At 62.5% G+C, this 57,333-nt stretch carries 50 protein-coding genes and 2 tRNA genes; 36 read left to right on the top strand and 16 right to left on the bottom strand.

What is annotated here, in order from left to right:
- The first annotated feature begins 37 nt into the window (after positions 1-37).
- The 4 genes from nrdF to HMPREF3009_RS07085 all read left to right on the top strand — a co-directional run bounded on the left by nrdF (position 38) and on the right by HMPREF3009_RS07085 (position 5,085).
- Entirely contained in the window at positions 38-1,027 is a 990-nt protein-coding gene (nrdF, locus tag HMPREF3009_RS07100) for a class 1b ribonucleoside-diphosphate reductase subunit beta (protein WP_046647383.1), read from the top strand.
- Positions 1,028-1,378: 351 nt separating this feature from the next.
- A complete protein-coding gene (gene ctaD, locus HMPREF3009_RS07095) occupies positions 1,379-3,070 on the top strand; it encodes an aa3-type cytochrome oxidase subunit I (RefSeq protein WP_070509772.1) in 1,692 nt (563 codons plus the stop codon).
- Positions 3,071-3,173: 103 nt separating this feature from the next.
- A complete protein-coding gene (serB, locus tag HMPREF3009_RS07090; RefSeq protein WP_070680976.1) occupies positions 3,174-4,367 on the top strand; it encodes a phosphoserine phosphatase SerB in 1,194 nt (397 codons plus the stop codon).
- Complete coding sequence (locus HMPREF3009_RS07085) at positions 4,360-5,085, top strand: peptidyl-tRNA hydrolase (protein ID WP_070680973.1); 726 nt, start codon at positions 4,360-4,362, stop codon at positions 5,083-5,085. The genes serB and HMPREF3009_RS07085 overlap by 8 nt, the downstream gene beginning before the upstream one ends.
- On the opposite strand, the gene HMPREF3009_RS07080 is transcribed toward HMPREF3009_RS07085, so the two are convergent.
- The 3 genes from HMPREF3009_RS07080 to HMPREF3009_RS07070 are packed head-to-tail and all read right to left on the bottom strand — an operon-like array spanning position 5,082 to position 9,052.
- Entirely contained in the window at positions 5,082-7,043 is a 1,962-nt protein-coding gene (locus tag HMPREF3009_RS07080) for an ATP-dependent DNA helicase (protein WP_070680970.1), read from the bottom strand. The two genes, HMPREF3009_RS07085 and HMPREF3009_RS07080, sit on opposite strands and share 4 nt — an antisense overlap.
- 36 nt (positions 7,044-7,079) lie before the next feature.
- Positions 7,080-8,432: a nicotinate phosphoribosyltransferase gene (locus HMPREF3009_RS07075; RefSeq protein WP_083312725.1), complete on the bottom strand. Its 1,353-nt coding sequence runs from the start codon at positions 8,430-8,432 to the stop codon at positions 7,080-7,082.
- Between the two features lie 41 nt (positions 8,433-8,473).
- Positions 8,474-9,052, bottom strand: a complete 579-nt coding sequence (locus HMPREF3009_RS07070) for a spore germination YkwD domain-containing protein (protein WP_070680968.1) — start codon at positions 9,050-9,052, stop codon at positions 8,474-8,476.
- A gap of 88 nt (positions 9,053-9,140) precedes the next feature.
- Between HMPREF3009_RS07070 and clpS the strand changes: the two genes are divergently transcribed.
- The 8 genes from clpS (at position 9,141) to rdgB (ending at position 14,686) form a co-directional block, all read left to right on the top strand.
- The gene (gene clpS / locus HMPREF3009_RS07065; RefSeq protein WP_083312724.1) at positions 9,141-9,476 is read left to right on the top strand and encodes an ATP-dependent Clp protease adapter ClpS; all 336 of its coding nucleotides are present in this window, start codon (positions 9,141-9,143) and stop codon (positions 9,474-9,476) included.
- A 3-nt stretch (positions 9,477-9,479) separates the two neighbouring features.
- Positions 9,480-10,016, top strand: a complete 537-nt coding sequence (locus HMPREF3009_RS07060) for a DUF2017 domain-containing protein (protein ID WP_070680965.1) — start codon at positions 9,480-9,482, stop codon at positions 10,014-10,016.
- 22 nt (positions 10,017-10,038) lie between these two features.
- The gene (locus HMPREF3009_RS07055) at positions 10,039-10,983 is read left to right on the top strand and encodes a P1 family peptidase (RefSeq protein WP_070680962.1); all 945 of its coding nucleotides are present in this window, start codon (positions 10,039-10,041) and stop codon (positions 10,981-10,983) included.
- A 13-nt stretch (positions 10,984-10,996) separates the two neighbouring features.
- Positions 10,997-11,719 carry a rhomboid family intramembrane serine protease gene (locus HMPREF3009_RS07050; protein ID WP_232751589.1) on the top strand — a complete coding sequence of 241 codons (723 nt, stop codon included), beginning with the start codon at positions 10,997-10,999 and terminating at the stop codon, positions 11,717-11,719.
- The gene (gene murI / locus HMPREF3009_RS07045) at positions 11,719-12,495 is read left to right on the top strand and encodes a glutamate racemase (RefSeq protein WP_070680959.1); all 777 of its coding nucleotides are present in this window, start codon (positions 11,719-11,721) and stop codon (positions 12,493-12,495) included. Before HMPREF3009_RS07050 ends, murI begins: the two co-directional genes overlap by 1 nt.
- Positions 12,496-12,562: 67 nt before the next feature.
- The gene (locus tag HMPREF3009_RS07040; RefSeq protein ID WP_070680956.1) at positions 12,563-13,330 is read left to right on the top strand and encodes an MBL fold metallo-hydrolase; all 768 of its coding nucleotides are present in this window, start codon (positions 12,563-12,565) and stop codon (positions 13,328-13,330) included.
- 22 nt (positions 13,331-13,352) lie between these two features.
- Positions 13,353-14,081, top strand: coding sequence for a ribonuclease PH (rph, locus tag HMPREF3009_RS07035; RefSeq protein WP_046647369.1), 729 nt, complete (start codon positions 13,353-13,355; stop codon positions 14,079-14,081).
- Positions 14,075-14,686, top strand: a complete 612-nt coding sequence (gene rdgB, locus HMPREF3009_RS07030) for an RdgB/HAM1 family non-canonical purine NTP pyrophosphatase (protein ID WP_070680953.1) — start codon at positions 14,075-14,077, stop codon at positions 14,684-14,686. The genes rph and rdgB overlap by 7 nt, the downstream gene beginning before the upstream one ends.
- Positions 14,687-15,048: 362 nt before the next feature.
- On the opposite strand, the gene HMPREF3009_RS07025 is transcribed toward rdgB, so the two are convergent.
- A tRNA-Leu gene (locus HMPREF3009_RS07025) sits at positions 15,049-15,130 on the bottom strand.
- A gap of 143 nt (positions 15,131-15,273) precedes the next feature.
- On the opposite strand from HMPREF3009_RS07025, the gene HMPREF3009_RS07020 reads away from it, so the two are divergent.
- Positions 15,274-15,672: a hypothetical protein gene (locus HMPREF3009_RS07020; RefSeq protein ID WP_070680951.1), complete on the top strand. Its 399-nt coding sequence runs from the start codon at positions 15,274-15,276 to the stop codon at positions 15,670-15,672.
- Positions 15,669-16,025: a DUF3817 domain-containing protein gene (locus tag HMPREF3009_RS07015; protein ID WP_046647365.1), complete on the top strand. Its 357-nt coding sequence runs from the start codon at positions 15,669-15,671 to the stop codon at positions 16,023-16,025. The genes HMPREF3009_RS07020 and HMPREF3009_RS07015 overlap by 4 nt, the downstream gene beginning before the upstream one ends.
- Here HMPREF3009_RS07015 and HMPREF3009_RS07010 read toward each other — a convergent pair.
- A complete protein-coding gene (locus tag HMPREF3009_RS07010) occupies positions 16,022-16,792 on the bottom strand; it encodes a DeoR/GlpR family DNA-binding transcription regulator (protein WP_046647415.1) in 771 nt (256 codons plus the stop codon). The genes HMPREF3009_RS07015 and HMPREF3009_RS07010 overlap by 4 nt on opposite strands.
- Positions 16,793-16,935: 143 nt before the next feature.
- Here HMPREF3009_RS07010 and HMPREF3009_RS07005 point away from each other — a divergent pair, with 143 nt between their 5' ends.
- Both HMPREF3009_RS07005 and HMPREF3009_RS07000 read left to right on the top strand, forming a co-directional pair.
- Positions 16,936-17,238, top strand: coding sequence for a hypothetical protein (locus HMPREF3009_RS07005; protein ID WP_232761007.1), 303 nt, complete (start codon positions 16,936-16,938; stop codon positions 17,236-17,238).
- Positions 17,239-17,321: 83 nt separating this feature from the next.
- A complete protein-coding gene (locus HMPREF3009_RS07000; protein WP_046647363.1) occupies positions 17,322-17,927 on the top strand; it encodes a hypothetical protein in 606 nt (201 codons plus the stop codon).
- A gap of 79 nt (positions 17,928-18,006) precedes the next feature.
- Here the strand turns inward: HMPREF3009_RS07000 and HMPREF3009_RS06995 are convergent, their stop codons facing one another.
- Positions 18,007-19,974 carry a solute carrier family 23 protein gene (locus HMPREF3009_RS06995; protein WP_369816111.1) on the bottom strand — a complete coding sequence of 656 codons (1,968 nt, stop codon included), beginning with the start codon at positions 19,972-19,974 and terminating at the stop codon, positions 18,007-18,009.
- 310 nt (positions 19,975-20,284) lie between these two features.
- Here HMPREF3009_RS06995 and pflB point away from each other — a divergent pair, with 310 nt between their 5' ends.
- From pflB to HMPREF3009_RS06970, 5 genes are all read left to right on the top strand, one after another.
- Positions 20,285-22,396, top strand: coding sequence for a formate C-acetyltransferase (pflB, locus tag HMPREF3009_RS06990; protein WP_232761008.1), 2,112 nt, complete (start codon positions 20,285-20,287; stop codon positions 22,394-22,396).
- A 35-nt stretch (positions 22,397-22,431) separates the two neighbouring features.
- On the top strand, positions 22,432-22,683 hold the full coding sequence (gene grcA2, locus HMPREF3009_RS06985) for an autonomous glycyl radical cofactor GrcA2 (protein ID WP_070525314.1): 252 nt from the start codon (positions 22,432-22,434) through the stop codon (positions 22,681-22,683).
- Complete coding sequence (gene pflA / locus HMPREF3009_RS06980) at positions 22,684-23,553, top strand: pyruvate formate-lyase-activating protein (RefSeq protein WP_070680940.1); 870 nt, start codon at positions 22,684-22,686, stop codon at positions 23,551-23,553. It abuts the gene before it with no gap.
- Positions 23,554-23,557: 4 nt separating this feature from the next.
- A complete protein-coding gene (locus tag HMPREF3009_RS06975) occupies positions 23,558-24,808 on the top strand; it encodes an alpha/beta fold hydrolase (protein ID WP_070680937.1) in 1,251 nt (416 codons plus the stop codon).
- Positions 24,809-24,912: 104 nt separating this feature from the next.
- Complete coding sequence (locus tag HMPREF3009_RS06970) at positions 24,913-26,109, top strand: SPFH domain-containing protein (RefSeq protein ID WP_049155768.1); 1,197 nt, start codon at positions 24,913-24,915, stop codon at positions 26,107-26,109.
- A gap of 124 nt (positions 26,110-26,233) precedes the next feature.
- Here the strand turns inward: HMPREF3009_RS06970 and HMPREF3009_RS06965 are convergent, their stop codons facing one another.
- The 5 genes from HMPREF3009_RS06965 to HMPREF3009_RS06945 form a co-directional block, all read right to left on the bottom strand.
- Positions 26,234-27,943, bottom strand: coding sequence for an ABC transporter family substrate-binding protein (locus HMPREF3009_RS06965; protein WP_049155772.1), 1,710 nt, complete (start codon positions 27,941-27,943; stop codon positions 26,234-26,236).
- 57 nt (positions 27,944-28,000) lie between these two features.
- Positions 28,001-29,971 carry an ABC transporter ATP-binding protein gene (locus HMPREF3009_RS06960; protein WP_070680934.1) on the bottom strand — a complete coding sequence of 657 codons (1,971 nt, stop codon included), beginning with the start codon at positions 29,969-29,971 and terminating at the stop codon, positions 28,001-28,003.
- Entirely contained in the window at positions 29,968-31,053 is a 1,086-nt protein-coding gene (locus HMPREF3009_RS06955) for an ABC transporter permease (RefSeq protein WP_070509741.1), read from the bottom strand. Before HMPREF3009_RS06955 ends, HMPREF3009_RS06960 begins: the two co-directional genes overlap by 4 nt.
- Complete coding sequence (locus HMPREF3009_RS06950; RefSeq protein ID WP_049155780.1) at positions 31,054-32,037, bottom strand: ABC transporter permease; 984 nt, start codon at positions 32,035-32,037, stop codon at positions 31,054-31,056. It lies immediately after the preceding gene.
- Between the two features lie 371 nt (positions 32,038-32,408).
- Complete coding sequence (locus HMPREF3009_RS06945; protein WP_046647354.1) at positions 32,409-33,191, bottom strand: HNH endonuclease family protein; 783 nt, start codon at positions 33,189-33,191, stop codon at positions 32,409-32,411.
- A gap of 37 nt (positions 33,192-33,228) precedes the next feature.
- Here HMPREF3009_RS06945 and HMPREF3009_RS13455 point away from each other — a divergent pair, with 37 nt between their 5' ends.
- The 6 genes from HMPREF3009_RS13455 to HMPREF3009_RS06920 all read left to right on the top strand — a co-directional run bounded on the left by HMPREF3009_RS13455 (position 33,229) and on the right by HMPREF3009_RS06920 (position 45,683).
- Positions 33,229-33,399, top strand: a complete 171-nt coding sequence (locus tag HMPREF3009_RS13455) for a hypothetical protein (RefSeq protein WP_158010567.1) — start codon at positions 33,229-33,231, stop codon at positions 33,397-33,399.
- A 5-nt stretch (positions 33,400-33,404) separates the two neighbouring features.
- On the top strand, positions 33,405-42,317 hold the full coding sequence (locus tag HMPREF3009_RS06940) for a type I polyketide synthase (RefSeq protein ID WP_070680931.1): 8,913 nt from the start codon (positions 33,405-33,407) through the stop codon (positions 42,315-42,317).
- Positions 42,318-42,414: 97 nt separating this feature from the next.
- Positions 42,415-43,410, top strand: coding sequence for a substrate-binding domain-containing protein (locus HMPREF3009_RS06935; protein ID WP_070680928.1), 996 nt, complete (start codon positions 42,415-42,417; stop codon positions 43,408-43,410).
- Complete coding sequence (locus HMPREF3009_RS06930; RefSeq protein WP_070680926.1) at positions 43,407-44,465, top strand: ABC transporter permease; 1,059 nt, start codon at positions 43,407-43,409, stop codon at positions 44,463-44,465. Before HMPREF3009_RS06935 ends, HMPREF3009_RS06930 begins: the two co-directional genes overlap by 4 nt.
- Positions 44,466-44,467: 2 nt before the next feature.
- The gene (locus tag HMPREF3009_RS06925) at positions 44,468-45,220 is read left to right on the top strand and encodes an ATP-binding cassette domain-containing protein (RefSeq protein WP_070516075.1); all 753 of its coding nucleotides are present in this window, start codon (positions 44,468-44,470) and stop codon (positions 45,218-45,220) included.
- Between the two features lie 31 nt (positions 45,221-45,251).
- Positions 45,252-45,683: a holo-ACP synthase AcpS gene (locus HMPREF3009_RS06920; protein WP_070516073.1), complete on the top strand. Its 432-nt coding sequence runs from the start codon at positions 45,252-45,254 to the stop codon at positions 45,681-45,683.
- Between the two features lie 13 nt (positions 45,684-45,696).
- Here HMPREF3009_RS06920 and HMPREF3009_RS06915 read toward each other — a convergent pair whose 3' ends face one another.
- Both HMPREF3009_RS06915 and bcp read right to left on the bottom strand, forming a co-directional pair.
- Complete coding sequence (locus HMPREF3009_RS06915) at positions 45,697-46,335, bottom strand: TetR family transcriptional regulator (RefSeq protein WP_046647350.1); 639 nt, start codon at positions 46,333-46,335, stop codon at positions 45,697-45,699.
- A 3-nt stretch (positions 46,336-46,338) separates the two neighbouring features.
- Positions 46,339-46,809, bottom strand: a complete 471-nt coding sequence (gene bcp, locus HMPREF3009_RS06910; protein ID WP_046647348.1) for a thioredoxin-dependent thiol peroxidase — start codon at positions 46,807-46,809, stop codon at positions 46,339-46,341.
- A 197-nt stretch (positions 46,810-47,006) separates the two neighbouring features.
- Here bcp and HMPREF3009_RS06905 point away from each other — a divergent pair, with 197 nt between their 5' ends.
- From HMPREF3009_RS06905 to HMPREF3009_RS06885, 5 genes are all read left to right on the top strand, one after another.
- Positions 47,007-47,285: a DUF3618 domain-containing protein gene (locus tag HMPREF3009_RS06905; protein ID WP_010191207.1), complete on the top strand. Its 279-nt coding sequence runs from the start codon at positions 47,007-47,009 to the stop codon at positions 47,283-47,285.
- A 268-nt stretch (positions 47,286-47,553) separates the two neighbouring features.
- Positions 47,554-48,702 carry an ABC transporter substrate-binding protein gene (locus HMPREF3009_RS06900; RefSeq protein ID WP_070509730.1) on the top strand — a complete coding sequence of 383 codons (1,149 nt, stop codon included), beginning with the start codon at positions 47,554-47,556 and terminating at the stop codon, positions 48,700-48,702.
- A gap of 2 nt (positions 48,703-48,704) precedes the next feature.
- Positions 48,705-49,820: a FecCD family ABC transporter permease gene (locus HMPREF3009_RS06895; protein WP_232745235.1), complete on the top strand. Its 1,116-nt coding sequence runs from the start codon at positions 48,705-48,707 to the stop codon at positions 49,818-49,820.
- Positions 49,811-50,572, top strand: coding sequence for an ABC transporter ATP-binding protein (locus HMPREF3009_RS06890; protein WP_070680924.1), 762 nt, complete (start codon positions 49,811-49,813; stop codon positions 50,570-50,572). Before HMPREF3009_RS06895 ends, HMPREF3009_RS06890 begins: the two co-directional genes overlap by 10 nt.
- 11 nt (positions 50,573-50,583) lie before the next feature.
- On the top strand, positions 50,584-51,126 hold the full coding sequence (locus HMPREF3009_RS06885; protein ID WP_070509727.1) for a 2'-5' RNA ligase: 543 nt from the start codon (positions 50,584-50,586) through the stop codon (positions 51,124-51,126).
- Between the two features lie 51 nt (positions 51,127-51,177).
- Here the strand turns inward: HMPREF3009_RS06885 and HMPREF3009_RS06880 are convergent.
- Positions 51,178-51,250, bottom strand: a tRNA-Lys gene (locus HMPREF3009_RS06880).
- 286 nt (positions 51,251-51,536) lie between these two features.
- Between HMPREF3009_RS06880 and HMPREF3009_RS06875 the strand changes: the two genes are divergently transcribed.
- From HMPREF3009_RS06875 to sucD, 4 genes are all read left to right on the top strand, one after another.
- Complete coding sequence (locus tag HMPREF3009_RS06875; protein ID WP_049155797.1) at positions 51,537-52,766, top strand: L,D-transpeptidase; 1,230 nt, start codon at positions 51,537-51,539, stop codon at positions 52,764-52,766.
- 55 nt (positions 52,767-52,821) lie between these two features.
- Entirely contained in the window at positions 52,822-53,466 is a 645-nt protein-coding gene (locus HMPREF3009_RS06870) for a hypothetical protein (protein WP_046647341.1), read from the top strand.
- Between the two features lie 203 nt (positions 53,467-53,669).
- Positions 53,670-54,842 (top strand): ADP-forming succinate--CoA ligase subunit beta, encoded by a 1,173-nt coding sequence (sucC, locus tag HMPREF3009_RS06865; protein ID WP_198525904.1) that lies wholly within the window; start codon positions 53,670-53,672, stop codon positions 54,840-54,842.
- 8 nt (positions 54,843-54,850) lie between these two features.
- The gene (gene sucD, locus HMPREF3009_RS06860) at positions 54,851-55,729 is read left to right on the top strand and encodes a succinate--CoA ligase subunit alpha (protein WP_070516068.1); all 879 of its coding nucleotides are present in this window, start codon (positions 54,851-54,853) and stop codon (positions 55,727-55,729) included.
- 46 nt (positions 55,730-55,775) lie between these two features.
- Here the strand turns inward: sucD and HMPREF3009_RS06855 are convergent, their stop codons facing one another.
- Together HMPREF3009_RS06855 and HMPREF3009_RS06850 are read right to left on the bottom strand one after the other, a co-directional pair.
- Positions 55,776-56,321 (bottom strand): DNA-3-methyladenine glycosylase, encoded by a 546-nt coding sequence (locus HMPREF3009_RS06855; RefSeq protein WP_070509717.1) that lies wholly within the window; start codon positions 56,319-56,321, stop codon positions 55,776-55,778.
- Positions 56,322-56,348: 27 nt separating this feature from the next.
- Positions 56,349-57,209 carry a siderophore-interacting protein gene (locus HMPREF3009_RS06850; protein WP_070509715.1) on the bottom strand — a complete coding sequence of 287 codons (861 nt, stop codon included), beginning with the start codon at positions 57,207-57,209 and terminating at the stop codon, positions 56,349-56,351.
- Between the last annotated feature and the right edge of the window lie 124 nt (positions 57,210-57,333).

Here is a 57,333-nt window from a genome sequence, read left to right as displayed (position 1 = left end):
CAGACTCACAAATTACTAGTAAGACGAGGTGACGTGCGTGTCTCACGAGTACGACGATTACATCGCCAGCCACGAGGCTCCGGTGAAGGCAATCAACTGGAACACCATTCCAGATGAGAAGGATCTTGAGGTGTGGGATCGTCTAACCGGCAACTTCTGGCTCCCAGAGAAGGTCCCGGTGTCCAACGACATCCAGAGCTGGAAGACGCTCACGGAGAAGGAACAGGAGACCACCATGCGCGTCTTCGCTGGCCTGACGTTGCTCGACACTATCCAGGGCACCGTGGGTGCGGTATCGCTGCTTCCCGACGCCGTCACGCCCCACGAAGAGGCCGTCTACACCAACATCGCCTTCATGGAGTCGGTGCACGCGAAGTCCTACTCCAATATCTTCATGACGCTAGCGTCGACCCCGATGATCAACGATGCTTTCCGCTGGTCTGAGGAAAATGAGAACCTGCAGCGCAAGGCCAAGATTGTTATGTCCTATTACCAGGGTGACAATCCGCTGAAGAAGAAGGTCGCCTCCACGCTGCTGGAGTCCTTCCTCTTCTACTCCGGTTTCTTCCTGCCGATGCACTTCTCTTCGCGCGCGAAGCTGACGAACACCGCGGATATCATTCGCCTCATCATCCGCGATGAGGCCGTCCACGGCTATTACATCGGCTACAAGTTCCAGCAGGGGTACAAGAAGCTGTCGGGGCCGGAGCAGGAGGAAATGAAGGGCTATGCCTTCGACCTGCTCTACGACCTCTACGAGAACGAGATCGACTACACCGAGGATCTGTATGACGAGCTGGGCTGGACCGAAGATGTGAAGCGCTTCCTTCGCTACAACGCCAACAAGGCTCTGAACAACCTCGGCTTCGAGGGGCTGTTCCCGGCTGATGAGACCCGCGTGTCTCCGGCTATCCTGTCCTCGCTGTCCCCGAACGCGGACGAGAACCACGACTTCTTCTCCGGCTCCGGCTCCTCCTATGTGATTGGTAAGGCAGAGGAAACGACCGATGATGACTGGGACTTCTAGCTAGTTCCTCGCATTTACCTGTCGCCGTACCGCACCTCCTGGCAGGGATCATCCGAAAGGTTGATTCTTTCAGGGGGTGCGTTTTCGGGTTTTAGGGGACGACACCCCCGCGTTCATGTGTTCTAGATCACCGTGTGCTAGGGCGTGGTGTAGGCAGTTGGCCCCGTACATGGCGTTATCTGCACCAAACGGGGTTAGCAAGGTTGGCGGAAAACAACAGAGCGCTGGAAATTAGGCCCTGAGGTGGCCTAATATAATGCGAGTAAACCTAGGTGTTTGACTACTGAGCGTGTGGCGCGAGAAAACGCGTGATGCCGATGTGGTTAAGCACTTGTTCTTCAGGAGGATTTTATGACCGCTGTGGCGCCACGGCTCGACGATTACGTCGCGCCTACACGTCCAGAGCCGACTGGTAACGCAAAGACCGGTTCCAAGGCTTGGATGATGCTAACCACCACCGACCACAAGCAGCTGGGCATCATGTACATGATCATGTCCTTCAGCTTCTTCTTCCTCGGTGGCTTCATGGCTCTGCTGCTTCGCGCTGAGCTTTTCACCCCAGGACTGCAGTTCCTGTCCAACGAGCAGTTCAACCAGCTGTTCACCATGCACGGCACTGTGATGCTGCTGCTGTTTGCTACACCAGTGGTGTGGGCATTCGGTAACTACGTTATGCCCCTGCAGATTGGCGCACCGGACGTGGCCTTCCCGCGTCTGAACGCCTTCGGCTTCTGGATTACCCTGACCGGCGGCATCGTTATGCTCGCGGGCTTCTTGACCCCGGGCGGCGCTGCTGACTTCGGCTGGACCATGTACATGCCGCTGGCTGATTCCGTCCACACCCCGGGCATCGGCGCGGACATGTGGATCGTTGGTGTGGGTGCTACCGGTGTCGGTACCATTGCTTCCGCCATCAACATGATCACCACCATTCTCACCCTGCGTGCGCCGGGCATGACCATGTTCCGTTTGCCGGTCTTCACGTGGGCTATCTTCACCGCTTCCATCATCGTGCTGATGATCTTCCCGCTGCTGACCGCTGCGGCGCTGGGCGTGCTGTATGACCGCAAGCTGGGCGGCCACATCTATGACTCCGCCAACGGCGGCGCCATCCTGTGGCAGCACCTCTTCTGGTTCTTCGGCCACCCGGAGGTTTACGTCCTCGCACTGCCGTTCTTCGGCATTATCTCTGAGATTGTCCCGGTCTTCTCCCGTAAGCCGGTCTTCGGCTACATCGGCCTCGTCTTCGCTCTGCTGGCCATTGGTGCTCTGTCCATGGCTGTGTGGGCACACCACATGTTCGTGACTGGCGCCATCCTGCTGCCGTTCTTCTCCTTTATGACCTTCCTGATTGCGGTTCCGACCGGCGTGAAGTTCTTCAACTGGGTCGGCACCATGTGGAAGGGCCACATCACCTGGGATACCCCGATGATCTTCGCCATGGGCTTCCTGACCACCTTCCTCTTCGGTGGTATGACCGGTATTATGCTGGCCTCCCCGGCGCTGGACTTCCACCTCGCAGAGTCCTACTTCCTTATCGCTCACTTCCACTACACCCTGTTCGGTACCGTGGTCTTCTCCGCCTTCGGTGGTCTGTACTTCTGGTTCCCGAAGATGACCGGCCGCATGTTGGATGAGCGTCTGGGCAAGATCCACTTCTGGCTGACCTTCATCGGCTTCCACGGCACCTTCCTGGTTCAGCACTGGGTGGGCAACATGGGTATGCCGCGTCGTTACGCCGACTACCTGGAGTCTGATGGCTTCACGGTCTTCAACCAGATTTCCACCATCTTCTCCTTCGTTCTCGGCGCCTCGGTTATTCCGCTGGTATGGAACGTCTTCAAGTCCTGGCGCTACGGCGAGATCGTCACCGTGGACGATCCGTGGGGCTACGGCAACTCCCTCGAGTGGGCTACCTCCTGCCCGCCGCCGCGCCACAACTTCGTGTCCCTGCCGCGCATCCGTTCTGAGCGCCCGGCCTTCGAGCTGCACTACCCGCACATGGTTAAGCGCATGCGCGAGGAAGCACACGTCGGGCACTAAGCACTCACTAGCTGAGTACTCCTGAAAACGCCGCCACCCCATCACAGCGATGGGGTGGCGGCGTTTGCCGTTGGTGGAGATTCCAGGATCGCGGTGTGCGATAATGAGGCCCGTGGATAATCAAAGTGAACAAGTTTTCGCCGTTGTCACCGCCTCAGGTCCCGACAAACCAGGCGTGTCTGCCGCCTTCTTCCGCGTTCTTAGCTCCCATAACGTCGAGCTTGTCGACGCCGAACAGGCCATCTTCTCCGGCCGCATCTCCCTCTCCGCGTACATCCGTGTCAGCGCCTCGCGTCTGGAGGCCATGGAGCAGGGGCTGCGCAACACGTTGAGCATCTATGCGCAGTCCATCACCGTGGAGCCCCGGGAGGAGGAAGCCACCTCCCGCCCGCGCTCGACACACGTCGTCGTGGTGCTGGGCCGTCAAGTCAACGCAAGCCACATGTCGGCGATAGCCAAAGAGTTGGCCAACCTCGATGTCAACATCGACCGCATCCGCGGCCTGTCCACGTACCCGCTCAACGGCCTGGAGCTCTACATCACGATCGATGGCTCCTCTGACCCTGTTCGCGCCATGTTGGCCCGCTTGGCCACGGAGCAGGGCGTGGACATCGCCATCGAGCGCTCCGGCCTGCAACGCCGCTCGAAGCGCCTCATTTGCTTTGACTGCGACTCAACTCTCATTACCGGCGAGGTCATCGAGATGCTGGCCGCTCACGCGGGCAAGGAGGCAGAGGTTGCCGCCGTCACAGAGCGCGCAATGCGCGGTGAGCTGGACTTCGAAGAGTCTCTTCGCGAGCGCGTCGCCACCCTGGCCGGGTTGCCGGAATCGGTCATTAAGGAAACCGCCAACGATATTCGTCTGACCCCAGGCGTGCGCACCACCATCCGCACGCTCAAGCGCATGGGCTACCGGGTTGCGGTGGTGTCTGGCGGCTTCATTCAGGTCCTCGAGGATCTAGCTAAAGAGCTCGACCTCGACTACGTGCGTGCCAACACCCTGGAGATCGAGGACGGTAAGCTCACCGGCCGGGTCATCGGGGACGTGGTGGACCGCAAGGCCAAGGAGATGTTCTTGCGTGAGTTCGCTGCGGATTCGGGCCTGAGCATGCGGCAGACCGTTGCGGTCGGCGATGGTGCTAACGATATCGACATGATTTCCGCTGCCGGCCTGGGCATTGCCTTCAACGCCAAGCCCGCCCTGCGCGAGGTGGCGGATACCTCTGTTAACCACCCATACATGGACGAAATCCTGCAGATTCTCGGCATCCCTATGGAGGAAGTCGCTAGTGAATAACCTCCGCGAGGCCCACCGCCGCCTTGCGGTAGCGTGCAGCGACCGCAACTGGCGCGATGATCCCGAGGATCCCGACAAGCCCGAGACCATCCAGGCGATGCAGATAGCGCTCAACCTGCCCAAGCAAGACCCGCCCACGCGCACGGAGGTGCTGGAGGCAGCGGCGCGGGGTGTGGTTAAGCTCTGCCTCGACGATCGGGCCGGCCAGGATGGGGCCTTCGCCGAGGCCTTGGGGCAGTGGTACGGCCACCGCATCCGCAAGGTGGCCCGCCGCGCGCGCAACAAGGCGTGGCGCGATGTCCAGGCCCTCCCGGGCGTCACCGTGGAGGACCGCGCGCGGGTGTTCGTTCCTTCGGCGGTACAGGATGTGCACCCGCTCGTCGCCAAGCTGCAGATCGGCCATACTGATCTCCCGCAGGATGACCCGGGCCCCGCGCTTGCCGATGCCCCCGTGATCTATATCGACGCCTCCCTCACTATGAGTGCCGGAAAGGCCGCCGCGCAGGTGGGGCACGGCTCGATGCTGCTGGCCGCGGCGATGAGCGTTGAGCAAGTGGAAACCTGGGCGGCGCAGGATTTCGCGCTGTCCGTGCGCGAGATTGCCCCAGCGGATTTTGCCGCGGCGTGCACGCGCCCCGATGCGGTGGTGGTGCATGACGCAGGTTTCACCGAGGTCGCCCCGGACTCAGCCACGGTCTGCGCGCTGCCTCGCCCCTAGCGGGCTTCGACTAGGCGCTTGAGCGCCCCGCGCACGACCTCTGGGTCGCTCGTCGGCCACATCTGCGGCATGGAGGCTCGCAGGTAGGAGCCGTAACGCTTGGTCTCTAGGCGGTTATCGAGCACGGCGACGACTCCGCGGTCCGCACTGGAGCGCAGCAGGCGGCCCGCACCTTGGGCCATGAGTAGCGCCGCGTGAGTCGCAGAAACCTCCATGAACCCGTTGCGCCCTGCCGCCTTTGCGGCCTCGGTCCGCGCTTGCATGAGTGGGTTATCCGGGCGGGGGAAGGGGATGCGATCGATGAGGACCAGGGAACAGGAGGGCCCCGGCACGTCGACGCCCTGCCAGAGCGTGAGCGTGCCGAAGAGACAGGAATTTTCGTTCTTCGTGAACTTGTCCACGAGCGCACCGATGGAGTCCTCGCCCTGGAGGTAGATGTCGAAGGGGATGGTGGGCTTGAGTTCTGCGGCTGCCTGTTGCGCGGCCCGCCGCGAGGAGAAGAGTCCGAGCGTGCGCCCGCCGGCGGCCATGATGAGCTCGCGGATCTCTTGGAGGGTCGGGGGGCTCAGCCCATCGCGGCCCGGCTGCGGCAGGGGTGCTGCGGTGTAGAGGATGCCGCTGCGCGCGGGGTCAAAGGGATAGCCCACGTCGAGGCTGTCCCACGTGCCTTTCGGCAGGCCCCACTGCGCGGCCATGGCGTCGAAGCGCCCGCCTAGGGCCAGAGTGGCGGAGGTCAGCACGACGGTCTGCTCGCCGAAAAGCTTTTCGTGCAGCATGCCGGCGATAGAGAGCGGGGCGACGGCCAGGGTGTCGTTCAGCGTGCGCTCATCGCGCTCCAGCCACACCACGTCGGCGTGTGCTGCGGGGTCACCGGTGGCGAAGACATCGAGGATGCGGGCGATGGCCTCGACGAGGCTGGCGAGGTGGTTGGCCAGGTTCTGGCGCTCGGCGAACTTTTCCGGGTCTTGGGCCTGTTCGCCCTCGGGGGTGCGGGCAATGGTCTCGCGGCAATCGGCCAGGGTATCCGCTAGGCCCATGAGTTGCTGCTTGGCCTCCTCTGGAAGGTCGGTCCAGCGGCCCGGTGCGAACCCTGCGAGCAGTTGGCTCAGTTCGTTGGCTTGCTCGCTCAGCCGCTGGTCTTTGCCGTTGGCGCCGAGGGACTTGGCGCGGCTGGCCGCCATCTTGAGCGCGCGCCCGGTGATCTCGGCGGGAGAAACCGAGGTGATGCGGCCGTCCAGCTCGTGGGCCTCGTCGATGATAACGACGTCGTGTTCGGGCAGGATATTGATATCCGCCACCGCGTCGATGGCGAGCAGGGCGTGGTTGGTGACGACGATATCGACGTCCGCCGCGCGGCGCCGTGCGAGCTCCGCGAAGCAGTCTTCGCCGTGCGGGCAGCGCGTGGCACCGAGGCACTCGTTCGAGGTGACGGATACCTGCCGCCACGCTAAGTCTGGCACGCCCGGTTCCAAGTCCTCGCGGTCACCAGTCTCGGTGTCTTCCGCCCACTCGTAGACGCGCTGGACGTGGCGGCCGAGGTGGGAAACAGCGTCTTCGTCGAGCAAGGCGTCCTCGTCCTCAAGCTCAGCGGCGCGGGAGACTTTGTTGAGGCAGACGTAGTTGGAGCGGCCCTTCATGATGGCGAAGGTCGGCTTCTTTTCTAGGTGCGGCTCGAGGGCCTCGGCCAGACGTGGAAGGTCCCGCTCCACCAGCTGGCGTTGGAGCGCCAGCGTGGCGGTGGAGACGATGACGGTGTGACCGGTTTCCTGTGCGTGGCGGAAGGCAGGCACAAGGTAGGCCAAGGACTTACCTGTGCCTGTTCCTGCCTGCACGGCGAGGTGGCGCTCTTCCTCCAACGCAGTGGTCACGGCCGTCGCCATGCGCACCTGGCTGGGGCGCCGCGAGCCGCCGAGGGCGGAGACTGCGGCGTCAAGGAGGTCAACCGTTGTGTCCTGCATTGGTGCCAGTGTAGTCGGTCTTCCCCCGCGTACTTCCTAAGCGTCGAAGCCGATAAAGCGGGTGGGAACCGCGGGCTCATCGCGGGTGAGTGCGAGGCCCTCCCACGGCAGGGTGGTGATGGCCTGGGCCAGGTACTCGCGGGATTCCTCGAGGGTAGGCAGGTTGTCGAGGATCTCGCCGTCGCGCATCAGCGGCACCGTCATCTCGCGGGTACGCAGCGTCCCGGTCTCTGGGCTCTCGGCGGAGAAGGGGAGCACGAGCTCCTCGACGGCCACCCCGGAGGAGCGGTAGGTGCGTAAGGCGCGCTTTGCCCCGCCCTGCGACTTCTTCGAGGAGGAACGCTTGGCCACTGGATGGCCATCGACCTCGACGACCTTGTAGACCATGCCAGCAGTCGGGGCACCCGAGCCGGTGACCACCGAGGTGCCCACGCCATAGACGTCGACGGGATCGCCGCGCAGACCGGCGATGGCGAACTCATCCAGGTCGGAGGAGACCACGATCTTGGTGTTGTGGTTGCCCAAATCATCGAGCTGCTTGCGCACACGGCGGGTGACCGCGGCCAAATCGCCGGAATCGATCCGCACGCCGCCCAGCTCGGGTCCGGCCACCTTGACGGCGGTTTCCACGCCCTTGGTGATGTCATAAGTATCCACCAACAGGGTTGTATCCACGCCGAGAGTTTCGATCTGCCCGCGGAAGGCGGCCTCTTCGTTCGGGGTGCCGTCCTCATTGACGTGCGCCAGCGTCCACGCATGCGCCGCAGTACCGGAGACCGGGATGTCATAGCGGTAGCCGGCCTCCAAGTTGGAGGTGGCCTGGAAGCCTGCCAGATAGGCGGCGCGGGCAGCAGTCACCGCGGCGTATTCGTGCGTGCGGCGCGAGCCCATCTCAATGATGGGACGGCCGTCCGCGGCAACCACCATGCGGGAGGCCGCGGAGGCCACCGCGGAATCGGAATTCATGATGGAGAGGATCACGGTTTCCAGGATGAGACACTCACCGAAGGTGCCGCGCACGGTCAGCAGTGGCGAGTTGGGGAAGTACAGCTCGCCTTCCCGGTAGCCATCGATCTGCCCGGAAAAACGGTAATTGGCCAGGTATTCCTTGGTTGGAGCATCCAGGAAGTCCATCTCCGCCAGCTGTTGGGCCGTGAAGCGGAAGTCTCGGACGGCGCGCAGTACGCGCTCGGTGCCGGCAACAACGCCGTAGCGCCGTTCGTTGGGAAGGCGGCGGGCAAAAACTTCGCAGGCTACCTGGCGGTGCGCGGATCCATCGCGCAGCGCCGCTTGCAGCATGGTCAGCTCGTACTTATCGGTAAGAAGGGCCGTGGAACGATCTGCAGGGTCGTTTCCGGCATCCCGGACGTTATCTGAGGTAGTAGTCACATCGAAGATGCTACTCAGGGCGTCCTAAAAAATCAGCTGTTCTATTCCTCAAGCTGAATGACGACGTAGACCTCGCCGTCGTTATAAGCCACCCCGACGGCCGCGGTGGTCATCCGGCGATCCCGCAGGGCGGCCACGTGGTCGGGGGAGGCCCGGAAGGCCTCGACGAATTCATATGCGCTGGCCTTGTCCACGGGCAGGTGGTGCTGAACCATCTGCACATTTTCTTCCGATGGCTCTTGCATCTTGGTCACCGCGTTGCACTCTGCCTTTTCGCGGGCTGCGGTTTGGCGGTCGATCCAGGGCACCAGTGGGGCTTGGCCGTCTTCCTTACGCCAGGTGTTGAGCGCACCTATCAGCTCCTCTTGGATGGTTTCGAGCTGGCGTTGGACGGGAACGTCGGGAAGCTCGTAGTCGCACGCCTCCGACGTCGGGGGTTCCGCATCCGTCGAGCTGCCGTCGTCGGAGGGGTTGGTCAAGCTCAGCACAGCAGCCACGAGCGTGCCGCCGAGAACGAGCACGGTGAGCACGCGCTGCAGGAGGAGCACGACATCCTCCTTCGCCGGTTGGCGTCCCGCGAGAATGTCAACAACGGCTGGGGGAAGGGAGAAAGAATTCATTGATGCCACCTGGAAACGATAATCAGGTTAAGGGTCGCTGACAGTATAACTGCTCGCGACGCGGAGAATTTTAGCTAGTGTAGAGGGCATGAAAGCGCACAACGAAACGTCCGCGGGCGTGGTGATGAGTTCACCCATGGCCACCCCGGAGCTGGATGAAGCGATTGACGTCGACGTCGCCACGAGCGAAAACCTGCCGTGGATGTGCATTGTCTGGGATGATCCAGTCAACCTGATGAGCTACGTCTCCTACGTGTTCCAGACCGTTTTAGGCTATGACAAGAAGCGAGCCAACGAGCTGATGATGCAGGTCCATACCGAAGGTAAGGCAGCCGTGTCCTCGGGTGAACGCGACAAAGTCGAAGTCGACGTGAAGAAGCTGCAGGTCGCGGGCCTCTGGGCCACGATGCAGCAGGCAGGGTAGGTTATGCAGGCTTGGAAGAAGAAAAAGTCCTTCATGCGCGGCGCCAAGTACACGGCTGTTTTCGAGCCGATGGAGCGCGAAGTCTTGGGTGACCTCACCGCGACGGTGTCTGAGGCCATCATCGCTCGCGCGCAGTCGGCGCCGAAGGATGAGCTGGCGGACATGCTCGACATGCCCACCGGCCACACCGAAGCCCCCGAAGACCCGTCGCTGGCCCGCCTCTTTCCGGACTTCAAGAAGCCGGGGGATGAGGAATTCGATGGAGACAATTCCCTCATGCGCTCGCTCCATGAGAACGACATTGCGCGCGCCAAGCTGGAGAACCTACAGGTCATTAACACCGCGCTGGGGCCGACTGGCGGGGGAGAGGTAGCTATTAGTGAGGAAGAGGCGCATGCTTTCCTCGCGGGGCTTAACGATCTGCGCCTCTATATCGCCGCCGGGGACGTGCCGGAGGATACCCCTGGGGCGGACCGCGATACGCTCGTGGAATGGCTGGCGTTCTGCCAGGATTCGCTGCTCGACGTTCTCATGGACTAGCACCGTGCGCACACTTCCCGACATGGGCTTTTCCGTCGGCCACGTCACACGTGAGGATACCGGCGTCACCGTCATTTACTGCGGCGAGCAGGGGGCCGTGGCCGGCGTCGACGTGCGGGGCGGCGGCCCAGGCACGCGCGAGACGGATCTTTTAGAGCCACACAACACGGTCGAGCGCGTTCATGCGTTTCTTCTGGCAGGCGGCTCGGCCTTTGGGCTGGCCGCTGCGGATGGCGTCATGCGCGGGCTGGAGGAGGCAGGGATTGGCTTCCCCGTCTTTGGGGAGGAGATCCCCGGCCCGCGCGTTCCTATCGTCCCGGGCGCGGTCATCTTTGACCTGCTCGCCGGGCCGCAGCGTCCCTCGGCGGCAGACGGCGAGGCGGCTCTACGCGCCGCGTTGGCAGGACACGACGCCACGAGTGGCAGCGTGGGTGCGGGCACCGGAGCCTGTGCCGGCAAGGTGCGGGGTGGGGTGGGCACCGCGCTTGTCGACGTCTCCCCCTTCTCCGTCGCCGCCGTCGTCGTGGCCAACCCGGTGGGCCAGGTGATCGATGCTGAGACCGGGCGCTTGTTTGGCGCCCCGGGTGCACCAGCCGTCGACGTTGAACGGTTTGCCGCGGCCCGCAGCCTGGCCGAGTCCTTCACGGAATCTTCACGGTTGAACACCACCATTGGTGCGGTGTTGACCGATGCTCCTTTAATCAAGGCCCAGACCAAGCGCCTGGCCCTCGCGGGCCACGATGGCATCGCCCGCGCTGTGCGCCCAGCGCATTCCCCGCTGGATGGGGATACGCTGTTTGCTGCCGCCTCGGGAGTCCGCTCAGCGGAGAAGGGCATCGGCCCGGCGGAGTTGGCGTCGTTAAGCGCAGCTGCTGCCGATGCCGTGGAGGCAGCCATCGTTGACGCCGTGGTGAGTGCAAGCCCAGGGCTGGGTTTGGAGGCGTATTCCTCGCTGCGGGCTTGCTAGAGTTGGAGGCATTATGACGACGAGTGGACCCTTTGGCCAGCAGCATTCGCATGAGCCTAACCCCTTCCAACCCCGCCCCGCTGCCGCGGGACAGGGACAGCAGCCCCTCCTTAATACAGGCGATTCGAAGAATTACACGCGGGCCGGCCGCCTCAAAACAGCCGCGTCTCTCACAGTGGGATTCCTCGCCGTCGAGTGGATCATCCACATCATTAACTTCCTGTTCTTTGGAAGCGAGCTGGGGCAGTACGGCATTCATCCGCTGGACTTCAACGGCATCTGGGGGATTTTCACCGCGCCGCTGCTCCACGCGAACTTCGAGCACCTCATCGGAAACTCGTTGCCTGGTGCGATCTTTTGTTTCCTGATCGGCTTGTCGGGCCGCAAGGCGTGGTGGGAGGTCACCATCATCGTGGTGCTCATTGCCGGCGTGGGCACGTGGCTGCTGGGCGGGCCGGGGACCTCGCATATCGGTGCTTCGGGCATGGTCTATGGCTGGCTGGCCTATCTCATCGTGCGCGGCATCTTTAACCGCTCGCTGGGGCAGTTCCTGATTGGTGTTGGTCTAGGGTTCGCCTACTCCGGCCTCATTTGGGGCGTGCTGCCGATCTACGAGGGAGTCAGCTGGCAGGGCCACCTCTTCGGCGCCATCGGTGGCATCGTCGCGGGCATGGTGATCACCTCCGATGACCCGATTAAGAAGGTCAAGCCCGCGCCTCGGGGAGCGATGCGTTAATGCCTGACGCGACCTCTCCGATCGGGATTTTTGATTCGGGCGTGGGCGGCCTGACTGTCGCGCGCACGATTGTTGAGCAGCTTCCCGACGAATCCATCATCTACATCGGCGATACCGCCCATACCCCCTACGGCCCGCGGCCCATCGCCGAGGTGAGGGAGCTCTCCACCGCCATCGCCGACGAGTTGGTGGAGCGCGGCTGCAAGATGCTGGTGATCGCCTGCAACACCGCCACGGCCGCCTTCCTGCACGATGCCCGCGAGCGCTATGCCATTCCGGTCGTGGAGGTTATCCGCCCGGCCGTGCGCCGCGCCATCGCCACCACCCGCAACGGCAAGATTGGCGTGATTGGTACTGAGGGAACCATTAATTCCGGGGCCTACCAGGATTTGTTCGCCGTCAACCCGAATGTTGAGTGCACGGCCGTGGCCTGCCCGGACTTCGTGAACTTTGTCGAGCGCGGCATTACCGCTGGGCGCCAGATCCTGGGTGTGGCCGAGGGCTACCTCGCGCCGCTGCAGTCGGCGGGCGTCGACACGCTCGTTCTTGGCTGCACGCACTACCCGCTGCTGACGGGCGTCATCCAGCTCGCTATCGGGGATAACGTCACCTTGGTGTCCTCGGCGGAGGAGACTGCAAAGGATGTTCTGCGCATCCTCACCAACACGGACATGCTGGCCCCGGCGGGGCAGGTACCCACACGTAGTTTCGAGTGCACTGGCGACCACGCCACCTTCGAGCGTTTAGCCGCGCGCTTCCTGGGGCCCAAGATTTAGAGCGGGTGAGGATGTACAATCGACCCAAATCCCGCATCCCCCATTGTTTCGTGGAACTATTGAACGCATGAAGCTGACCATCCTAGGCTGTTCCGGCTCGGTGCCCACTGTGGGTAATCCGGCCTCTGGCTATCTCTTGTCTTTCCCCTCTGCTCCGTCCATCATCATGGATTTGGGCCCGGGTACGCTTGCACGCCTGCAGGAACTCCAGGATCCGTGCGATGCACACGTGGCGTTAACTCATCTCCATGCCGATCACTGCCTGGACTTTCCGTCTTTGATGGTGTGGCGCCGCTTCCACCCCACAGAACCCGCAGCCTCCCGCAATTTCTGCCTCGGGCCGTCGACGACTGAGACCCACCTGGGCCGGCTGTCCTCGGATACTCCGGACGGGGTGGATGATATGAGCGATACGTTTGCGTTCAGCCCGTGGGTGGATCGGGAACGCCAGCTTGTCGACGATGTCTATATCACCCCCTTCCGCACAGTTCACCCAGTAGAGACATATGCCTTGCGGGTGGAGCACACCAAGACCAGCGCCACCCTGTGCTATTCCGCGGATTCGGCCTATACGCCCGCACTCGTTGAAGCTGCCCAGGGCGTGGATGTTTTCCTCTGTGAGGCCGCATGGGGCGAGACCTCGGAGGACAAGGCCCCGGACATGCACATGTCGGGGGCAGAAGCCGGGCGTCTGGCGCGCGAAGCAGGGGTAAAGAAGCTGGTGCTCATTCACCTACAGCCGTGGGGCGATGTCGCCGCAACATATGCCGCCGCTGCCCGCGAGTTCGACGGAGAGATCGTCGTCGGCGCCGCCGGGATGGAGCTTGACTTTTAGCACGCGCGGTAGGGTAGTGGGCATGACTGATTTCACTCGTGCTGATGGTCGCGCGCTCGACCAACTCCGTAGCGTTCGCATTACCCGCAATTTCACCACCAACCCGGCTGGGTCGGTGCTGGTGGAGTTCGGCAATACCCGAGTCATGTGCACGGCTTCCGTGGAATTCGGGGTGCCGCGCTTCAAGAAGGACTCCGGCGAGGGCTGGTTGACCGCCGAGTACGCCATGTTGCCTGCGGCCACCCACGACCGCATGCCGCGCGAGTCGATGAAGGGCAAGGTCAAGGGACGTACCCACGAGATCTCCCGCCTGGTGGGCCGCAGCCTGCGCGCCGCCGTGGACCTGTCCGAGCTGGGGGAGAACACCATCCAGCTGGATTGCGATGTGCTGCAGGCAGATGGCGGTACCCGCACGGCGTCGATTACCGGCGCGTATGTGGCGCTGGCTGATGCGATTGCTTACCTCAAGGAGGAGGGCGTCGTCCCGGGCGAGCCGCTGCTGGATCCCATCGCTGCGGTTTCCGTGGGCATCATCGATGGTCACGTGTGCTTGGACCTGCCCTATGAGGAGGACTCCCGCGCGGAGGTTGATCTCAACGTGGTGATGCAGGAAGGCGGGGACTTCGTCGAGATTCAGGGCACCGGTGAGCACGGGCTGTTTGGCCGCGCGGAGCTCAACGACATGTTGGACGTTGCCCAAGCCGGCTGCGCCCAGCTTATCGACGCTCAAAAGGCGGCCCTCGGATGGTAAAACTCCTCGTCGCTTCGAATAATGCCAAGAAGCTCAAGGAGCTAGAGAAGATCCTCGCCGACGCCGGCATTGAGGGCATCGAGCTACTCCCTCTCTCCGCGGTGGAGGCCTACCCAGAGCCGGTGGAGGATGGTCGCACGTTTGCTGATAACGCACTGATCAAGGCGCGCGCCGGGGTGCAGCACACCGGTTTGGCGACAATCGCGGATGATTCCGGCCTCGCGGTGGAAGAACTCAACGGCATGCCAGGTGTGCTCTCTGCTCGGTGGTCGGGCGGCCACGGTGACGATGAAGCCAATAACCGGCTGCTGCTGGGGCAGATGTCCCACGTGCCCGCCGAGCGCCGCGCGGCTGCCTTCGTGTCGGTCTGCGCGCTGGTGACCCCGGATGGGCAGGAGCACGTGGTGGAGGGCCGCTGGCCAGGCTCCTTGCTCACCGCCCCGCAGGGCGAGAATGGCTTTGGCTACGATCCGCTCTTCCAACCCGAAGGTGAATCCCGCTCCGCCGCGGAGATGTCCCCGGAGGAGAAGAACGCTGTCTCGCACCGCGGCCGCGCGCTGGCACAACTGCGCGAACCCTTAGCGGCGCTTGCCGGCCAAGCCTAAGCCTCCGCCCGCCATCACCACGAGTCCCAGCATCCGCCGAGCAATATCCGCAAGCCTCGGCGTCCGCTAGCTTGGCAGGTTGATGGGGGACCAAACTAAAAGGACCGCCTGCGCACATTCTGCGAAGACCACCTGGGGAAATGCAGAAGCTACCTCGCAGATGGTCCTGTGGCTTTGGTCTCTCCGCACATGGTTCTACTCATATGGTTCGCCTGCCCCCAAACGAACCTTCTGTAGTGCTTTAGGTGGCTTCTTTGCCCCCAAAAGAACCCGATGAGGGGAACCATATGACTAAAACCATTTGGGGCAGGGCTGGGGTAAAGAAAAGCCCGCACGGAAAACTCGCGCGGGGTTTGAAATTGTGCGCCCGGTGAGACTTGAACTCACACGTCATAAGACACTAGAACCTAAATCTAGCGCGTCTGCCAATTCCGCCACGGGCGCTGGTTTCGTTGCTGCGGAGCGCTCTTTGCTCTGCGCAACGGTCACTAGCCTACAGGGCGGCAGGCCATAGACGGAAATCCACTTTTCTGGGCGTGGTGGGTAGGCTGTTCAGAGTGAGCACCAACCCAGCACCGAAAAAGCGGATGAAGGTTCGATGGTGGCACATCGTCCTCATCGTGATCTTCGTCGTGCTCTTTTTGTTCCTTGCTTACTGGCAATGGACGCGGTTCCGCTCCGGTTCGGGAACCTTCCAGAACTTGGGATACGCCTTCCAATGGCCGCTGTTCGCGGTATTTGTTGTTTACGCTTACCGCACCGCCATGCGCTACGAGAATGAGCGAATCGATGCCGAGAACGAAGCCCTCCAGCGGGGAGAAGAGCCAGCCCAATATGAGGCAGAGGACGTGCGCGCGGCCAAGGAGCACACCGAGACTAAAATCGACGAAGATTTCCTACCGCCCCGTCCGCAGATTGATGTGGAAACCTTCAACGCTATGAACAAGCAGCGCCGCCGTCGCGGCACCGAAGAGGAGAATTTATGAGCAACCCAGTGAACAACGCTGTCCATCCTGACCGCCAGGCGCGTATCCGTGGCCCGCTGAAGTTCTTTTCCATTGCCGCCACGATTACCGGTATTTTCCTTCTCATTCTTGTCGCGCGCATGATCCTGCAATACGGCGTGGGCATGGAGATGCCATCGTGGGCTACGCTCATCGCCCAAGCGCACGGCGTGGCCTACATGGTCTACCTCGTATCCATCCTGGTCCTCGGTCCGCGCGCCATGTGGCCGGTGGGCAAGCTCTTTACCACGGCGCTCGCCGGTGTTGTTCCGTTCCTTTCCTTCTGGATGGAGCACAAGCGCCGCACTGAAGTTGTTGAGCAGTTCCAGCTTTAAGAGTCTTCTACCGGCACCATCGTGAGGTTGGCGCCAAAATCGACCACGTCCTGGGCTATGTCCGGGGATAGGTCAGTTGTTGTGATGACCGTGTCGACCTGGTCAAAGGTGGCCACTCGGTGGGCCGACATGCGGGTGAACTTCTCTGGTGTGGTGACAACGATGACACGTCGGGCCGCTTTAAAGTAGGCCCGTTTGATGGTGGCCTCGGTAAGGTTCGGGGACATAAGGCCCACCGACGGAGTGCACGCGCAGACACCCACGATTGCTAAGTCGAAGCGCATGGACATGACTGTGTCAACCGCTTCCGCCCCGTACACCGCAAGATCGTCGCTATTGACGGTTCCGCCTGGAATTAGGACGTCGCTGCCCGGCGTCTTGGCTAATGCTGCGCCCGCGTACAGAGACATCGCTAGTGCTGTGATGTCCATTCCGGCGAGGTTGCGGGCGACCGCTGTGGGGGTTGTACCCGAGTCGATGAGAACACAGGAGCCGGGCTCGACTAGTCGTGCCGCCTCTGCGGCAATAGCGCGTTTGCCAGCGGGGTCCTCTTTCCGGCGAACCTCTAGGGGATAGCGGGCACCCCGTCGCACAGCGGGGCGAGCGCCGCCATGAAAGCGCGTGAGGGCCCCAGCTTCTTCCAGCTCAGTGAGATCTCGGCGGATGGTAATCGCGGAGGCCCCAGTGAGTTCTTGTAGTTGGTTGACCGTTTTGCTCCCCGAGTCAACCGCCCAGATGATTCTGCGCTGGCGTTCTTCCTTGTCCATGGCCCTGATGATATAGAACTGAAACGACCATATACAGTGAACGTTTCGATCTTTATTCTGTGGCTAGGCAAGGTAAAAGTCCTTGTCACAAGGCTTCAGGACAGGTGATTGAAATGCGTAGGACGGTAACCCTTGGGCTTTTAATGAGCGAGCGTTTGGCTGCGGATGTGGCACGCTACGCACCACACGGAGTGCGTGTTCGGTGGATCAGTACGGAAGAGGAAGCACGCGCGTGCGACGGTGTGGTTCTCGACGCCACAGAATTCGATGGAGTCCTCCCTGGTCACGTGGTGTTGGTGCTAGGCGACGTCAACGGGGTCACCGAAGAGCGTCTCCGGCGTTCCGGGGCGGTGGTTATGCACCGCCACTTGCGCACGGAGCTTGACACCTTGTTGATGGCCTTTGGCGCCTTCGTGGATCAACAGGCCCTCATCAGGGCAAGGTAAAAGCAGTGTGTGTGTGGCTGGGTTCAGATTGAAGGGCTAGTCTGAAAGGCATCTTTTTCTGAATCACACAAAGGACGGGCTTTATGTCTCCTCGCAAACTAAGCACCACCCTCATCGCCCTCGTGGTGCTGTTGTCGCTGGCCTGCGCTGCGCTTGGTGTCTACGCCGTGCGCCAGCCGCACGAGGTTTATACCGCGCCGGTGCAGTCAACCAACACGCAGGTCGTTAAGGCTGTCCAGCGCGAAGAGCAGGTGGTCTTGCTCAGCCTGGGTATCCAGGGGCTGGCGGAGAAATCTTCCGTGGGTCAGGTCTTAGGCGTGAAGGTTCCGTGGACTAGCCGAACACAATTTGTGCAGTATTCCTATAAAGCCAAGCTCGGTATCGAAGGCAAGGACGTTCGCGTCACTGAGACCGGCGAGCATGCCTACACTGTCCACATCCCGGACTTCATCTTCATTGGGCATTCCGATGAAGAGTTTAAGACCGCCGTGGAAAACAACGGCGTGCTCAGCTGGACCACCCAGCCGATCGACGCCGCATCTACAGTGTCGGATGTCCTCAGCGCCGATAAGAAGCGCGAGGACATCGACGACAACCGCGAGCTCCTGCAGGACCAAGCTCGCAATTTCTATGAGGGCATCATCCGTGGCGTTGACCCCGAGGCCCAGGTCACCATGGAGTTCAGCTAGTCCTCACGTCGAGTGACCTTTTGCGTGGAATGATCCTTTTTCTACGTCGAGTGTCCCCCGTACGTGGAATGAACTATGTTCATTCCACCTCCGTGAACTTGCGGTCCCAGTAAGCTCGCACCGGGTTAGCGTCCGCAAGGAGGATATCGAAGCGGTCATTGGCAATCTCGATGATTTCGCTCAAGACCACGCGCTGCTCCAGCTCATCCGAGTTGGACAAGCGGCGCACGCCCGCATCGATCACGCGATCGGCCGAGTCATTGGTGTCCAGGTATGCCACGAACGGCATGTCGAAGCGCTCGCGATAGGCCTGTGAGACGTCGATAAGCTGCTGCGTTTGAACATCGTCGAGGTCATCCAGGGCCAGGGAACCGCGGTCGGCGGAGATGGTGGCGGCCGTGTCGGAATCGGCCAGCAGCAGCTCATCCATCGCCGGGTAGTCGTGGATCAGTGCGCGGCGTTGGTCGCTCGGGGCGGTAAGCACCGTGACCTGGATTGCCTCCCGCAGTTGGCTGACGTCCTGGAAGGGGCGCAGTTCCCAGGCGGCTTCGAGCGGCCAGGTTTCGTTGTTGAAGAGCGGGCGCAGTGCGCTGACGAAGCTATCGCGGTCCATCTCGTTGAGCTCCTTGAGCGAGACGCCGGCGCCGTCGAGGCGGCTGACATCATCACCGGATTGCGAGCCGACGTGGAAGAAGAGCAAGTTGAGCAGGATTGCGGTGATAGCGCCGATGGACATTCCGGAGGAGACGAAGATCTGCGCCCACTCCGGGAAGGCAGTCGCTACGTCCGGCTTGAAGGTGACGAGCATGGCTAGCCCCAGCGCGGTGGTGACGATGGCCGCGTTGCGGCCATCACTAATGTCTTCCTTCGCAATGGTCTGCAGGCCCGCCCAGGCAACGTTGGCAAACAGTGCGAGGGAGGCGCCGCCGAGCACCGGGGAGGGGATAGCCGCCACGATGGCTGCAGCCTTGGGTAGCAGCCCCAGGATGATCATGAAGCCCGCTGCTGACACCGCGACCCAGCGGGACTTCACACCGGTGAGGCGGACGAGGCCGACGTTCTGCGCAAAGCAGGTATAGGGGAAGGAGTTCATCACGCCACCAAGGGTGGTGGAGAGACCGTCGGCGCGAATAGCGCGCACAACGTCATCGCGCTTGATGCGCTTCTTCACAATCTCACCGGTAGCGAAGACATCGCCGGTGGTTTCCACCATGGTGATGATCATGACGATGATGAGGGAGAGAATCGCCATGATGTCGAACTTCGGCATACCGAAGTAGAAAGGCGTCGTCATGCCTATGGCATCGGCCTCGCGCACGCCGTCAAAGGAAGTATCGCCGAACACGAAGGCCACGCCCGTACCAATGACCAAACCAAGCAACACCGACAGCGTGCCCAGGAAACCGCGGAAGAAGCGTTGCACAACAATGATGATGGCCAGCGTGCCGAAACCATAGAGCAGATCGCGTGCGGCCGGGACCCCGTCAGCGTAATTGACAAAGTCATTTGCTGAGACCGCCAGCAGCGACGTACCCATGACCAAGAGCACGGTGCCGGTAACAATCGGCGGGAAGTACTTGAGCACGCGTCCAAAGACCGGCGCGGCGAAGAAAGTAAAGATACCGGCAGCGATAATTGCGCCATAAATCGTGGGCAGTGGCTGGTCACCAGCGCTCATGCCGATGGCAATGATGGGGCTCACCGCCGTGGTGGTTACGCCCTGGATGATGGGCAGCCGGACGCCGATGTGCTTGCCGACGCCCACCGCCTGGATCAACGTCGCCAGACCACAGGTCAACAAGTCAGCGTTGATGAGGTGGATCGTGGTGGCCTCATCCAGCCCCAGCGACCCCGCGATAAGCAGCGGGACGATGACCGCGCCAGCGTAGAAAGCGAGGACGTGCTGCAGACCGAGCGCAGCTAACTTGGGCGCTGGCGGGACAACATCAACGGGGTGCGTTGGGGGAGTGGCAGGGCTAGCGGTAGCGGCGGTGTCGGACACGCGGGGAGGCTCCTTGCTAAAAAGCGAGACGAGGATACTGCGCATAACAATAGAGCGCGGCGCGGACAGGCACCAAGAACTTGCCTGGAAGGTGTGGGAAAGGCCACGTCAGGGGGTGATTTACCCCCGCATCTAACCGTACGGTCGTTACCTATGAGAGAGCTGACCAGTGTGGTGCTAAAACCAGCCCGTTCGGTGGCATGGGGCCCGCATTTGCCGATATGAGGTTATGCGTCCGTACCCCTACTATTGGCTACAGAGAGGGGTTCGGTGACGATACGCGTTGACCGAATTGCCCGTGAGCCGAAGTCACCCACAGCCCTTCTGCGACTAAGTGTTACGCGTCGTGCGAACTATGAAGGGAGTCAAAATAGTGACCACCGCAACGGAACAGTCTGTGCAGTTCGAGGCATGGAAGGGCTTTGAGCCCGGCCCGTGGACTGAAAACATTGACGTTCGTGATTTTATCCAGCGCAACTACACCCCTTATGACGGGGACTCCTCCTTCCTCGCTGGGCCCACCGAGAAGACGCAGCGCGTGTGGGATCATTTGGAGAAGAATTACCTGTCCGTCGAGCGCCAAAAGCGCATCTTCGACGTAGACACCCACACCCCAAGCGATATCGACGCCTTCCCGGCTGGGTACATCTCCGAGGACGATGACGTCATCGTTGGCCTGCAAACGGATACGCCGCTCAAGCGCGCCATGATGCCCAATGGTGGTTGGCGCATGGTCAAGCAGGCCATCAAGGAAGCCGGTAAGGAAACCGACCCGGAGATCGAGAAGATCTTCACGCGCTACCGCAAGACCCACAACGATGCAGTCTTCGATATCTACACCCCGCGCATCCGCGCAGCGCGTTCCTCCCACATCATCACCGGCCTGCCGGATGCCTATGGCCGTGGCCGCATCATTGGTGACTACCGCCGCGTGGCACTCTACGGCGTGGATTACCTCATCGCTGAGAAGGAGGCTTCCAAGCACGCAGTCGGTGATATCGGATTCTCCGAGCACTGGGCACGCTACCGCGAGGAGCACGCCGAGCAGATCAAGGCGCTGAAGAAGCTCAAGGTCATGGCTGAGTCCTATGGTTTCGATATCTCGAAGCCCGCGAAGACCGCCCACGAGGCAGTGCAGTGGACCTACTTTGGCTACTTGGCCTCCATTAAGTCCCAGGACGGCGCCGCCATGTCCATCGGCCGCCTCTCCGCATTCTTCGACTGCTACTTCGAGCGCGACCTTGCCGCTGGCACCATCACCGAGGAAGACGCCCAGGAGATCATCGACCAGCTCGTGCTCAAGCTGCGCATCGTGCGCTTCCTGCGCACCGAGGACTATGACCAGATCTTCTCCGGTGACCCGTACTGGGCAACCTGGTCCGATGCCGGCTTTGGCGACGATGGCCGCCACATGGTGACCAAGACTTCCTTCCGTCTGCTGCAGACGCTGATCAACCTGGGCCCGTCCCCGGAGCCGAACATCACCATCTTCTGGGATCCGCAGCTGCCGGCGGGCTACAAGGAATTCTGTGCCCACATCTCGATTGAGACCTCCTCCATCCAATACGAGTCCGATAAGCAGATTCGTGAGCAGTGGGGCGACGACGCCGCAATTGCGTGCTGCGTGTCCCCGATGGCCGTCGGCAAGCAAATGCAGTTCTTCGGTGCCCGCGTCAACGCTGCGAAGGCCCTGCTCTACGCCATCAACGGCGGCCGTGACGAGGTCAGCGGCAAGCAGGTCGTGGACGGCTATGAAGCAATCCAGGGAGACGGCCCGCTCGACTTCGACGAGGTCTGGCAGAAGTACGAGGAGATGCTGGACTGGGTTGTGGGCACCTACGTTGAAGCCCTCAACATCATCCACTACTGCCACGACAAGTACGCCTACGAGTCGATCGAGATGGCGCTGCACGATTCGGACATCGTGCGCTCCATGGGCTGCGGTATCGCCGGCCTGTCCATCGTGGCGGACTCGCTCTCCGCCATCAAGTACGCCAAGGTCTACCCGGTGCGCGATGATTCCGGTCTGATCGTGGACTACAAGACGGAAGGTGACTTCCCCTTCTACGGAAACGATGACGACCGCGCCGATGACATCGCCGCCACCATCGTTCACACCGTGATGGAGAAGATTAAGGCCATCCCGATGTACCGCAACGCTATCCCCACCCAGTCGGTGCTGACCATTACCTCCAACGTTGTCTACGGCAAGGCCACCGGTGCCTTCCCGTCCGGCCACGAGGCGGGCACCCCGTTCGCGCCGGGCGCCAACCCGGAGAACGGCGCGGATAGCCACGGCATGGTTGCCTCCATGCTGTCGGTAGGCAAGCTGGACTACAAGGATGCACTCGACGGCATCTCGCTGACCAACACCATCACCCCGTCCGGATTGGGCCGCACCCCGGAGGAGCGCATCACCAACCTGGTGGGCGTCCTCGACGCCGGCTTCATCATGGATTCCGAATAGACCACATCCACACCACTTCCTAAGGAGAACACAACATGGCAACCAAAACTTTCGACGAGCGCCTCGCTTCCATGAAGGCCAGCCGCACCGCCAACAACATGAACTCGGGCCTCTACCACGCCAACATCAACGTCCTGGACAAGTCCACCCTGGAGGACGCCGTTGAGCACCCGGAGAAGTACCCGAACCTCACGGTTCGCGTTTCTGGCTACGCGGTGAACTTTGTGAAGCTCACCCGCGAGCAGCAGCTCGACGTCATCTCCCGTACCTTCCACCAGGGCTCCTAAATGGCAGATGGCATTACCGGCGTCGTGCGTCTTTCTCCGGAAGAAGGGGAAAAGGTGCGCGGCGCCGCCGCCGGTTTAGGAACGGATAATGACCTCGAGGGCTACACCCGCCCGGAGTTGATGCAGGCTCGCCGCTCTGGCGATGTCGCGCTCGTGCACTCCTGGGAGCTGGTGACGGCCGTGGATGGGCCTGGAACCCGCATGACCATGTTCATGTCGGGTTGCCCGTTGCGCTGCCAGTACTGCCACAATCCAGACACCATGGAGATGAAGGTCGGCACCTTGGAGCGCATCGAGGATGTGGTCAAGCGCATCAAGCGCTATAAGCCCGTCTTCAAGGCCTCCGGTGGTGGGCTGACCATTTCGGGTGGTGAGCCGCTCTTCCAGATCGCCTTCGCGCGGCGCCTGCTCAAGGAAGTTCACGATGCAGGCATCCACACCACGATCGACACCTCGGGTTACCTCGGCGCGCGCCTGCGCGATGAGGACCTGGACAATATCGACCTGGTGCTCTTGGACGTCAAGTCCGGTGACGAGGAGACCTATAAAAAGGTCACCCGGCGTGAATTGCAGCCGACGATCGACTTTGGGGATCGCCTCAACGCCATAGGCAAGCCGGTCTGGATCCGCTTCGTGGTGGTGCCGGGGCTTACCGACTCCCCAGAGAACGTCGCCAACGTTGCGCGCATTGTCTCCCGCTGGAAGAGCAACATTGAGCGCATCGAGGTGCTGCCCTTCCACAACATGGGTGCGGACAAGTGGCACGAGCTGGGCTACCCGTACACCCTGGAGGATACGAAGCCGCCGAAGCCGGAAGACGTCGAAGCTATCCGCGAGGTGTTCCGTAAGGAAGGTTTCGTGGTCTACTAGAAGCATGAAACGCTTCGGCCACACCATCAAGGAACACATCATCTCCGTCCCCTGGGACTATGACAATCCCGCCGCGGGGGAGTTCGAGCTCTACGCCCGGGAAATCATCCCACCGGGCGGTGAGAATTACCCGGCGCTGCTCTATAACCAGGGCGGGCCGGGTTTCCCGGCGCCGCGGCCGACGGGTGCCACTGGGCTGATCGGAAAGGGCCTGGAGCGCTACCGCTGGATCCTCATGGACCAGCGCGGCACCGGGCGCAGCCACCGCATCGATGAGCTCAGCCCGGCAGAGGATCGCACGGCGCAGCGCTTGGCGCAGCTGCGGCAAGAAAATATCGTGCGCGATGCCGAGCGCCTCCGCGAGCACCTCGGCGAGGAGTCCTGGGATCTCTTCGGCCAATCCTTCGGCGGCTTCATCATCACCGCCTATGTTTCGATGTTCCCGCAGTCCATTGGGCGAGCCTTCCTTACCGGCGGCCTGCCCACCCTGACCAAGGGTGCGGATGATCTCTACCGCACCACCTTTGGCAAGCTCAAGGTGCGTCACGAACGTTTCTATGCCCAGTTTCCGTGGGCACAAGCACGCATCGAGGAGCTCATCCACCACCTGGACAACTCGGAAGAGCTGTTGCCGACAGGGGAGCGCCTGTCCTCCCGCCGCTTCCGCACTATCGGCATCGAACTGGGCCGTGGTACCGGATTCGATTCTCTGGGCTACCTGCTGGAGGAGCCTTTCCGCACCGTGAACGGTGAGAAGCGCTTGCGTTCGGACTTCCTCAACGACGTGGGGCAGCGCGTGAGCTTCCAGGCTGGCCCGCTGTATGCGGCCATCCATGAATCTATCTACGGCGGCGTCGGCGGCCAGGCCGTCACCGGCTGGGCTGCTCACCGCGTGCGCGAGGAATTCCCCGAGTTCGCCGAAGGCGGCACCTATCTGACCGGTGAGCACATTTTCCCTTGGCAGTTCGATGAGGACTCGGCGCTGCGCCCCTTCAAGCAGGCCGCCGAGGAGCTCGCCGCCCACGAGTGGGCAAGCTCTCCGTATGACGCCGCCAAGCTTGCCGACGCCCCCGTTACCGCCTCCGCCGCCATCTACCTCGACGATATCTTCGTGCCCTTCGAGGATTCCCTAGCCACGGCGGAGACCTACCGCGACTTGCGCCCAGTGGTGACCAACCGCTTCCAGCACAACGGTATTAGCGAGGACGGCGCGGGGATCTTGGGTGAGCTCTTCCGGGTAGCTGACGAGCGTTAAGCGCTTCGACTGGGCTCGGGGAGTAGTCTCCCTCGCCGTGTGGCGGTGGTCACCGTGTGGCACACTGGTTAGGAAAATCTAAATCGAGCAGAAAGGATAAGCCTATGGCCGGTCTCATCGTCATTGGCGTGATTCTCCTACTTATTATTGCCACCGCCTTCGACGGTTTCTTCATCGTCCGGACGAAGGAAGCCGCCATCATTGAGCGCATGGGTAAGTTCGTGAACGTTGCTCACGCAGGCTTGCACTTCAAGCTGCCCTACGTCGACCGCGTGCGCGCCAAGATCAGCCTGCAGATCCGTCAGCTCGACGTCATGGTGGAAACCAAGACCAAGGACAACGTCTTCGTCCAGATCCCGGTTGCCGTGCAGTACGAGGTAGTCCAGGGTAGCGAGCGCCAGGCTTTCTACACTCTGTCCAACCATGAGCAGCAGATTGTTGCCTACGTGCAGGACAACGTCCGTTCCTCCGTAGCAAACATGAACCTGGATGATTCCTTCTCTTCCAAGGACACCATCGCCCGCAACGTAGCGATGTCCCTGCGCGATAACATGGCCGCCTACGGCTGGAACTTCGTTAATACTCTGGTCACCGATATTCGCCCGGATGCTCGCGTGCGCGAGTCCATGAACTCCATTAACGCGGCGCAGCGTGAGCGCGAGGCAGCCGTTGCCCAAGCGGAGGCCGAGAAGATTCGCGTGGTCAAGGAAGCCGAGGGTGCGGCCGAGGCTAAGAAACTGCAGGGTCGCGGTGTGGCTGACCAGCGTAAGGAGATCGTCGAAGGTATTGCCCAGCAGTATGAGCTGCTGCGTGCTGCCGGCGTGCAGGAGAACCCCGAGACCCTCATGCTGGTTTCCCAGTACCTCGACGCCATGGTGGACGTAGCCGACCGCGCCCACACCAACGTGCTCTACATGCCGTCTAACCCGGGTGGCATGCAGGATCTCTTCGGCGGTATGCGCGATACTTTGCTGTCCACCAACGCTATTAACGAAGCTCCGAAGCCGAAGGTGCCGGCCGGCGAAGCAAAGCACAGCCGCGAGAACGCCGCTGCTGAGCGTCGCCGCCGTGAGGAGCAGGAGCGCCGCGAGCGCGATGAGCGTGCCCGCCGCGATGCTGAGCTGATGGAGCAGGCGCAGCGCGCCCAGCAACAGGCACAAGAGCAGGTGCAGAACGCACAGCAGGGCCAGGGCTTTGGTCAGTTCTCCGGCTTCCCGGCCCCGCCGCAGGGCAACAACCAGCCGCAGAGCGCGCGCGACTACTTTGACCAGCTGCGCAACCAGCTCAACAAGGACAACTAAACACAGTTAAAACACACAAAGAGGGCCTTCCCCCAGTTTGGGAAGGCCCTCTTGTCGTTGCCCTACACGGCGTATGGAGTGGCTAGGCACTGCGAATAATAAGACGCGGTGCCTAGCGCGCTACTTACTTGGTGTAGCCGATGTTCTCCACCTCGATGACGGCGAAGGAGTTGGCACCGAAGTTCGCGATGTCCGGGCTGGTAGCCACCATGGCCGGGCCGTTGTAAATCGGCATGATGCCGAACTGACCCAGTGCTTCCTTCTCCAGCTTGTTGGCTTCCTTGATCTGCTCGTTTGGATCGGCGATCTGGGATAGCTCGTCGATCTTCTTGTCCATCTCCGGGGTACCCGTGCCGGAGCGGTTGAGCTGGGAGCCGGAGCGGTAAATCTGGCCGAAGTAGGCCACACCGAACGGATCGCCGGAGGAGAAGCCCATGGGGAAGACATCAAAGTCATAGGAGGAGGTGATCTTGGAGAAGTCCGCGGACGGGCGCTCCTCCACCTTCAGGTCCACGCCGATGTCCTTCATCATCTTCTGGGTGGCGGTGGCCAGGGCCTTGCTGATGGAAGAATCACCCAACAGCGTGTAGCGCATGGACAGCTTCTTGCCGTCCTTCTCGCGGATGCCGTCGCCGCCTTCCTTCCAGCCGGCCTCGTCGAGCAGGGACTTAGCCTTCTCGGCATCGAACTTCACCACAGACCCGAAGTTGTCCTCGTAGCCCTCCTGGGTCTGGTACAGGTTGAAGGATCCCGGCAACTCCTCGGTGTAGCCGTTGAGGCCGTTGAAGCGGATGCCGGACAGCGTGGAGCGGTCGATACCGGTCATGATGGCCTCGCGGACCTTGGCATCGGAAAGAATCTCGTTCTTGGAGTTGAGAACGATGAGCGAGTTGGACGGGGCCATGGCGGTGCGGATCTCAATGCCCTGCATGTCCTTGACTGCAGCCAGGCGCTCCTTGTTGCCCACGCCGGTGGCGTCAATCTCGCCGGCCTTGAACGCGTTGATGGAGGCCTGATCCTCCATCTGACGGTAGGTCACCTTGTCCAGGAAAGGCTTATCGCCCCACCACTTCTCGTTCGGGACGAAGGTAGCGCTGCCGCTCTGGAAGTCAACGTTTTCAACCTTGAACGGGCCCGCGCCCCACTCTGGGTGGACCTCACCGAGGTAGGCTTCGTTGAACTTCTTGGCGGAGTCAATTTGCGGCGGGAGCAGGATGTTGAACAGACCCTGCCACCAGGGGTATGCCTGCTTGAAGGTGATGACGGCCTGCTTGTCGTTCTCACCTGGCTCGACGGACTCGATGAGCTCGTAGCCATCGGTGGAGGAGACGTTAGCCTCCTCGTCCTCACCGTTGTTGAACTTCCAGGTGTTCTCGAAGGCCTTCCAGTCAATCGGGGTGCCGTCGTTGTACTGGGCCTTCTCGTGGATGGTGTAGGTGACGACGGTCTTGCCGTCCTTCTCCTCGTCCTTGACGTCCGTGATGTAGTCATTGTTGACGTGGAACTCGCCGGATCCGTCGAAAAGACCGATCTGCGGGTTGTAGAACTTCCAGACGTCGCTGGTGTAGCGGGTACCGTCGGCCTGGAAGGGGTTCTGCTGCTGGGAGATCTCGGTGATGGCCAGGCGCAGCTCGCCGCCCTGCTTGAGCTCGGAGCGGTCCTTGGCGTTGTAGGATCCGTCCAGCTTGACGTCCAGCTTCTCGCCGGCTGCGGAGTTGCTGGAGTCCTTGGAGCCATCGGAGCTGCCGGAGCCGCCGTCGGAGGCGCAGCCGGTGAGAATGAGGGCAGAGGCGGTGACCACTGCGAGGGCGGTCCTGCGGAGCTTCATGTTCATTTTTGTGTCCTTTCGAGAGGAAACATGGAGACGGGGAGTATTTAGTTATAAGTCTTGCTAAGCCGGGGTTTCGGCGGGCTGGTAAATCTCGCGCACCCGGTCACGTTCCACGGCTGGGTCTGGCACCGGGATGGCGGAGAGCAGCGCGCGGGTATAGGCGTGTTTGGGGTTGTCGAAGACCTCGTCCGTGGGGCCGTATTCCACGAAGTCGCCCTTGTACATCACGGCGACCTTGTCGGAGAGGTGGCGCACAACGGAGAGGTCGTGGGCGACGAACACCAAAGAGATGCCCAGGCGGTTCTTCAGGTCGTGCAGCAGGTTGATGATGCCGGCCTGGATGGAGACGTCGAGGGCGGAGACGGGCTCGTCGAGCACCACGATGGAGGGGTTGGTGGCGAGCGCGCGGGCCAGGCCGATGCGCTGGCGCTGTCCGCCAGAGAAGTGTCCGGGGAAGCGGTCCACCTGGTGGGATTCGAGGCCGACGAGTTTCATCAGCTCACCCACGCGCTGGCCGACGTCCCCCTCGTACCCCAGCGATTCCAGCGGCTCAGCGATGATCTCACGGATGGTCATGCGCGGGTTGAGCGAGCTCATTGGATCCTGGAAGACGATCTGGATGTCCTTGCGCAGCTTGCGGCGTGCCGACGCACTCAAGCCGGAGGTGTTGGTGCCGTTGACCACGATGGTGGAGCCCTCTGGAGGGTTGAGGTCCATGATCTCCAGCAGGGTGGTGGTCTTGCCTGAGCCGGACTCGCCCACGATGGCGAAGCACTCGCCCTGGTGGACATCGAAGCTGACGTTCTTGACCGCGTGCACGGTGCCGACGCGGCGCTTGAGAATCGCTCCCTTGATAAGCGGGAAGTCCTTGACCAGGTTCTTGACCTCCAAGGTGACTGGCCGCTTCTCATAGGGTGTGTCACCCAGCGAGTCCGGAGAGATCGTGGGCAGCGGGTACATGCGTTCACCACCGATCGTGCCGTCCTTAATCTCATCGGAGCGCAGGCAGGAGGCGAAGTGGTTGGGGGCGTCGTCCAGCGCGCGCAGCTCCGGCTCCACGGTGCGGCACTCTGACTGCACTACGGGGCAACGGTCGGCGAAGGGGCACTCGGCAGCAACCTCGATGAGGCGTGGTGGGGTACCGGCGATAGGCGTGAGAGGCTCATCGGTGGCCTTGTCCACGCGCGGCGTGGAACCGAGAAGCCCGACGGTATAGGGCATCTTGGGGTTGTTGAAGATGGTGTCGACATCGCCGAGCTCCACCGGGCGTCCGGCGTACATGACGAGAACGTCGTCGGCGGTGCCGGCGACCACGCCCATGTCGTGGGTAATCATGATGACGGCCGCACCGGTTTCGCGCTGCGCAACCTTGAGCACCTCCAGGATCTGAGCCTGGATGGTGACGTCGAGGGCCGTGGTGGGCTCGTCGGCGATGATGACGCGCGGGTTATTCGCCATGGCGATGGCGATGACCACGCGCTGACGCATACCACCGGAGAACTCGTGCGGGAAGGACTTCACGCGCTTGTCCGCCTCCGGAATGCCGACGAGTTCGAGCAGGCGAATGGCCTCCTTCTCCGCCTCCTTCTTGGAGACATCGCGGTGGGTCTGGATGGCTTCGATGAGCTGGTCGCCGATGGAGAACACCGGGGTCAGGGAGGAGAGCGGGTCCTGGAAGATCATGGCGATGTCCTTGCCGCGGATCTTCGACATGTCCTTGTCGGACTTGCCGATGAGCTCGGTGCCGGCATAGACCACGGAGCCTTCCACCTTGGCGTAATCCGGCAGCAGGCCCATAACCGCCATTGAGGTGACGGATTTACCGGAGCCGGACTCGCCCACAATGGCCAGGGTGCGGCCCGGCATGAGATCGAAGTCAACGCCACGTACGGCGTGGACGGAGCCGGCCTCCGAGGGGAAGGTGACGGACAGATTACGTACGGACAGAACCGGGTCGGCGGACGCGGCGGGATCGGTAGCGCGGCTGGCCGGGACGGCGTTGGCGTTATGCGCAGTATTCTGCGGGGTCATGCTCGGCCTCCAGAGTTCGAGTTGGGGTCAATGGCGTCGCGCAGACCGTCGGCGATGAACGCCATGGAGACGGTCAGCAGCGTGAGGATGCCTGCAGGGAAGTAGAAGAGCCAGGGTGAAGCCTCGACGGCGTTGGCGCCGCCGGCCAGGAGGGTGCCCAGGGAGACGTCGGGAAGCTTCACGCCCAAGCCCAAGAAGGACAGCGCGGTCTCCGACATGATGGTGGACACCACGCCCAGGGCCGCTTGGATGATGAGCAGCGAACCGATGTTGGGCACTACGTGGCGGAAGATGGTGCGCAGGCGCGAAACACCCATGTAGTCCGCGGCGCGGACGTAGTCGTTCTCGCGCACGCTGAGCGCCATGGCCCAGATGACACGCGCCGGGTACATCCAGCCGAAGACGATGAGCACCACGATGAGCAGCTTCCAGTCACCGCCGGAATCGGAGACCACCAGAGCGATGAGCAGGAAGGTCGGGATTGCCAGCAGGAAGTGGATGACGGCCAGGATGACCTTTTCCACCGCGCCTCCGTACATGGCCGCGGCCGCGCCGATGAAAGCGGACAACACCGTGGATGCTATCGACACGATAAGCGCAATGATGAGCGAGCGGCCCAGGCCGTGGACGGTTTGCGCGAAGAGGTCGTTACCGGAATCGGTCGTGCCGAACCAGTGCTCGGAGGAAGGTCCGGTGGACAGGTTGAAGAAGTCCGGCTCATCGAAACCCCAGGGGGTCAGCAGGCTGCCAAAGATGGCCAGCAGGGTGAGCAACACGAAGATGACGAGGCCGACGGCCGCGAACTTGTTGCGGAAGAAGCGGCGAACGTACAGCTTGAGCTTTGAGGTGCCGCGGAACTCGTTGCTGGAGAACTGCTTGCGCTGTGCGTCATCGACATCGACGCCGGAACCAAGTGCGGACTGTGCGCTGGGTTCGGTCTGCGGTGAAAAGTCAGCAGTGGCGGTATGCGGGCGCACGCCAAGGTTGTCCGCGGCGGTGTCGATAGCGAGATCGTTGCGGCGGTGGCGTTGCGGCTGACGTGCTGCCGAGCGCGGCGACGTGGATTTCTTTTCTGGAGACATTTAGCTCACCCTTACTCGCGGATCGAGGGCTACGACGACGAGGTCAGCCAAGATTGCGGAGAAGGCAATCATGACGGCGCCGAAGGCGGCGACGGCGGTGGTGCCGTTGACATCGTTGCGGCTGATGGTTTCGATGAAGTACTGGCCCATTCCCTTCCACGCGAAGATGGTTTCCGTCATGATGGCGCCGGTGAAGATACCGGGAACGGAGAAGGCCACGGAGGTCGCAACCGGGATGATGGAGGTGCGCAGGGCGTGCTTGCGAATAGCCTGCGCACGGGTCAGGCCCTTGGCGCGGGCGGTGCGCACATAATCGGCGTTCAGGTTATCCAGCAGCAAGGTGCGCTGCATCATGTGATACCCGGCGTAACTGATGATGATGAGGGAAATGGACGGCAGGATGAGGTGCTGCGCCATATCCAGAAGTTTGGGGAAGAAGCCCTCGACGCCGAGGCTGGACGCGCCCGTCACATAAACCACGCGGTGGCCGGTGACGCGGTTGATCCACAGGCCACCGGCAACAACCAGAATGGAGGCGACGACCACGTGGGTGTTCATCGTGATGATGGAAACACCCTGCCAGAAGCGGTCAGCCGCTTTGTATTGGCGGGAAGCGGTGTAGACACCGAGGCCAACGCCGATGATGACGGAGAGGATTGTGGCGACGAGCAGCAGCTGCGCCGAGACGAGCGCGCGGTGAGCGATTTGCGCGCTGACCGGGTCGCCGAGAGGGGAGGTACCCCAGTCCCAGTGGAAGAGAATGTTAGAGAGCCAGCCCCACCAGCGCTCAATAAGCGGGGTCTCAGGATTGAGTCCGAGCGGAGTGAGGATGCGGCCGATTTCTTCCGGCTCGAGTGGTGGGTTGCGGCCGACATAATTTGATCGGGGATCAAGGAAGGTTGCGGCCAGGAGATACGCGATATTAGTCGCGAGGAAGATGACTACCAGCCAGCTGGCGGTCTTCTTGATGATGTACTTGAACATCACTATTCCTTCGCAGGGTTTGTCTCGGCAGATTCGGTGACTATGGCGGCCGATAAGAGTTAACGGCACTCATGTGACCTAGGCCTCAGGCTAGGTGCTGTGTCACATATTAAAAGAAATGTGAGACGGGAGAGGAATAATGATTGTTTTTATTTCATGGGGGGTACTCCCCGCGTGTGAAAACTTTGTATTAATTACATATTAATTGGCCTATAGAAATCTGCAAGCAGGGGAGTGTCGGTGCAGGGACTGAAAGCTTCTTTGGGCTCACAAATCGTGCCTGATTGCCTGGGTGGGAGTGAATAATATGCGCATAGTTTGGGGGTAGTGTGCAGGGGGATTGTGCTGAATAGATAAGGGGTAAGGAACGCTCAGCAAGCATGCAGGAGCCGGCTTAGCGCATCTTTTTCTGCCTCCGTGACCCAGATTTCATAGACTGCTTTTACCTCGACGATGCGACGCGCATACTCACAGCGAAAACCTTTGTTGGGCGGCAGCCACGTGGCGGCATCGCCAGCGCCTTTCTGCTGGTTGAGAGGACCATCGACGGCAAGGAGGTTGCGGGGATCATTGGCAAAGTTGCGGCGCTTCTCGGGTGACCATTGCTGGGCGCCTTTCTGCCAGGCGTCGGCCAGCGCCACAACGTGATCGATCTGCACCGCACTCGAGGTTTGTGCCCCGCGCTGAAACTCAATGTCCTGGCCCGAATAAGGATCATGCAAGGTGCCGGCGAGCGCCACGCAGTCGTGGGTTCCTTCCTTGAGCACGAGGCTTTCCGGATCCAGGTCCCTGCGGAGGATATCGTTGCGGGTGTCGCAGCCGTTGTGGCCAAACTTCACCGTGACGTCATCGGACCAGGCCTGGCCGAATTCCTCGCGCTCATAACCGGTCATGGGAGCGCGGCCCTTGACCTCCAGAGAATCTAGGGCGGCGAGCGCTTCGGCGATGTCTGGCGCAATGTCTGGCGGGGGCGTGGCTTCGTCGGAGTGTTCTTCTGTGGGGGCTTCTTGCGCGGGCGCCGCTGTTGTTGTGGAAGCACTCGGCCCCGCCGCTGGGGGAGCAGCCGGGGAGGGAAGGAGCAGGCCGACCACCACGAGCACAGCCACCGCGGCGTTGAGGAGCGCGGCGATGAAGAACGGGGTTCGAGAGGCCATGACGAATTGATCCTAGTGGGTAGAATCGGCACACGGTATGAGTATCGATATGTTCTTTGACGAGTACCTCGCTGAACGCGGTTTGAAGCGCTCGGCGGAGGTCATCCCGGATCACGCCTGCCAGGTCTTTTGCGGTATGCCGAAGCCGACATCGCATCCTTCCCTCGATGAGGCCGTGCAGCTTGTTGCGCGCACTTTGGGGGAGTAGCGCAGGTGTCTGATTTCCACGTCTCTGTGCCTTTGTCCGCGCGCCTAGACGCCGAGCTTTTCGCACTCTTTTTCTCCGGGCAAGGCTATGCCTGGCTGCCGACGCTGCGCAGTGCCCTCGCTGCCGGCGTGCGACCGCAACTGGCTGAGTACCTCGCCGAGGCAGAAGAACTCCTCGCTCCGCTGGAGGACGAGCTTGTGCCCGCCGCGCCACGCGGTTTTGACCCTCTGGCCTGGGCGGACGAGGAGCCTGCGTGGGCGCACGCGCTTGCCGACGCCTCGCTTTCCACCCCCGGCATTCTCACCGCTCAGCTGGCCGTACTCGAATGCTTGCGCGCGCACGGAGTAGAACTCGACGACGCCGTCACCAGCATTGGTCACTCCCAAGGCGTACTCGCCGCAGCGGTGGTGGAGAAGCGCATGAGACCAGCGGAGGCCCTGGCGCTGGCACGCCTCATCGGTGCAGCCATGACGACTACCGCGCGCAGCGCTGGGCTCATACGCACCCCGCAGGGCGCGCCCATGGCGGCGGTGACGGGCGCGACGAGACAGCAACTGCGCGAAGTCGGAGCACACATCGGGCTCGACAACGGCCGTGGGCGCTTCGTCATCGTCGGAACACCGGCTGAGCTCGCCCGAGTGAAGGCCACGCTGCAGGAGAGCTCACCCCTTAATGACGAGAGGGAAGGGGAGTCAGCCGCCATCGCTGTCACCGACCTTGAGGTTTCAGCAGCGTTCCACCATCCCACCATGCAGTTTGCGGTGGAGCAGGTGGAAAGCTGGGCGGAGCGAATCGGCTTGGACCTAGAAATCACCGCGCAGCTCGCGCGGGCCGTGCTCACGGATTACGTGGACTGGACCGAGCGCATTGACTCGGCGCTCGAAGCCGGGGCTCGCTGGATATTAGAAGTGGGGCCTTCCCGCGGGGTGGAGCCGTTGACGCGGGACATTGTTGCTGGACGCGGCGTGGGCACGCTTGCCGTGGGGACGGCGGAAGGACTGGCTCAGCTCGCGGAACCGGGTCGCGCACCGGCTCTGCCCCGCGCGTGGTCCGAGTGGGCCCCGCGCATTGCAAACGGGCGCCTAGTGACTGCCTTTACGCGAGCCACCGGCTACTCACCAGTCATGCTCCCCGGGATGACCCCCACCACTGTGGAACCAGGCATCGTCGCCGCAGCCGCCAACGCCGGGCACTGGGCGGAGCTGGCCGGCGGAGGACAGCACACCGATGACATCCTGCAGGAGAACCTGCACAACCTGGGCCGGCTGCTGCAGCCCGGGGTGAACGTCCAGTTCAATGCGCTGTACCTCGCGGCTTCCCAGTGGCGTCGCCAGATCGAGGGGCCGAACTCGATTCTGCGAGCACGCGCAGCAGGAGCACCCATCAACGGAGTGGTGATTTCCGCTGGCATTCCGCCCGTGGAGGAGGCCGTGGAGCTGGTGGAGAAGCTCCACGCCAAGAACATCCCCTGGGTCGCCTTCAAACCGGGAACTTCGGCGCAGGTGGAGGAGGTACTCCGTATCGCCGATGCTCTCACTGAGACCACCTTCATCATGCAGCTGGAAGGCAGCGCGGCCGGTGGCCACCACTCCTTAGAAGGTCTCGATGAGGTCCTTGTTGCTACCTACGCGCGGATCCGCGAGCGTGACAATGTCCTCCTCACCGTTGGTGGGGGAATCGGTACCCCGGCGCGCGGTGCAGAGTACCTGCTGGGTACGTGGGCGCAGCGCTTCGGCCTGCCCGCAGCACCAGTCGATGCCATCATGGTGGGCACCGCTGTCATGGCGGCGAAGGAGTCCACCGCATCCGAGTCGGTGAAGCAGGCTCTTGTCGCCGCGCACAGCGGGGACGTTGTGTCGGGCCGCTCGGACCTAGGGGCGGACATCCATGAGCTGGACAACTCTTTCGCCCGCGCCGGGCGCCTTCTGGATGAGGTGGCCGGTGACGCCGCGGCCGTAGAAGCACGCCGCGCCGAGATCATTGAGGCCATCGGGCGCACGTGCAAGCCCTATTTCGGGGACCTCGATGAGATGTCCTATTCCGAGTGGCTGCAGCGCTACCCTGAGCTGTCTTACCTGGACGGCTGGGTCGATGAATCCTGGTTGAGTCGATTCACGCGCATGGTGGCTCGCGCCGAAGCCCGCCTTCATCCGACCGACCACGGCGAGATTGAGTTGCGCGTTGAGGTTGACCGCGAAAACCCAGCTGAGGCAAGTGCACAGCTCACCGAACTCTACGGTGACGCCGCGCTGCACCCGACCGACGCCGCGTGGTTCATTCAACTCGTGGATGGACCGGGCAAACCCGCAAACTTTGTGCCGGTCATCGATTCTGACGTGCGCCGCCGCTGGCGTCGCGACACCTTGTGGCAGGCGCACGATGAACACTACGAGGCCGATGAGGTCTGCATCATCCCCGGCACGGCGGCTGTTGAGGGAATCGAGCAGGCTAACGAGCCGGTGGCGCAGGTGCTTGGCCGCTTCGAGCAGGCGGCGCTTGCGCTTCTCGACGACTCCAGCGAGGAGCCTGTCTTAAGTAATGAAGAGCTCATCCACCGCGCCCCGGGCCTGAATTGGGCCGGGCGCGAGCAGCCCAACCCCCTGAGCCTTGGCCTTGATGGGGCCGAGCTGGACACTGCGGTCGACGACACCATGTGGTTGACCGTTCCTTTTCACACCGGCGCTGAGCTGCGCGTTCGCATCACCCCGCCGAGCGTTCCGGGTGCCTCACCACTCGTTAAGGTCGGGGATGCCGAATCCGCTATGCGGGAGCTCTTGCGCCAAGCTATCGGCGGTGACCTACCTGAGGTTGATTCGGGGGCCGCAACAATCAGCGCTCACCTCAGCGCCACCGATATCGCCCACTACAGCGCGGTGACGAGCGGGGAAATGAGCGCTACTGTCTCGCCCGATGTCCTCGTCGGCCCCGCCTGGCCGGCCACCTTCGCTGTGCTGGCCGGTGCCCACACGCAGTCAGGGGAGCCGGTGGTGGAGGGCTTCCTTGACCTCGTCCACCTTGAGCATTCGCTGAGCCTCAAGTCAGACACCTGGGAGCTGCTTCGCAGCAGCGTCGCCCTGGGCTGGGAGCCCTTGGCACTGAACTACACCGCAGCACTGAAAGACGTTCGCGATACGCCCTCGGGGCGCCTCATCGACGTGAGCGTTGCTGTCGCCGCCGCGGTAGGCGGCGGCGAGCGCGAATTTGCGCAGTTGCACGAGCGCTTCCTTATTACCGGGCGGCGCGGTGATGCCCCGCTCGAGACCGTGGGCGCCACAGTTCAAGGCTCGCAAGAAAACAGCGCAGAGCCGTCCTTCCGTGAGACACCGCGCTCCTTCCGCCACCGCACCACCGCGGTGGCACCGGAATCGCTGCGGCCCTTTGCCGTGGTCACGGGGGATAGGAACCCTATCCACCTGTCTGCGAACGCAGCGGCATTGGCGGGGCACCGTGAAGGCCCCATCGTCCACGGCATGTGGACCTCGGCGCTGGCGCAAGCAGCCGTGGCTTTCGACGGGGCTCGCGTCCTCGAGTGGTCCGTTACCTGGCTTGCACCCGTGCTTCCCGGCAGTGAGGTGGAGTTCGAGGTGGAACGGGTGGGTGTCGACAAGCGCAGCGGCTACGGCGAGATCCGCAGCGTGACCGCCACCAGCCAGGGCGTTCCGGTGCTGCAGGCGCGAGCGACGATGAGCAGCCCCACTACCTTCTATGCCTTCCCCGGCCAGGGCATCCAGTCCCCGGGGATGGGGATGAAGGACTATGCGGAATCCGCAGCGGCGCGCGCGGTGTGGGAGCGCGCGGACAAGCACACGCGGCAGAGCTTGGGCTTTTCCATTCTGGAGATCGTCCGCCACAACCCCGACACCGTGGTGGTGGATGGTGAGACCTTCACCCACCCGGACGGCGTGCTTTATCTGACGCAGTTCACGCAGGTGGCCATGGCCACGCTCGGCTGCGCACAGATCGCGGCACTCAAGGAATCCGGGGTCCTCGAGCACGGTGCTTTTTTCGCGGGCCACTCGGTGGGCGAGTACAACGCCCTAGCCGCTTATGCCGAGGTCCTGTCCTTGGAGGCGGTCCTGGACATTGTTTATGTCCGCGGCCTCACCATGCACCGTCTGGTCGAGCGCGATTCCGCGGGCCAGTCGCTCTACGGTTTGGCAGCGCTGCGCCCGCACAAGATGGGGATGAGCGCGGGCGAGGCCTTCGCCCATGTCGCCCGCGTGGCCGCAGAGACCGGCGAGTTCCTTGAGGTGGTCAACCACAATATTGCCGGGCGCCAATATGCAGTTGCCGGCACGAAGGCGGGCCTGGATGCGCTGGCGAGCGACGCCGAGCGGCGCGCCCCTGGGCAACGTGCCGTCATCCCCATCTCGGGGATTGACGTGCCCTTCCACTCCTCCCGCTTAGTGAGCGGCGTGGCAGATTTCCGCGCGCACCTTGACGCGCTCATCCCTGAAGGGATCAACCTCGATGCCCTGGTGGGGCGCTATATTCCAAACCTCGTGGCGCGGCCCTTCGCGCTCAGCCGCGAGTTCGTGGAATCCATCGCCGCGGTGGTGGATTCGGAACCCATCGCGGAGATCCTGGCGGACTTCGATGGTGCCATGGCAAGCCCGGCGCGCTTGGGGCGAACCCTGCTCATCGAGCTTTTGGCCTGGCAGTTTGCCTCCCCGGTGCGCTGGATAGAGACCCAGGACCTGCTCTTTGGGCAGCTCGGCGTGAAGCGTTTCCTCGAGGTTGGCGTTGGTGCCGCGCCGACGCTGACCAACATGCTGGGCCAAACCCTGCGCCTGCCCCAGTACGCGGGCAGCACAGGCATCGAGGTGCTGAATTACGAGCGCGACCGGGGGCGAGTCTTTGCCGAAGACGCCGAGCCGGTGCCCGACTCAGCAGCGGAGGTGGCTGCGCAGCCGGACGCTGCCGAAACGGAACCGGCAGAATCTGAGTCGAGGCAAGCAGTCGACAGGGCACACCGGGAAGACTCCGTCCACGCCCCGCGCGAGGAGGCGCCGGCCGCGGTGACGGACCGCCCGCTCAGCGTGCACCAGGCCCTCGAGATGCTCATTGGGCTGTGGACGAAGGTCCGCCCCGATCAGATGGCGGCGACCGATTCCATCGAAACCCTCGTGGAAGGCGTGTCCTCCCGCCGCAACCAGTTGCTCGTTGACCTCGGCGTGGAGTTCGGCGTCAGCGCCATCGAGAATGCCGCGGATGCGCCTCTCCCGCAGCTGGCGGAGAGCGTGGCGCAGCGCGCGCCGGGCTATGCAACCTTCGGGGAGGTCCTCAGAGAGCAGGTCGCGCAGGCTCTCAACCGGCTCACCGGGCCCGCGGGCAAGAAGCCGAGCTACGTGGCCGAGCGCGTGAGCAGTACCTGGGGATTGGGGCCGGGCTGGGTCGATCGCGCGACCGTGCAGCTGGTCCTGGGCACGCGCGAGGGCTCCTCGCTGCGCGGTGGGGACTTGGCTAGCTTACCCATGACCGCCGTGGCCTCGGCGGCTGAGCTCGATGCGCTCATCGACGCCGCCGTGAGCGCCGCCGGCGAGCGCGAAGGAGTCTCGCTGCACAAGGCCGTAGCAGCAACGCCACACGAGACCGTGGACCCGGAGGCGGTGCGCACTTATACCGAGCGCCTTGAAGCGGCGCTGGAGGACTCCGCCCGCGCGGCACTCGCCGCCTTGGGGCGCGAGGAGGCCCCGACTGAGCAGGTTGAGGACACCGTGCACACGGAGCTGGAGCAGCTCGTTGCAGCGGAGCTCGGCCCGGACTGGCAGCAGCGCGTCGCCCCCGCTTTTGATGCGCGCAAGGCAGTGCTTCTCGACGACCGCTGGGCCAGCGCCCGCGAGGACATCGCCCGCGCGGCCGCGGCCGGTGAAGCCGAGCCTGAGCTGGACGTGCTGGGCGCTGGAGAGGAGGTTGCGCTCCTGGCCGAGCACTTCGGCTACGAAGACCTGGTCCGCGATGCCCGCACCCCGGCTGACGGGTTGCTCTTCGCTGACCAAGTAGCCGTGGTGACGGGTGGCTCGCCAGGTTCGATTGCCGCCGAGCTCATCGGCGGGTTGCTCGCGGAAGGCGCGACCGTGATCGCCACGACCTCCCAGCTGGGCCACGAGCGCCTCGAGTTCTATAAGCAGCTCTATCGTCACCGTGCCGTCGGCGCGGCGGCGCTGTGGGTCGTTCCAGCAAACCTCAATTCCTTCGCGGACGTGGATGCACTCGCGGAATGGATTGCGGCGGAGCGCACCGCCATTGTGGGTGGTGAGTCCGTACAACTGAAGCCGGCCTACGTGCCGGATCTGCTCTTCCCCTTCGCCGCGCCGCGCGTGGCGGGCACCCTCCAGGATGCGGGGGCAGGGGCGGAGTCCCAGATGCGTCTGCTTTTGTGGTCGATGGAGAAGCTCATCGCGTCGCTGTCCGCCGTGGGCGCGGATACACACGTGGGCCACCGGCTGCACGCGGTGCTTCCGGGCTCGCCCAACCGTGGGCGCTTCGGCGGCGATGGCGCCTACGGCGAGGCCAAGGCGGCCCTCGATGCCTTGGTTAACCGCTGGTCCGCAGAGCAGTCCACGTGGGGCGCGCGGACCTCGCTGGTGCACGCCCACATCGGCTGGGTGCGCGGCACCGGCCTGATGGGCGGCAACGATCCGCTGGTGGAGCAGGTAGAGGCCCGCGGCGTGCGGACCTTCTCAGCGAAGGAGATGGCGGTGCTGCTTCTCGACGCCACCGCCTCTTCCGACATCCGCGCCGAAGCAGCACAGGCGCCGCTGAGCGTGGACCTCACTGGCGGGCTGGCCGAGGCTGAGCTTGACCTAGCCGCGCTTGCCCGGGATTCACAGTCAGAGGATGCAGATGCATCGAGCGCAGCTGCTAGATCGGGCGAAGAGAAGGCTCCGCGAACGGCGAAGGCCCTGCCGAATGTGCTGAGGCCTGCAGAGTGGACCAGCCCCGACTTCAGCGGGGTGACGCAGTCCCTCGAGGACATGGTGGTCATCGTCGGTGCCGGCGAGCTCGGTCCGCTGGGCTCCTCGCGCACGCGCTTTGAGGTGGAGGTCGGTGGAGAGCTCTCTGCGGCTGGCGTGCTGGAGCTGGCGTGGAGCCGCGGGCTCATCAGCTGGGATGAGCGCACGGCCGGATGGCTGACAGTCGAAGGGGAGGAGTTAGCGGAGGAAGACGTCTACGAGCGCTTCCACGACGAGGTCCTCGCCGGGATTGGTGTGCGCCGCTTCCACGATGACTTCGGCCCGCACCTGCCCATGGTGGATAACCTCGCGCCCGAGCTGACCACCATCTACTTGGAGAAGCCACTGAGCTTTACCGTGCAGGACGAAGAGACAGCGCGGAGCTTCGTCGATAGTTGCGAGGGCGCCACACTGCGTCGCGTCACTGATCCGACTGGTGAGGTTGAATGGCAGGTCACACGGCCCGCAGGCTCGTCGGTGCGGGTTCCGCGGCGCGTGACCATGACCCGCTTTGTGGGCGGCCAGATTCCGGAGGGCTTCGACCCACAGGTCTACGGCATCCCCGCGGACATGGTGGATAACCTCGACCGCCTCGCCCTGTGGAACCTTGTGTGCACCGTGGATGCCTTCCTTTCCGCAGGCTTCAGCCCGGCCGAGCTCTTGGCCCACGTCCACCCGGCGCGCGTGAGTTCCACCCAGGGGACCGGCATGGCAGGCCAGGAGGCGCTGCGTTCGCTGTACGTCGATAAGCTGTTGGGCCAGCCGCGCCCCAACGACATCCTCCAGGAAGCGCTGCCCAACGTCATTGCCGCGCACGTGATGCAGTACTATGTCGGCGGCTATGGCCAGATGGTGCACCCGGTGGCCGCTTGTGCCACGGCGGCGGTGTCGGTGGAGGAGGGCGTCGACAAGCTGCGCCTGCACAAGGCCGATTTCGTGGTGGCCGGCGGCGTCGACGCCCTGTCCATCGAGGGCATTACCGGCTTTGGTGACATGGCGGCCACCGCCGATAGCGCCGAGATGATGTCGAAGGGGATTGAACACCGCTTCTTCTCCCGCGCCAACGACCGCCGCCGCAGCGGCTTCGTGGAATCCGAAGGCGGCGGGACCATCCTGCTTGCGCGGGGAACCTTTGCGGCGGAGATGGGGCTGCCGGTGCTTGGCGTGGTGGGCTTTGCCGAGTCCTTCGCCGACGGCGCACACACCTCCATCCCCGCGCCGGGCCTGGGTGCACTCTCCGCGGCGCGGGGTGGGAAGGACTCCCGCCTGGCGCGCTCGCTGGAGGCCCTCGGCGTGGGCGCGGACGATATCGCGGTGGTGTCGAAGCACGATACGTCCACCAACGCCAACGACCCCAACGAATCGGATCTGCACGAGCGCATCGCCGCCGCACTCGGCCGCAGCCCCGGCAACCCGCTGTATGTGGTTTCGCAGAAGAGCCTGACCGGGCACGCCAAGGGCGGTGCCGCCGCCTTCCAACTCGTCGGCCTGACTCAGGTGCTGCGCAGCGGAATTCTCCCGCCGAATCGTTCGCTTGATTGCGTCGATCCCGTGCTGCGCCGTCACTCGCACCTGCTGTGGCTGCGCCAGCCGTTGGACCTTCGCCGCACCCCGCCGAAGGCGGGCCTGGTGACCTCCCTGGGCTTCGGGCATGTTTCCGCCCTCATCGCGCTGGTCCACCCGGGTGCTTTCTTTGCCGCATTGGCCCGGGAGCAGGGTGGGGGCGTGGCCGAAGCCTGGCGAGTGGCCGCCGCCGATCGCGAGCTGCGTGGACTGCGACGCTTGGAAGAAGCCATGCGAGGTGGAGCAGCGCTGTACGAGAGGCCGGTGAACCGCAACCTCGGCTCGGGCCCAGCTACCGAGGTGACCGAAAGAGAGGCCGCGGTGCTGCTGAGTGAATCCGCGCGGCTGCGTGACGGCATCCTCGAACCGGAGGGAGGAGGCACAACGCAACGGGGGTAGCTTCCGTTGACGTATCCCCAGCGTGCAGCCTCTGGAACGATAAAGAAGCAGGTCAGGTGGGTTGGAGAAGTCCCCCAATCTGGGGCACCATGCAAGGGTGAATAAAGCTAAGAAGCCACTACTAGGCCTTATTTCGGTAGCCGCTGCCACCCTTCTTGCCGCCTGCTCCGCCACCGGTGGTGCGCCCCGCCCCGAAGCGGACGGCGAGCTAGCCGGTGGCGTCGACACTGAGCGTCTTGTCGTCGCCATGATTTCCCACGGCGCGCCGGGAGATACGTACTGGGACCTCGTGCGCAAAGGTGCGGAGGATGCCGCCCGCAAGGACAACATCGAGCTGCGCTACTCCTCCGACCCGGAAGCGCCCAACCAGGCTAACTTGGTGCAGTCCGCCATTGACTCCGGTGTGGACGGCATTGCCGTAACCATGCCCAACTCTGCGGCGATCGGGCCGGTAGCCAAGAAGGCCGCGGATGCCGGCATCCCCACCGTGGGGCTTAACGCCGGCATGGATGATTATCAGAAGTATGGAATGAGCGCCTTCTTCGGCCAAGAGGAAAAGGTGGCCGGTACCAAGGCCGGCGAGCGGCTCAAGGACGATGGCGCCAAGCACGTTCTGTGCGTCATCCACGAGCAGGGCAACTCTTCACAGGAGTCGCGCTGCGCCGGCGTGAAGGACGGCCTGGACAACGGCAAGGTGGAGATCCTCTACGTCAACGGCAAGGATCTGACCTCCGCGCAGTCCACCATTAACGCGAAGCTGAGCCAGGATCCTTCCATCGATTGGATCATGGCGCTGCAGGCCTCCGTGGCCATGCGCTCCGCCGACGCGGTTGCCGACGCCTCCTCCCAGGCCAAGGTCTCCACTTTCGACACCAACGCCGAGCTTGTCGACGCCATCGCGGACAACCGCATAGAGTGGGCCGTCGATCAGCAGCCTTATATGCAGGGCTACCTCGCCGTCGACTCGCTGTGGTTGGCGCACCGCAACGGTTCCACGATGGGCGGCGGCCGCCCCGTGTACACCGGTCCCTCCTTCGTGGATTCCACCAACGTGGACATCATCTCCGAATCCGCTAAGGCAGGTCTGCGATGAGCGAAACCGCTACTGCATCAGACGAGGCTCTATCTAGCCCCGCCGATACGCGCCTGACCCGTCGCAGCGGTTTCGCGCGCCTCATCCGCCGCCCAGAGTTGGCCAGCCTGCTCGGTGCTGTGGTCATCTTCGTCCTCTTTATGATTGTGGCGCCCGCCTTCCGCTCGGTGGAGGCCTTCTCCACGGTGCTCTACGCCAGTTCCACGCTGGGTATCGTGGCCCTGGCGGTGGGCCTGCTCATGATTGGTAACGAGTTTGATTTGTCCTCGGGCGTGGCGGTGACCTCCGCGGCGCTCGTGGCCACCATGCTCAACTACAACTTCCACCTAAACTCGTGGGTGGGCGTGGGGCTGTCCCTCATCACCGCACTGACCATCGGTGCGCTCAACGGCTTCCTTGTGGTGCGCACCAAGATTGACTCCTTCCTCATCACCCTGGCGGCCTTCCTCATGCTGCAGGGTCTCAACCTGGCGATTACCAAGCTGGTCACCGGCCAGGTAGCAACCCCGATTATCTCGGACATGGAGGGCTTCGGCTCTGCTCGCGTCATTTTTGCCGGCACTATCCACATCGGCAGCTTGAGCATCCGCGCTACCGTCATCTGGTGGATCCTCTTCGTCGCTATTGCCTCGTGGGTGCTCTACAAGACGCGCTGGGGAAATTGGATCTTCGCCGTTGGTGGCGACGATGAAGCCGCCCGCGCCGTCGGCGTTCCCGTGCGCCGCGTCAAGGTGGCGCTGTTCATGCTCGTCGGATTTGCAGCGTGGTTCGTGGGCATGCATACCCTTTTTGCCTTCGACTCCATCCAGGCCGGCCAAGGCATTGGTAACGAGTTCCTCTACATCATCGCTGCGGTCATTGGAGGCTGCTCCATGACCGGTGGGCGCGGTACCGCGGTGGGCACCGCCATCGGCGCGCTTATCTTCGGCATGACCAACCAGGGCATCGTGTACGCCGGCTGGAACCCCGACTGGTTCAAGTTCTTCCTCGGCGCGATGCTGCTCTTTGCTGTGCTCACGAACACCTCGGTGGCCAACTTTACGAGGAAGCGATAACCATGATTGAGCTGCACGATATTTCCCAAACCTTCGGCAACTTCCACGCCCTGCGCGGTATCAACCTCCGCGTCAAGGAAGGCGCAGTGACCTGCGTTCTGGGTGATAATGGCGCGGGCAAATCCACGCTGATCAAGATCCTCGCCGGCCTCAACCAGCCCACCGGCGGCACCATCACCGTCGATGGGGAAGAGGTGAATTTCACCAGCCCGCGCGATTCCCTCGATGCTGGTATAGCTACCGTGTACCAGGATTTGGCGCTGGTGCCTTCGCTGTCGGTGTGGCGCAACTTTTTCTTGGGTCAGGAGCTCACCGGGGCGCTGGGGAGCTTGCGTGAAGAAGAAATGAAGCGGATTACGCATGACCAGCTGGCCGAGATGGGCATTGAGCTTGGCGACGTCTCCGTGGAACTCTCAGCTCTCTCCGGCGGCCAGCGCCAGGTGGTCGCCATTGCTCGCGCCATTTACTTCGGCGCGCGCTACATCATCTTGGACGAGCCGACCGCCGCGCTCGGCGTGAAGCAATCGGGCATGGTGCTGCGCTTTATCGACGCCGCCCGCGAACGCGGAATGGGCGTGGTGTTCATTACGCACAACCCGCAGCACGCTTACCTCGTGGGTGATCACTTCATCGTGCTCACGGTGGGGCAGATGTCGCTGGATGCCTCCAAGGAAGAGGTCACGCTGCCGGAGCTGACCCAGTGGATGGCCGGCGGCGACGAGCTGGAGGAGCTCAAGCAAGAGTTAGCGCGTTAGAACGCGCTGTGGGGCAGCTAAGCTGGCCCGTATGACAGTGAGCGGCGTGAGCGTGGGCACCGACCTAGTGCACATCCCTTCTTTTGCCCAGCAGCTGGAGCTTCCCGGAACGCGCTTTGCGCGGGTCTTTAGCGCTTCCGAGCTGCGCGTGGCGCAGGCCCGTGGACTGAGCGGTGCCGCCCGCGCGCAGCACTTCGCGGGGCGCTGGGCAGCGAAGGAGGCCTTCATCAAGGCGTGGTCGCAAGCGCTCTACGGGCATCCGCCGGTCCTGGCGGAGGAGGCCGTGGACTGGGCCGAGATTGAGGTCCGCCCCGATGCGTGGGGCCGCGTGGCACTCGAGCTGCGGGGCGAGATTGCCCGTCTCACGCGGGAATCCCTGGGGGATTTTTCTACGGCGTTGTCGATCAGCCACGATGGTGACTACGCCACCGCTGTCGTGCACCTTTCGCGGCACACGCCATAACCCACGCCATGACCTAGGCGCTGGTCGCGATGGCGAAGAGGTAGGCGATGAGCATGCGCTTAATTTCTTCCACCACGCCATCGAAGCTCTCCTCCGAGCGCATGGTGCTGTAATTGAGCAGCGAGACCACGGTGTGGACGAGGAAGGCCGCAATTTCCACTCGGGCGGACTCGTTCATGCCTTGGGCAAGTGGTTCGATGATCTCGGCGATAGGTTTGAGCAGAGACAGCTCCGTATCAGCGGCCGTGGCGCGGGTGGCCGGCGTGGACTGCACGGCATGCCACACCGCGCGGCGCGAACGGTCCTCGCGCCAGACCCGCGCCATGCGATCAATGAACTCCTCGAGAAAGTCCGGCCACTGCAGGGCCGGCACGCGCTGGGAGAATCGCTCTACCTCCGCCAGCATTTCGGCGGTGTCCTGGCGGTCAAGCTCGCAGATCAGCACGTACTTGTTGGCGAAGTATTGATACAGCGTGCCAATCGGCACTTCTGCGCGGCGCGAGACCTCATCGAAAGTAAAAGACTCGAAGCCATGGTCCACGAGCGTCTGACGCGCGCAGGACAAAATCCGGTCATACTTGGCCCGGCTACGCGCCTGCGCTGGGCGACGCCTCGGGACCAGTATCTCCGGAGACTTCGAGCTAGATTCCACGGTTTAGTTGAGCCCCTTGAGCACGCGGGCGACGTGGCCGGTGGCCTTGACGTTGTACATGGCTTGGCCAATGGTGCCGTCTTCCTCGACGAGGAACGTGGAGCGGATAACACCCTGGACGATCTTGCCGTAGTTCTTCTTCTCACCGAAAGCGCCGTACGCAGTCATGACCTCCTTATCGGGGTCAGAGAGCAGCGGGAAGTTCAGCTCGTGGTCCTCACGGAACTTAGCCAGGGCCTCGGGCTTGTCGGGGGAGATGCCCACCACGGCGATGTTCATGCCATTGAGCTGCTCTAGGCTATCGCGGAAGTCGCAGGCTTCCTTCGTGCAGCCAGGGGTGTTGGCGCGCGGGTAGAAGTAAACCACGACGCGCTGGCCGGCATAGTCGCTCAGGCTTACGGTGTTGCCGGCATCATCGCTGAGGGAAAAAGCGGGGGCTTTGTCACCCACGGACAGTCGTTGTGCTTCAGTCATGGTGTATAGCCTACCGTGCTCTCCCTTAGGACTCTTTGGTGAATCTCAGTTCGCTCGCCGCAGCACAGCTGAGACAAAACTTGGCCAACTCTGCAGGGGAGCTGGTGGTCAATGTAGAATGTCCACGTTAGAACCTCAACGGTTAGAAAGACACTAACCGCAACAACACCGAACGAAGCCAAATTCAGGAGATTCACGTGGCACGCAACATTGATGATATCCAGCGCGACATCGAGCGCACCCGCCGTCAGCTGGCTAGCACCTTGGATGAGCTGGCTGATCGCAGCAAGCCGCAGAACTTCGTCGAGGACGCTAAGGGCGCGGCAACCCAGAAGTTGCAGGAGCGCAATGTGCAGATGGCGCTCGCCGGCGTTGGTGCAGCCGTCGTAGGCCTTATCGCTTTCTCCGTTTTCCGCTCCAAGCGCCGCAAGTCCGATATCAAGGAGCTGCAGCGCCTGCTCGCTGAGCGTCGCTAGAGCCGGTTAGCGCCGTTGGGCGCGACTGCATACCTAGAGGCCCTGCCTTGGGAAATACCCCGGGGTGGGGCATTTTTGTGCTCCGTATGCGTTACTGGAAGCATTGCCTACCCTATGCGGGCTTTGGGTAGCCTTACCTGTCTGTGTAGTATGAACCTCCGAACAGACCATAAGACCAAAGTTTGAAGGAGAAATCGTGCTTCACGTATCGACGCCTGCAGGCCAGGCATCCCGTCCGCGCGCCGGGCGAGTAGTAGGGGCGTGCGCCATGGTGGCGGCGCTGGCCAGCGCGCTGGCGGGCTGTGCCTCCGACAATGCCGATGCCGGCAGCGAGCAGGCCACGGGAGCGCAGGGGACTGCCGCTGTGAGTTTCACAGACCTTGCCGGCCGCCAGGTGGAGCTGGACCACGCGCCGGAACGCGTCATCCTGGGAGAAGGCCGCAGCGTCTTTGCCACCGGCATCCTCAACAAGGAAGACCCGCTGGACAAGGTCGTGGCCATCGGATCGGACCTGAAGCAGAATGTGCCCGACTACTACCGCGAGTTGGAAAAGACCACGCCCAAAGTCAACGAGCTGCCGGAAATCGGCGGCTTCACCAAGGGCGATGTCACTGTGGAGGAGCTCATCAGCCTCGACCCGGACCTCATCGTGCTCTCCAAGGATCAGTACGAGGCCTCCCAGACCGCTGGGCTCACCGACAAGCTGGATCAGGCCGGCCTGACCTATGCTGTCACGGACTTCCGCGCCAAGCCCTTGGAGAACACCATTCCCACCATGGAAATCTTCGCCGATATCTTCGGCCACGAGGACCGCGCGGAGGAGTTCATCGCGGACTGGCAAAAGAACGTGGATCTGGTAACCGAGCGCGCCACGAAAGCGCAGGACAAGCCCTCCACCTTCGTGTGGCGCGCAGCGGGTGTCTCCGATTGCTGCGGCTCGTGGAATGACTCCAACATTTCTGAGCTGGTCAACGTCGCCGGTGGAAAGAACGTGGCAGACGGCATCATCGAGGGTGAGTCCGGCGCGCTGACCCCGGAGAAGGTCATCGACGCCAATCCCGACATGATCATCGCCACCGGCGGCGACTGGTCCGCCAAGGTCGATAACGCAAAGGGCCACACCGGCTTCGCTGCCGCCGGCTATGGCATCAGCGAAAAGGACGCCCATGACAGCGCCGCTTCGCTGGCCGGCGTTCAACCTGGTTTTGAGGACCTCTCCGCCGTCAAGGAGCACAACCTCCACGGCCTGTGGCACCAGTTCTACAACTCGCCCTTCAACTACCTGGCGCTCCTTCAGATCGCCGCGTGGCTCCACCCAGAGGACTACGCAGACGTCGACGTTCAGCAAGAATGGGCCGAAGCCCAAGAGAAATACTCGCCCGTTCCCGGCGACGGAACCTTCTTCAGCACCAATTAGTCATGAGCATTCTCACATCAACCGGGCGCTCGGCAAGCCCTGAACGGACCACGCGCGCAGAAACCGCAGTTCTTCCCGTGGAGGCCCTGGCATGCGAGCACTCCCGTGTAACACGCCGCCGCATCGCCATCGTCGCCGGGCTAATCGTCGTGGCTCTCGCCGCCTTCGTCGTCAGCGTTATCGTCGGCGCCATCGACCTCACCCCGGGTCAGGTGCTGCGGGGGATGGTGGATCCGGGAGGTGTCGACAAGCAAACGCGTACAGTCCTGTGGAGCCTGCGCCTGCCTATGGCTGTCATGGCGCTGCTTATCGGCGCCAGCCTGTCACTGGCTGGCGCACAGATGCAAACCATCCTGGATAATCCGCTGGCGGAACCCTTTACTCTCGGTATTTCCGCGGCGGCTGCCTTCGGCGGAGCCAGTGCCATCGTGTTGCGTTGGCAGCTTTTGGCCCAGCCGCAGTTCAACCTCGCGCTCATCGCGTGGCTGTCGGCGGCGCTCGCCACGGCCATCATCGTCGTTGCCGCCGTTATCCGCGGCGCGAAGTCCGAGACGATGGTGCTGCTCGGCATCGGCCTCGTCTTCTTCTTTCAGGCTATGCTGGCGCTCATTCAATACCGTTCTTCCAGCGAGGCTCTCCAGCAGATCGTTTTCTGGTCCATGGGCTCGCTCACCCGCGCCAGCTGGCAGGCCAACGCCGTGCTAGCCGGCGTGCTTGCAGTGGCGCTGCCCATCCTGGGCGCGCTGTCGTGGCGGCTGACGGCGCTGCGGCTTGGCGATGCCCGCGCCACCGCCCTCGGTGTCAACACCTCCCGTCTGCGCGTGATCGTGCTCGTCGTGGTCTCACTCGTCGCGGCCACCACCGTGGCCTTCGCTGGCATCATCGGCTTTATTGGCCTAGTAGGCCCTCACATCGCGCGCATGCTGGTGGGGGAGGACCAACGCTACTTCGTGCCGGCATCCATGGCCGCGGGCGCGGCGGTGATGTGTGCCGCCCATGCGCTGAGCCTCGTCATTAAGCCCGGGCTGGCCATCCCCATTGGCATCGTGACCTCACTATTGGGCGTGCCGTTCTTCATCGCCATCGTCATGACCCGGAGGAGGGCATTGTGGACGTAGAACTCACCATCGCTGATCTGACCGCCGGCTATGGTTCGCGCACGGTGGTAGACGGGCTGAGTCTCCCCACGCTGCGCGGCGGGCAGGTGGTGGGCTTGCTGGGGCCGAACGCGTCTGGCAAGACCACCACCATTAAGGCGCTCGCCGGCGTGCACCGCGCGCGGGGTGGCACGGTTGATTTTCGTGTCGACGGCCAAGCCCCGCGCGGGCAGCGGCGCCGCCAGCTCATTGGCTACGTGCCGCAGGGCCTGCCGCACACCGCGGCGCTGCGGGCGTTTGAGGCGGTGCTGATTGCGGCGCGGCGCGAAGCATGCGAGGACCCAATCACCCGCACAGCCGAGGTCCTGCACTCCATGGGGCTCGATGAGATTGCGCAGCGCTACCTCAATGAGCTCTCTGGAGGCCAGCGCCAGCTCGTCGCCGTGGCGCAGATGCTCGTGGGGACCCCTGGGCTCATGCTTCTCGACGAACCCACCTCCGCCCTCGATCTCAACCGGCAGCTCTTCGTCTTGGGCCGCGTGCGGGCAAAAGCTCGGGAGGAAGGAAGCCTCGCGTTGGTGGCGATTCATGACATCAACCTGGCGGCCCGGATGTGCGACCAGCTCGTCGTGCTCCATGGCGGCAAGGCCCGCGCCCATGGCGCGCCGGGGGAGGGGCTCACGGAGGAGCTCTTGCGCGAGGTATACGGCGTAGAGACGGATGTGCTGGACCACCGCGGGCAAGCCGTCGTGGCGCTGCGGGAGGTTAGTTAGACTCGGGCCGTGTGAGCCGAAATTCGCCCGAGAACCTCCTGTTGTACCTCACCCCGGAGGATGAAGACACGATCCGGGAAGTCTATGCTGCCCTGGCTCAGCGTGGCTTTCCGGTGCAGCACCAGCGCCCGCACATTACGGTAACGTTTGCGCCGGCGCTCGAGACCGCAGTCGTCGACAAGGCCCGCACTCTGTTGCCGCCGCTACTGCCGGCGCTGTTTCATCGCGTCGGGACGGTGGTGTTCGGCAGGAAAAGTAAGCAGACCGTGGCGTGGCTTTTGGAAACCACGGATGACCTGGAGATCGCTGCGCGCCAGGTTAGCGCCGCAAACCCGGAAGGCCGCGGGCCGCGGTGGACCCCGCACCTGACGATGGGGTTGCGCCTGCCTAGAGCGCTCGTGCCCGACTATATGCGCGCACTCGATGAAATCGCCGGGCCGGAGCATAAAGAGTTTAGGGCTGACTATGCCGCGTGGTGGCGGCCTAAGACACAGCGCCTCGACATCTTTGGTGGGTCTGTGGCCGTCGGTCGCGAGCGCGAATCCGCGGAGTGATTAAGAAACAGGAAACCCCCGCTCCGGATAACCCGGGCGGGGGTGATATTGTGCGCCATCAGGGAATCGAACCCCGAACCCACTGATTAAGAGTCAGTTGCTCTGCCAATTGAGCTAATGGCGCTGGTGTTTACCTAGCTGGCTCTGATTTCCTCAGTGCCTGCCGTGCAACGAGATGTAACTTTAACACCCTCTTCCTGAAAAGGTAAAATCGCCAGGTGAATGAAGGTTTTTGGGCTCCTTAGGTAGCGGCTACTTGTCACTTCTTTGAAAGCGCGGAGTGCGGGAGTGGGGAAGGCCGGTAACGAAACGGTTAAGGGCGGTGGCGCTAACTAGTGAGAAGGCCGTGCAGGCAGTTAGGCTTAGTGCACTCTTGTCCTTGTTCGTCCTTTTATGAGCTAGGGGTTTGTGTGCACTCTCTATTCCCTTCTGCACGTCCCGCAGTGCTTCTCTCGAGTCTCATTGCGACTGCCTCCCTTCTGACCGCCTGCACCATTGGCGGGGTCGAGAACTCCAGCCCGGCCGATAGCCACTCTGAGGCAGACGCCCAAGTGAGTGCGGCGGCGGATGCGTCGGCGTCGGCAGCCGCTAAGGCGAAGCAACTACAGTTCTCTGTCAAAGACGGTGCTAGTGATGTCGATCCTTCCGAACCGGTCGAGGTCACTTCTCCTGCGGGCCTGAAGTCGGTGACGATGACCAACGAGGCTGGCAAAGTGGTGGAGGACGAGCTGTCGAGTGATTCGACCACGTGGAAGAGTGCCGAAGTTTTGGGCTACAACCGCACCTACACCATCGATGCCACAGACAAGGATGGCACCCACAAGACCATCACCTTCACTACCCCGCAGGCCGCGGCGGTGTCTGAGGTGGCGTTGAGCCCGCTGCCGGACTCCGAAGTAGGAGTGGGCCAGGTTATCGGCGTGCGTTTCGGCAACTACGTCACCGACCGCAAGGCGGCCGAGAAGGCCATCACGGTCAAGACCGAGCCTGCCGTTGAGGGGGCGTTCTACTGGGTAAATAACCAGGAGGTGCGCTGGCGCCCGCAGAACTACTGGGAGCCGGGCACGAAAGTGACTGTCGACGTCGACCTGTACGGTCGCAACCTCGGCGGCGGTGTTTACGGCGGCGAGGATGCCTCCACCAACTTCACTATCGGTGACCGCGTCATCACGCTGGTCGATAACAACACGAAGATGATGTCGGTGTTCAAGAATGGCGAGGTGCTGCGCCGCATTCCGGTGTCGATGGGCAGGGATGGCCAGTGGGACACCCCGAATGGCGCCTACATCATCGGTGACCAGTACCCGTCCCTCACTATGGACTCGACTACCTTTGGCCTGGCTCTCGACGCCGGCGGTTATAAGACCGACGTTCAGTGGGCGACCCAGATGTCTTACTCCGGAATCTATGTCCACGCGGCGCCCTGGGCTGTGGGTGCGATGGGCAGTTACAACCAGTCCCACGGCTGCATCAACGTGACTACTGAGGCTGCTCAGTGGTTCCAAAACACGGTCAAGCGCGGCGATATCGTGAGGGTTTCCAACACCGGCGGTGGCGTGTTGAGCCCGCTCGACGGCCTGGGGGATTGGAACATGGACTGGGAGACGTGGTCTGCGGGGAACGCTACCGCTAACCAGTAGCCCGGTTGATTGCCGGGGTAATCTTGCGGAAAAACTGCCAAGGAAAGGGCCCCGGATGAACTGGTATAAGCGAGCTGCGATAGTGCTACTAGCGCCGTTGGCGTTGGTGGCGTGCTCCTCGGAAGGCGGTAGCACGCATGAGGAAAGCGAAAGTGCAAGCCCGTTTGTATCAAGCGTTAGCGCTGCCGCTCCAGCTGAGGAAGGTACGTGCGCGACTGAATTCGATGTCCCGGCGCTGTTGGAGGCGATGCCGGAGGAATTCGCTGGCCTGGCGCACGACCCCACATATGACGCGGGTGAGCCTGATGGCTGGGGGCGCTTCTATCAGGCGGATGGGCTGCAGTTTATGGTCGGTTCCAGCTATCTAGATGAGAAAGAAACTGACCCCTGTCCACAGGACAATGAGCAGGCCGCGCGAGACGTGCGCTCGTTCATTGCCGAGGACTATCAGCGTCAGGAGCGAGAGAACGGCGAAGAGGTCAAACCTTTTGAGGACCTCGACTTCACTGAGGGTGGCCGCTACTTTGCCTGCGCGAAGCACCCGGAGGCGGACCTGCGGCAGTTCTTTTGCGTGACCACCGTGGGTAATGCGGAAGTGGTTAACTACATGTTCCGGCACTCGATGGGTGATGCGAAGGACGTGGAAGACATGAAGAGCGCATCGAAGGAATTGGCCGCGATTATTGACAGCGTTGCCTAGGGTTACCGTCTAGGGTGCCCCCGAAAGTGAAGTCAGTTAATTCGCTATTGGCATACTGTGGCCTTGCAACGGGCGGCGTTGCGTCATGCCCGCGCACTTTGTGAAGCACTGCGCAGGCGCGAATGTTAAGTGGTTTGCATCACGTCTCTGTTTTGGTGAATCTTGTGGAGAACTAGTTATTCACTGCAAAGATGGAGGCAGAAGTGGATCTCTACGAGTACCAAGCTCGAGACCTCTTTGAAGCTCATGGGGTTCCCACCCTGAAGGGCATTGTTGCGACCTCGGCCGTGCAGGCTGAGGAAGCAGCCACGAAGCTGGGCACGCCGGTGGTTGTGGTCAAGGCACAAATCAAAACCGGTGGGCGCGGCAAAGCCGGGGGAGTCAAGCTAGCGCACAGCCCCGCGGAAGCCGCGGAGAAGGCCAACGAGATCCTGGGCCTGAAAATCAAGGGCCACACCGTGCGCAAGGTGATGGTGGCAGAAGGCGCAGACATCGCTGAGGAATACTACTTCTCGATCCTCCTCGACCGCACCAAGCGCCGTTACCTGGCCATGCTCTCCAAGGAAGGTGGCGTGGAGATTGAAAAGCTGGCCGAGGAGCGCCCAGATGCCCTGATTAAGCGCAGCTTCTCCCCGCTCGACGGCATGACGGACACCCTCGCTAGGGACATGGCATATGAGGCGGGGTTTGATGAGGGGGACGTCGCCAAGCTCGTGCCCGTGTTCAAGAAGCTTTACACGGTCTATACCGAGGAAGACGCCACGTTGGTGGAAGTTAATCCGCTAGTCAAGACGTCAAGCGGAGAAATTATTGCGCTCGATGGCAAGGTCACGCTGGATGATAACGCGCAGTTCCGCCACCCCGAGCACCGGGACCTCCAAGACCACGGTGCGACCGACCCGCTGGAGCTCAAGGCGCAGAAGATGGGGTTGAACTATGTCAAGCTCGATGGTTCGGTGGGTGTTATCGGCAACGGCGCTGGCTTGGTGATGTCAACGCTCGACGTTGTGGCCTACGCCGGCGAAGACCTTGCATCGCAGCCAAAGCCCGCGAACTTTTTGGATATCGGCGGTGGCGCCAATGCGGAAGTGATGGCTAACGGGCTTGAGGTGATTCTCAGTGACCCGCAAGTGAAATCTGTCTTCGTCAACGTCTTCGGTGGCATTACCGCGTGCGACGAGGTTGCCAAGGGCATCGTGCAGGCGTACAAGATTTTGGATTCTGAAGGCATTGAGCCCAAGCCGCTCGTGGTGCGCCTCGACGGCAATAATGCCGAGCTGGGACGCTCGATTCTTAATGACGCACGCCTGCCCAAACTGGAGCAGGTTGAAACCATGGATGCTGCTGCCCGCAGGGCTGCTGAGCTGGCGAACTAGGAGTAGATATGTCGATTTTTCTCAACAAAGACTCGCGGATCATTGTGCAGGGCATGACGGGCTCGGAAGGCATGAAGCACACGCGCCGCATGCTGGCGTCCGGCTCCAACATCGTAGGTGGCGTCAACCCGCGCAAGGCCGGCGAACGCGTGGATATTGAGGGGCGCGAGATCCCTGTGTTTGGCAGCGTGCGCGAGGCTATGCAGGCGACAGACGCCAACGTCACCGTCATCTTCGTGCCAGCAAAGTTCACCAAGGATGCGGCGGAGGAGGCGATCCGGGCTGGCATTGAGCTCGTCGTGATCATCACCGAGGGAATCCCAGTGAAGGACACGGCGGAGCTCTATGCGCTGGGACGAGAGTCCAAGACGCGCATCATCGGCCCCAATTGCCCGGGGCTGTACACGCCGGGTGAATCTAATGCGGGCATTATCCCGGCGGAGACCGCTCCAAACCCAGGAAAGATTGGCTTGGTGTCGAAGTCGGGCACGTTGACGTACCAGATGATGTACGAACTCTCAGACATTGGCTTCAGCACGTGCGTGGGAATCGGTGGTGACCCGATTATCGGCACGACGCATATTTCTGCGATCGAGGCATTCCAGAATGACCCGGACACCGAGGCAATCATCATGATCGGTGAGATTGGCGGCGACGCAGAAGAGCACGCTGCGGCTTATATCAAGGACCATGTGACGAAGCCGGTCATTGCCTACATTGCTGGATTTACCGCACCAGAGGGTAAGACGATGGGCCACGCCGGTGCCATCGTCTCGGGCGGTTCCGGTACGGCAGAAGGAAAGAAGGCAGCACTGGAGGCCGCCGGTGTAAAGGTAGGAAAGACCCCGTCCCAAGCAGCAGAGTTGGTGCGAGCAGCCTTGGCGTAGTTGGGTGAGGCATGGGGCGGTTCGCCCCATGCCCCTCACATAAGAATTAGCGGGGGAGACCGCGGCGTCGCGACACCGTCTTGTCAAAGGGGATCCAAAAGCGCAAGGCTGCGTCTTGGTTCTTGGAGATTCCAATGCGTGGGCCGCGGACCCACTCTGGCTCCTCTTCGCGCTCGCTGAGGAGTACGGGCGTGCCGTTGTCCTCGATGCTGAAGCCAAGGGCCTTGCCCACATTGCCAGGGCCGCGGGCGAGGTTATAAAAATCGGTGTCGCCCCGGCGTTGGTAGGCGAGGTCTAAGCCGTCGATTACTTCGCCGGCCCGCAGCAGGCAGCCCTCGCCGGTACCTTCGGGTGCACAAACGATATTGCCGTTTCGGTGGATGCCATAGGACACATAGACGTAGAGGCGGCCGGGTGGACCGAACATGGCGGCGTTGCGTGGAGTACGTCCGTTAAAGGTGTGCGAAGCCTCATCGCCTGAGCCGAGGTAGGCCTCCACCTCTGTGATGCGAATGGAGACGCCGTTGTGCGTCAGCACCATTCCCAGCAGTTGGGGAGCGACAATGTCTGCGGAGGCGGTGAAATCGATCATTGCCGCAGTCTAACGTGCGAGCGAGGTTTAGGCTTTGGCCTTGTCTTCTTCGGCTTCAATCTCTGCGTTGAATTCGCGCTTGGAGGCCTGCCACTGGTCCTCAGTCATGCCGATGCGCCAGTAGCCAGAGATAGAAACGTCTTCCTTGGGAATTCCAGATTCCACGAAAAGGAAGCGACGCAGCTCTTTGATCATTTCGGCGACACCGTGGATGAACCAGCTGGTTTTCTTCCCCGTGGGGATACCAGCTTCGCGCACCACGCGGGATAGCTTAGTACCAGGGGTAGCACCATTGCGGACTACCCAGACGACCTCCACGCCCTCGCGGGTAGGGAGTTCAAACGTGCGGTCTTCGGCCGCGATCTCGATGTATGCAGTTGCAGTCGCGCCTTCGGGGAGGCGCTTCAAGCCGGCACCGATGGCCGGTGCCGCGGATTCATCGCCAGCGAACACAAAGTGCTCATATTCTTCGGTGGGTCCCCACGCACCACCTGGGCCGAGGAAACCGATCTTCTCTCCGACTTCGGCGACCCGTGCCCACGGGCCAGCCAGGCCAGAATCACCGTGGGTGACAAAGTCAACGTCGAAGTCCCCGGTTTCCGGGTTCAGGTTGATCAGGGTATAGGTGCGGAGAATCGGTTGTTTATCACGCGGCTGCTCTTCACGAATCTGCTGGACATCAAACGGCCAAGAGTAGTCAGCGCTTTGTGGTACGAACAACAGCTTGATGTAGTGATCCGTAAACTCCAGCTCTTTGCCCACAAAAGCCGGGGAGTTCATGCTCAACCGAACCAAGTCCGGAGAGACCTGGTGACGACCAGTCACGGTTGCTTCATGTGCCTTGCGGGGCTTGCGCTTCGGCGCTACTTCTTTAGTTTGGGCAGCCATTGTTATCACTGTCCTTCGGAATACTTGAGTTGCTGTGCGGATATAAGCCTACACACTATGCAATTAGGTAAGGCTAAAATAACTAAGGTTAGGGGGCTTAAGGGACATTTCGTGTGGATAAACC

The organism is Corynebacterium sp. HMSC034H07, assembly GCF_001815175.1.
Taxonomy (GTDB): domain Bacteria; phylum Actinomycetota; class Actinomycetes; order Mycobacteriales; family Mycobacteriaceae; genus Corynebacterium; species Corynebacterium hiratae.
This window is presented reverse-complemented; position numbering and strand designations above follow the sequence as displayed.

Coding starts and splice junctions, on each gene's coding strand:
- HMPREF3009_RS06895 (WP_232745235.1), top strand. CDS start 48,705: ATGAGCATTCTCACATCAACCGGGCGCTCGGCAAGCCCTGAACGGACC.
- HMPREF3009_RS06855 (WP_070509717.1), bottom strand. CDS start 56,321: ATGATCGATTTCACCGCCTCCGCAGACATTGTCGCTCCCCAACTGCTG.
- HMPREF3009_RS06945 (WP_046647354.1), bottom strand. CDS start 33,191: ATGGCCTCTCGAACCCCGTTCTTCATCGCCGCGCTCCTCAACGCCGCG.
- HMPREF3009_RS06925 (WP_070516075.1), top strand. CDS start 44,468: ATGATTGAGCTGCACGATATTTCCCAAACCTTCGGCAACTTCCACGCC.
- HMPREF3009_RS06995 (WP_369816111.1), bottom strand. CDS start 19,974: ATGCGCAGTATCCTCGTCTCGCTTTTTAGCAAGGAGCCTCCCCGCGTG.
- pflA (WP_070680940.1), top strand. CDS start 22,684: ATGGCAGATGGCATTACCGGCGTCGTGCGTCTTTCTCCGGAAGAAGGG.
- HMPREF3009_RS07040 (WP_070680956.1), top strand. CDS start 12,563: ATGAAGCTGACCATCCTAGGCTGTTCCGGCTCGGTGCCCACTGTGGGT.
- HMPREF3009_RS07015 (WP_046647365.1), top strand. CDS start 15,669: ATGAGCAACCCAGTGAACAACGCTGTCCATCCTGACCGCCAGGCGCGT.
- bcp (WP_046647348.1), bottom strand. CDS start 46,809: ATGACTGAAGCACAACGACTGTCCGTGGGTGACAAAGCCCCCGCTTTT.
- HMPREF3009_RS07000 (WP_046647363.1), top strand. CDS start 17,322: ATGTCTCCTCGCAAACTAAGCACCACCCTCATCGCCCTCGTGGTGCTG.
- HMPREF3009_RS07070 (WP_070680968.1), bottom strand. CDS start 9,052: ATGAATTCTTTCTCCCTTCCCCCAGCCGTTGTTGACATTCTCGCGGGA.
- HMPREF3009_RS07080 (WP_070680970.1), bottom strand. CDS start 7,043: ATGCAGGACACAACGGTTGACCTCCTTGACGCCGCAGTCTCCGCCCTC.
- HMPREF3009_RS06950 (WP_049155780.1), bottom strand. CDS start 32,037: ATGTTCAAGTACATCATCAAGAAGACCGCCAGCTGGCTGGTAGTCATC.
- HMPREF3009_RS06870 (WP_046647341.1), top strand. CDS start 52,822: ATGAACTGGTATAAGCGAGCTGCGATAGTGCTACTAGCGCCGTTGGCG.
- serB (WP_070680976.1), top strand. CDS start 3,174: ATGAGGCCCGTGGATAATCAAAGTGAACAAGTTTTCGCCGTTGTCACC.
- HMPREF3009_RS07060 (WP_070680965.1), top strand. CDS start 9,480: ATGCAGGCTTGGAAGAAGAAAAAGTCCTTCATGCGCGGCGCCAAGTAC.
- rph (WP_046647369.1), top strand. CDS start 13,353: ATGACTGATTTCACTCGTGCTGATGGTCGCGCGCTCGACCAACTCCGT.
- HMPREF3009_RS06965 (WP_049155772.1), bottom strand. CDS start 27,943: ATGAACATGAAGCTCCGCAGGACCGCCCTCGCAGTGGTCACCGCCTCT.
- HMPREF3009_RS06955 (WP_070509741.1), bottom strand. CDS start 31,053: ATGTCTCCAGAAAAGAAATCCACGTCGCCGCGCTCGGCAGCACGTCAG.
- HMPREF3009_RS06960 (WP_070680934.1), bottom strand. CDS start 29,971: ATGACCCCGCAGAATACTGCGCATAACGCCAACGCCGTCCCGGCCAGC.
- HMPREF3009_RS07020 (WP_070680951.1), top strand. CDS start 15,274: ATGAAGGTTCGATGGTGGCACATCGTCCTCATCGTGATCTTCGTCGTG.
- murI (WP_070680959.1), top strand. CDS start 11,719: ATGCCTGACGCGACCTCTCCGATCGGGATTTTTGATTCGGGCGTGGGC.
- HMPREF3009_RS06930 (WP_070680926.1), top strand. CDS start 43,407: ATGAGCGAAACCGCTACTGCATCAGACGAGGCTCTATCTAGCCCCGCC.
- HMPREF3009_RS06975 (WP_070680937.1), top strand. CDS start 23,558: ATGAAACGCTTCGGCCACACCATCAAGGAACACATCATCTCCGTCCCC.
- clpS (WP_083312724.1), top strand. CDS start 9,141: ATGAAAGCGCACAACGAAACGTCCGCGGGCGTGGTGATGAGTTCACCC.
- ctaD (WP_070509772.1), top strand. CDS start 1,379: ATGACCGCTGTGGCGCCACGGCTCGACGATTACGTCGCGCCTACACGT.
- HMPREF3009_RS07050 (WP_232751589.1), top strand. CDS start 10,997: ATGACGACGAGTGGACCCTTTGGCCAGCAGCATTCGCATGAGCCTAAC.
- HMPREF3009_RS07005 (WP_232761007.1), top strand. CDS start 16,936: ATGAGCGAGCGTTTGGCTGCGGATGTGGCACGCTACGCACCACACGGA.
- HMPREF3009_RS06900 (WP_070509730.1), top strand. CDS start 47,554: ATGGTGGCGGCGCTGGCCAGCGCGCTGGCGGGCTGTGCCTCCGACAAT.
- sucD (WP_070516068.1), top strand. CDS start 54,851: ATGTCGATTTTTCTCAACAAAGACTCGCGGATCATTGTGCAGGGCATG.
- HMPREF3009_RS06920 (WP_070516073.1), top strand. CDS start 45,252: ATGACAGTGAGCGGCGTGAGCGTGGGCACCGACCTAGTGCACATCCCT.
- grcA2 (WP_070525314.1), top strand. CDS start 22,432: ATGGCAACCAAAACTTTCGACGAGCGCCTCGCTTCCATGAAGGCCAGC.
- HMPREF3009_RS07010 (WP_046647415.1), bottom strand. CDS start 16,792: ATGGACAAGGAAGAACGCCAGCGCAGAATCATCTGGGCGGTTGACTCG.
- HMPREF3009_RS07055 (WP_070680962.1), top strand. CDS start 10,039: ATGGGCTTTTCCGTCGGCCACGTCACACGTGAGGATACCGGCGTCACC.
- HMPREF3009_RS13455 (WP_158010567.1), top strand. CDS start 33,229: ATGAGTATCGATATGTTCTTTGACGAGTACCTCGCTGAACGCGGTTTG.
- HMPREF3009_RS06850 (WP_070509715.1), bottom strand. CDS start 57,209: ATGGCTGCCCAAACTAAAGAAGTAGCGCCGAAGCGCAAGCCCCGCAAG.
- rdgB (WP_070680953.1), top strand. CDS start 14,075: ATGGTAAAACTCCTCGTCGCTTCGAATAATGCCAAGAAGCTCAAGGAG.
- HMPREF3009_RS06970 (WP_049155768.1), top strand. CDS start 24,913: ATGGCCGGTCTCATCGTCATTGGCGTGATTCTCCTACTTATTATTGCC.
- pflB (WP_232761008.1), top strand. CDS start 20,285: ATGAAGGGAGTCAAAATAGTGACCACCGCAACGGAACAGTCTGTGCAG.